This window comes from Pseudobacter ginsenosidimutans, from assembly GCF_007970185.1.
Taxonomy (GTDB): Bacteria; Bacteroidota; Bacteroidia; order Chitinophagales; family Chitinophagaceae; genus Pseudobacter; species Pseudobacter ginsenosidimutans.
Map to the genome: position 1 here is coordinate 3171932 of NZ_CP042431.1, position 57671 is coordinate 3229602.

Here is a 57671-nt window from a genome sequence, read left to right on the forward strand (position 1 = left end):
AGAACGGAGGACAAGATGATCCGGGTAACGAAGATCGTTGAAGATCTGGTAGGCAAGGAGAATATCGGTATTACATCGGCGTATATCGGCCAGCACCCCGGCCAGTTCTCTATCAGTCCTATTTACCTCTTCATGAGTGGTCCGCATGAAGCAGTATTGCAGGTGAGTTTGAAAGAGGAGTATCACACGAACATGGATCAGATCAAGGAAAAGATGCGTGCAAAGATCAGTGAAGAGATACCTGACCTGCGCATGTCCTTTGAGCCGATCGAGCTTACAGACAAGATCCTGAGCCAGGGATCGCCCACGCCGATCGAAGTGAGATTATCGGGAAGAAATAAAAAAGTGAACGAAGAGTACGCGGAAAAAGTAATCGAAAAACTGAAAGCCATTCCTTACCTGCGTGATGTGCAACTGGCGCAGAGCATCAAGTATCCTGCGTTGAAGGTGAATATCGACCGGGTACGTGCCGCACAGCTGGGAGTGGATGTGAACGATGTGAGCAGGTCCCTGACCACCAGCACTTCTTCCAGCCGGTATACCGACAAGAATGTTTGGCTGGACGAACGCAGCGGGCTGAGCTATGCCGTTCAGGTGCAGGTACCTGAGAATAAGATGACCGAAGTGAACAGTATCGGTGAAATACCTGTTCTGAGAAATACGCCCCGTCCTATTCTTAGCGATGTGGCCACAATCGAGCCGGACACTACTTACGGCGAAGCCGATAACCTCGGTGCGATGCCCATCATTTCCGTGACTGCCAATATCAACGGAAAAGACCTCGGCACTGCCACCAAAGATGTGAAAGCAGCTTTAACTACATTGGGCGAGCTGCCCCGTGGTCTGATAGTGGAACCGATCGGATTGAGTACGGTGCTTACTGAAACGCTGGATAACCTGGAATCAGGATTGCTGGTAGCGATCATCGTGATCTTCCTGATGCTGGCCGCCAATTACCAGAGTTTCAAAGTGTCGCTGGTTGTACTCACTACAGTGCCGGCCGTATTGTTAGGTGCACTGGGAATGTTGCTGCTGACAGGATCTACGCTTAACCTTCAGAGTTATATGGGTATCATCATGTCGGTAGGCGTAAGTATCGCCAATGCCGTATTGCTGATTACCAATGCAGAACATTTGCGCAGGCATAGCGGCGATGCGCTGGGAGCAGCCAGGGAAGCGGCGGCGCTTCGTCTTCGTCCTATCCTCATGACCTCCGTGGCCATGGTAGCCGGTATGATCCCCATGGCAACTGGCTGGGGTGAAGGTGGTGAACAAACGGCACCGTTAGCGAGGGCAGTGATAGGGGGACTGATCGCTTCCACTGTTGCAGCGCTGGTGATGCTGCCGCTGGTATTCGCCTGGCTGATGAAGAAGACCAACACACAATCCGTATCTCTCGACCCAACTGATAAAGAAAGTAAACATTTTATATCGTCTTTGTATGAAAGCAATCAACCATAACCATTTGTTCATTGCAGGCTCATTGCTGCTGGGAGCCATCACTATCAGCAGTTGTAATTCAACGGAAGGTAAAACGGCTGAAAAGCCCGTTGCTGCTGCCATTGCAGCTACTCCTGCCACTGAAGTGTTTGCATTGGAACGCGGACAACTATCCACTTCCCTTCAACTCCCCGGCGAGCTCACTGCTTTCCAGCAGGCAGACCTGTATGCAAAGGAGAACAGCTATGTAAGAAAGATCTATGCAGATATCGGTTCAACGGTGAGCCAGGGACAATTGCTGGCATCGCTCGATGCGCCTGAATTGAATTCCCGTCTGGCTGCTGCAGCCAGCAGGTTGAAAAGCCAGGAAGCATTGTACACCGCCAGCAACGCACTGTACAAGCGACTCTTTGAAACCAGTAAAACGCCGGGCACCATTTCTCCGAACGATCTGGAGCAGGCCGAAGCAAAACGTGATGCCGATCTCGCACAACTCGAAGCCGCCAAAGCAGCTTACAAAGAAGTGACCGTGATGCGCGATTACCTGGAGATCCGTGCTCCATTCGCTGGTGTGGTGAGCGCGCGTAATGTGAATACCGGCGCCTATGTTGGTCCGAACGGGAAAACAGTATTGCCCTTGTTCACTTTACAGGAGCAGAAACATCTGCGTTTGGCAGTAGCCATTCCGGAAGCCTACACTGGTTTCATCCAGAAGCAACATGATGTGAAATTCCAGGTGAAGGCACTGCCCGGCAGGATCTTTACGGCAAGCATCAAAAGGCAGGCCGGCGCGCTGGACGACAGGCTGCGTGCAGAACGCGTGGAGATGGACGTGTACAACAACGATCTGAAATTATTACCCGGAATGATCGCGGAAGTGAAGATCCCATTCCCCGGAAAGGATAGTACCTTTATTGCTCCCAAATCCGCCGTGGTCAATTCCCCTGAACGCGTATTCGTGATCCGTATCGAAAATGGAAAAGCCGTTTGGGTAGATGTACAGAAAGGCCGGGAAGCCGATGGAAAAGTAGAGATCTTCGGTTCACTTCAGCCCGGCGACCAACTGGTAAAGACTGGTAGTGAAGAAATCCGCAATGGTTCTGATGTTAAAAATACAAAGACGGCTCAGTAAGGTTTGTATTCAGTAACAACAAAAACAATTTTATGAAGTATCGTGCATTGGGAAAAACTGGCGAGCAGCTTTCTGCCATCGGCCTTGGTTGTATGGGGATGAGCTTCGCATATGGACCGCGCAATGATGATGAAAGCATCCTTACGCTGGAAAAAGCATTGGAGATCGGGATCAATTTCTGGGATACAGCCGATATGTACGGTGCTGGTCATAATGAAGAGCTGATCTCGAAAGTATTGGTGCCGAACAGGAAAAAGATCTTCATCGCCACCAAATTCGGATTCCGGTACAGACCTGATAACAGTACCTATTTCGATGGCTCGCCTGCTTATTTGAAACAGGCTGTGGAAGCGAGTTTGAAAAGATTGAAGACAGATGTGATAGACCTGTATTATGCGCATCGCGTTGATGTGAATGTGCCCGTGGAAGAAATGGTAGGAGCGATGGCGGAGCTGGTGAAAGAAGGAAAAGTGAAATACCTCGGATTGTCTGAAGCATCTCCTGCTTCCATCAGAAAGGCGCATGCTGTACATCCGATCACAGCCCTGCAAAGTGAGTATAGCATTCTAACCAGGGATGTTGAAAACAATGATGTGTTGAAAACTGTGCGGGAACTCGGCATCACTTTCGTGCCTTACAGCCCGCTGGCGCGTGGACTGGTGACTGCCACTTTACCACCGGCCTCACAGTTAGGCGCAGACGATTTCCGCAAGACCCTGCCGAGGTTTGGCGATCAGTATGCAGAGAACAATAATAAACTGGTAGATAAATTTGCTGCACTGGCAGCCGCTAAGAATATCACACCTGCACAGTTATCACTGGCATGGGTACTCGCACAGGGCGACGATATCATTCCGATCCCCGGCACCAAGCAAAGGAAATACCTGCTGGAAAATGCAGGAGCAGTGGATGTACAACTGACGAAAGAAGATTTGGAGGCGATAGATGCACTGGTGAAGGAGTTTCCGGATACCGGTGCGCGGTACAGTGAAGGAGCGATGAAGCTGGTGAACAAGTAAAATGAAAAAGGGGCTTTCGCCCCTTTTTTCTTCTCATGCATTATCGATGGCCCGCTTAACGCTGCCGTTTTTCAGCAGCAATGCTTTTGCTTTTTCGTAATCGCTCCACTTCAATTTATCCATGATCATTTTCGTTCCCCTGTCAACGAGTTTTTCGTTGGTCAGCTGCATGTTCACCATTTTATTGTCTTCCACACGTCCGAGCTGGATCATCACAGTAGTAGAGATCATATTGAGGATGAGTTTCTGGGAAGTACCGCTCTTCATGCGCGTGCTGCCGGTAACAAACTCAGGACCCACTTCGCATTCAACCGGAAAATCAGCTACCAGGCTGAGTGGTGAACCCGGATTGTTGGTGATGGAGCCCGTAATGATACCGTGTTCGCGGCAGGTCTTCAGCGCTTCGATCACATAAGGCGTGGTGCCGCTGGCTGCGATACCAACCACTACGTCGTTCTCATTCACGTTATGCGCCTGGAGATCCATCCAGCCCTGCGTTTTGCTGTCTTCCGCATTTTCAACAGCCTGGAGAATGGCGGGAGCGCCACCGGCAATGATACCTACCACCAGACCCTGAGGAACGCCGAAAGAAGGAGGGCATTCACTTGCATCAACCACACCCAAACGGCCACTGGTGCCTGCTCCGATGTAGAACAATCTTCCGCCTGCCAGCATTTTGTCAGCGATCGCTTCAACCAGTTTTCTGATCTGGGGGATCGATTTTTCAACTGCTGCCGGTACTGTTTTATCCTCATCGTTAATATGTCCCAGAATTTCATTGATAGACATTTCCTCCAGGTGATGATACTTACTGCTTGACTCTGTAACTTTCAAAAATTCTGACATGGGTAAACGGGATTTGAAATAATTGAAGGTTGTTTAATGGTTAGTGTCGAAAATTTAGAGCGAATGTTTCAGGCAAAGGCGCAAAACAACCAAAACCAAAACCTAACAAACAGATCGTTTGCGCCTTTGCCTGATGAATTATTTAGAATGGAGGATCGTTGGGTGTATTCGGATTGTTATCCTTTTCAGTGAAAGGATAAGGCATGAAATTGCGTTTGCGTGTGACCAGAGTTTCATCCAGCACATCCTCGAATCGGCGCAGGTCTTCCAGTTTCATACCACTCATGTACAATTCAATACAACGGTTGCGATAGATCTGCACCAGCAGATCATTTTTGGCCATGGCTCCAAGCGCAGGCAGATCTGCTCCCACACCGTAGATATCTCCGGCAGGTTTTTTAGTTACCACTTTATTCAATTCTATTAAAGCCTGTCCAAGATCAGGAGTAGCTTTTCTTGCGTAAGCTTCTGCTTTGATCAGCATGATCTCGCCTGGAGTATAAACAGGGATCGCAGTATTGAGTGCAGCATAAAAACCATTGATCCTGAATCTTGGATTTGACTCTTGCGGAGTCTTGATCCTGGTATGGAAAAGGATACGTCCGTCAGTTTTTTCAGGAGCAATTGCTTCAGGCAGGCCAAGAGTGGAATCAATGGGTTGGAAGAAGTTAGTGTTGCTGGTAGCAGATTCATACACGGGGTTCATCACCTGTGCGTTGAAATCAAGTACCACTTTTTTGGAAAGATCCACTTTCTCTGCTGCTGCCAGGGCAGCATCGTAGTCGCCACTGAACAAAGCGTATCTCGCTTTCAATGCATAGAGGGCATTGATCATTCCATTGTTGGCAACTCCGGCGGTGAGCCTGCCAATTACTGTAGCATTCGGATTGTTGGCTTCATACGCAACGATGGCATTATCCAATACTCTGATAGCTTTCTTATAACCATCCATGCGATCTATGAAAGTCACCGGGGTACCGATTGTTCCGATAGTGTCGGGAACTTTTTCCCAGAACATAGACAAGTTGCCCAATGCCAGCGCTTTGAAGATCGATGCGTAGCTGATCAATCCGGCGCCATAAGGCTTATCGGTAGTTTGCTCTCCATACCTGATCACATTATTGGCATCGAAGATCATCTTGTTGCCGTTGGTCCAGATATTGGTGAGCACGTTATTGGTGCCGTCTACATTTATACCGCCTTTGCTGAATTGGTTTTCCCCCACGTTCCCCGGATTCAACAAAATCAGCTCGTTTGTGGTAAGGCCATTTGCATCTATCGCTGCAAAAAAGGTGCTTGCCTGTCCCGCAGTGTAGGTGCGTTGAATGCCTACAGCTGCACTGGCTGCAGTGATGGGATTTTTAAAAACGACATCACTCGGCGTTTCATTGGGATTGGTGAAATCCTTCTTGCATCCGGTGGCAGCCACAACCAGCAGTGCCAGGGCGTATGTTTTATTATTGAATATTAGCTTCTTCATAAAATGTTTTTGTTGGTTAGAATTTAGCCTGGATTCCCAAACTGAAAGTCCTTGGAATAGGAACAGCGCCAAAATCTATTCCTCTGAGAATGGTGCTTTGTCCACCAGCATTCACTTCAGGGTCATATCCTTTGTAATTGTCGAATGAGATCAGGTTGCGACCGCTGAGGCTTACTGCCAGATCGCTCAGACCCTTAATCTTGCCGAAACGATAAGTGATAGCAACTTCACGCAGTTTCACGAAGGAACCGTCATCGATCCTCCATTCATTCACGTCATAAGCACCTGCAACGTATCCGCGGGGAAGTTTGCCCATTTGTTCATCCTGAGCCACCAGGCCTCCGCCTACACCCTGACGTGTACGCCAGTCTGCATTCCACACATCCACACCCTGAACGGCATCGAGCTGAACGCGGAGTGCGAATTTTTTGTAGCTCACTTCGTTCACGAGAGTACCGGTCCAGTCTGGGTTGGGATCGCCTATTACCTTGCGCAGCAGATCACCGGTAGGAGCACCGTTTTCGCGGCGGGTTTCATAGCTGGTTAAAGTTGTTTGTGTTCCTCGTTCAAATTGAAGTATGCCGGCAGCGTTCTTAAACAGCTGGCCGTTATCTCTCGCGAAGAAAGTTCCGTAGAATACGCCGATCGGTTGTCCTTCAATGATAGACACCGGCGCACCTGAGTTGGTAGAAGGAGCAAAGCGGGGCTGACCAAGGTGGGTAACCACATTCCTGTTTCGGTTGAAGATAGCCGTGATATCCCAGGTGATGTCGCTTTTCCTTACAGGTGTTACATTTAACACGATCTCAAAGCCTTTGTTTTCAAGGTTACCCACATTACCAAGATAGCTGGTGTATCCGTAAGTAGGAGCAATTACCCTGGAGAACAGGAGGTCTTTCACTTTCTTGTAATAGTAGTTCGCCTGCAGACCGATCCTGTTGTTCAGGAAAGCCAGGTCCATACCGAACTCGATCTCATCCTGGCGTTCTGGTTTGATATTTTCATCCACTAAAACTCCTTTGGAGTTCATTGCCAGCTTACCGACGAAGGCATTGCTGGTATAAGTGTTAGAACCGGCGAAAGCACCGATGCCTGTTAAGTTACCCGACTGGCCATAAGCCATACGGAATTTCAGGAGGTCCCACCAATTGTCTACATTCAGTTTGCTCCAATAATCAGTGCTGGAGACCACGTAGCTGCCGCTCGCTTTTGCATAGACCTGGTTGCGTTGATCCTTTCCGAATACAGAAGAACCATCCAGGCGTACAGCTCCTGTTACGAAGAAATGATTCTTATAACGGAAATTCTGTTGAACATAGCCACCGGAAACAGAGAGCTCGCTTCTTTCATCGGCCGAAGGAAGTTGCGTAATGGCAGACTTCACAACAGAAATATAAGGACTCATACCACGTCCCTGCGCTAGCAGATAATCGTTCTTTTCATATTGAACGGAGTAACCCACCTGGGTAGTTGATCCAAGGTCATCAGAGATATTGGCGGTATAAGTGGCGTTCAGCTCATGGTTGATCTGGAAGAAAGTATTGGTAGCTGCACTGGCATAACCATTCAGATCATCACTACCTCCAAAATAGCCAGGATTTACCGTGTAAGCATACGGAGGAATGAAAGTTGTTCCGTTCTGAGCATAGTTATCGATACCCATTGTGTAATCGATAGTAAGGTTCTTCACGGGCTTCAGTTTCACACCCAGACTGGCCAGTACGCGGCTGGTGGTCTGTTGTTGTTTCATGTCCTCAATTACAGAAACCGGGTTTACACGACTGAAGTTGCCCACTTTCAACAAATTGCCGGATGCATCACGTTTCCAGATATCATGGTAGTTCCCAATGATGTTGATGGAACCAACAGGAGAAAAGAAAGAGTTGCCATCAGGCTTTTCATTGGCCTTGCTGTTGACATAGTTAAGACCCATATTCACACTGAGCCATTTGTTGAAGGTTTGATCAACGTTGGCCCTGAAACTGTAACGCTGGAAGTCTGTGTTCTTTACAATACCCTGGTTGAAGAAATAAGAACCGGAAACGAAGTACTTAGTCTTATCGTTACCACCACTAACAGAAACGTTATTGTCAGTTCCTGTACCGGTGCGGAAAACATAGTCCTGGTAATCGTAACGGTTTACAGGAGAGGTTGTAGTTACTAAATCCCCATTAACACGTGCGATCACATCATGGGTAAAATCGTCTACGCTACCACCAAACTTCACGGGCGACTGGTTCATGTCAAGTTTCTTCCTGAGCTGGTTCATCAGGAAACTGGAAGAGAAGCTTACCTGAGGAGCTCCGGCCTTACCACGTTTTGTGAAGATCTGCACTACACCTGCGTTTGCGCGTGAACCGTAAATGGCTGCAGCAGCTGCACCGTTCAGCACTTCCACTCTTTCGATATCTGCCGGGTTGATATCCACCATCCTGTTTTGACCGATAGTACCTACAGTGTTGGCGCCGTCATAGCCGGAAGATGTATTGGTAACCCTGTTGGTAGCGTTGTTGATGATCACACCATCCACAATATAAAGAGGCTCTGAAGAAGAGTTGATGGAGCTGATACCCCGAAGCCTAACCGAAATACCACCGGCAGGATCACCGGAGTTCTGACTGATCTGCGCACCTGCAGTTTTACCCTGCAATGCTGCCAGTACGTTTCCGGTGGCGCCTTTGTTGAGGTCTTCCGCTTTCACGGTGCTTACATAGTTACCTAACTGCTTACGGGTAGTTCCTGCACTGGTACCGGTTACGATCACTTCGTCCATACCAATGGCATCAGGTGTAAGTTCTGCATCAAGTGTGTACTTGCTTTCAGATCCCACCTGTAATGTTTTTGTTACAGCCTTGAAACCAATTCCGGAAAATTCCACCGTGTAAGAACCAGGCTTCAGATTAGCCTGCATGGTGTATGCGCCAGTTGCGTCAGAGGAAGTGCCGTACGAGGTATTCTTCACTTGAATAGAAATACCTGGAACAGCTTCTTTTTTTGCATCAGTCACTTTACCGCTGATCGTCACCTGCGCACCAGCAAAGTAACCTGCAAAAATCAGGCAAAGCAGGAAAGGAATTTTTTTCCATCTGATTCCTGCCTGCATCGTTAGATTGTCCATAAAGCAGCTTTAAATTAATGTTGTTAAAGAATAGTACTCAGTTCCCATAGGGTCAGGTAAATGAAAATGCAATAACCGGGAGGGATAAGTTATATAGGGTACGGAAATAAAAACATGCACTTTCACGGAGTAAATTTGGAGAAAAATATTGAATTCCTGCAAAAAAACGCAAATAATTTGTTTGTTTTTGCAGGTTTGTGCGGGTAGAGGGGTTCTGAAACCGCAGTATGAGAAATTCAACCGCTTTACCTTGCAATGATGGATTTGTTGCCGCTTCGGCCTATCTTCGTTTCAGTAAGCTGAAAGACTTACTGCTACTGCTTTGTATATGAAATCATTCCTGACCTGCCTGCTAACCCTTACCTTTTTACAAAACCTGTTCAGCCAGGACCATCAGCAATTACTGGAAGAGCTCAATAAGGTCATCAACGAATCTGCGGGGTACGATGCCCGAAAACAGGAAGATATACGCGCCATCCATTTTTACGAAGATGCCGGAACGCCACAGCTGGAGTTCAATCGCTATCACCAATTGTTTGAAGCCTATAAGGTGTATAAATATGACTCTGCCTATTTCTACGCCCGCAAACAGTTTCACATCGCGAAGTCGCTCAGTAATGATACCCTCATCAATATGGCGCGCATCAACCTGAGCTTCTCACTCCTTTCAGCAGGGATGTATAAAGAAACACAGGAAACACTGGACTCGGTGGATATCCACACACTAACTGATGAAGCCAAAGCCAGGTATTACTCTTTACTGGGTCGCTTTTATTATGATCTCGGGGATTTCGATAAAGATGTGAACTATACGCCCGACTATACGCTCAAGGGAAATACCTTTATGGATTCCACCATTGCACTGACACCTCCCAACTCTTTCAATCATCTCTATTACCAGGGATTGAAAGATATCAAGTCGGGGAACAACGACAGGGCCCGCGAACTATTCCGTCAGCTCCTCAACCTGGATTCGCTTACAGATCACCAGGTGGCGGTGACCGCTTCTACGCTCAGTGATATCTATATCCAGCGCAACATGGATGATTCCGCCATCACACTCCTGATACAATCAGCCATTGCAGATATCAAATCATCTACCCGCGAAACCTCTGCCATCTTCAATCTGGCGGCATTACTGTACAAAAAGGGAGATGTGAAAAATGCCTATACCTGCATTCAGCGCGCAATTGCCGATGCCACTTTCTATGGCGCCCGCCAAAGGAAAGTACAGGTGAGCGCCATCCTCCCACTGATCGAAGGAGAGCGGGTGAACATTGCCGAGAAACAGAAGAACAAACTCATTGCCTATGCTGCCGTGGTGACTTTGCTGCTGCTGGCAGTGATCGGTCTGGCCATCGCCCTCATGAAACAGATCCGCAAGGTGAAACTGGCGCAACAGGCGCTCATGGAAGCGCATGATCGCCTCCAGGTGGCCAATGAAAAACTGATGGAGAGCAATACCATCAAAGAAGAATATATTGGATATTTCTTTAATTACAACTCCGACTTCTTCTCCCGGATCGAAAGGTTCAAAAGATCGCTGGACCAGAAGATCATGGAAAGAAAACTGGAAGAAGTAAAATTCCTAGTCAATAATATCAACCTTAAAAGAGAGAAGGAAGACCTGCTCAAAAGTTTCGACAAGGTTTTTCTCACCCTCTTTCCCGGATTCGTGGACGGCTTCAATGCACTTTTCAAACCGGAAGACCAGATCCATCTCAAAGACAATGAGCTCCTCAATACCGACCTCCGAATCTTCGCACTCATCCGGATGGGCATCAGCGACAATGAAAAGATCGCCCATATCCTGGAGTATTCGGTGAACACCATTTATACTTATAAGACCAAGATCAAAAACAAAAGTCTTCTCCCCAATGAAGACTTCGAGCAGGCCATTATGAACATAAAATAGGCCTGAAAATCTTCCATATTTCTACTTAAAATCGTCATATATTGTATTGTTTAATATGTTTTTAAATAATTTGTAATCAATCTATTAATGATTATAATCAGCCCTTAAAACCCTTTATTTTCTATACTTCATCCATATAAGTTGAAATCAGCTCAACTTGAGCCTTTCTTTGATTTCAGGTAAGCAGAAAGTTGTTGCCATTGCAACGGATCGCTTTCTCCATTAACCTTAAAAAACTGCCGTTTTTATGATTAAATCACGATTGCTGCCTGAAGCATTTATCTGCTTTTTGATGGCCATGCTATTTGCAGGAACTGCCCTTGCGCAGACCCGGACTGTAACAGGAAAAGTAACAGACAACAAAAGCAGTCCGGTGGTTGGAGCCACCGTTCAGGTGAAGGGAGGCGCCGGTGTAAGCACCAATGAAGCCGGTGAGTTCCGCATCAATCTTTCTTCTGCAGCAGATTCCCTTATCTTCTCACACGTAGAATTTGAAACCCGCGCTGTTGCCGTTCGCAACAGGTCAACCTTCAACATTTCATTGCAACCTAAAGACATGGGGCTGGATGCCGTGGTGGTAGTGGGTTATGGTACCCAGAAACGCCGCGATGTTACCGGGGCTATCGGTTCCGTGAAAGGTGATGCGATCAGGAATATGCCGGTGACCGATGTTGCTGCCGCTCTCCAGGGCCGCGTGGCTGGTGTGGAAGTAGTGAAATCTTCCGGTGAGCCCGGTGCCCCCACACAGATCACTATCCGCGGTGTGGCTTCTCTCAGTCAGCCACAACCGCTTTATATCGTTGATGGCGTACGCCAGGATGGTAATAATATCAATATGGCGGATGTTGCCAGCTTCGATGTATTGAAAGATGCGAGCGCCGCCTCTATATATGGTGCGGCAGCTGCGGGCGGTGTGATCATCGTTACCACTAAAAAAGGAACAGGGGCCAAGCCCACCGTGAATTTCAATGCGCGTTACGGTGTTACTACGCCACGTATGATGGAACTCCTGCGTCGCGATGAATTCATCCGCTTTCGCAAACTGATCAACGATCCGGTGTATGGTCCGCAAAGTCAGACAGACACCCTTCCCGATACCGACTGGGCAGGCGCCCTCTTCGATAACGGAACAGAAGAGAACTACAACCTCTCCATTTCCGGATCATCTCCCAATACCAATTATTTCGTATCCGGTATTTATAATAATCAGAAAGGTGTATTCAGAAAGAATTCATCCGGTATGTACGGTTTCCGTTTGAATACGGATATCAGGGTTACCGATAATATCAAAATTGGTGAGCAGCTCTATGTTTGGCAAAGAAATACCACGCCACCAACAGGAGTAAGTATCAATCCGCCATTCCGCACCATTCCTACAATGGGCATCTACGGTAATTCTCCGGAGAACCCCTGGGCCAAATCGCCTCCCGGATTTGCAGGACCTAACCTGGTTGCGCAGATCGAGACTGCTCACAGGCAGTTCACCCAGGCCAATTTCCAGGGTAATGCTTATGCGGAGATCAAACTGCCGTTCTACCTTACTTTCAAAACAACACTGGGTTATACCTATTATAATGAGGAGCTGAACTATTACCAGGAGGCTTACAATGCCGGTCCGGTTTCAGTGAATGCCACCAGTCTGGCGAAGAACAATGCCAGCACCAGGAGCATCTTCACCAACTATGTACTGAGCTTTGATCATGCATTTGGCGAACACTCCATCAATGCGCTTGCCGGTTACGAACAGATCAGCGGCATCACCAACGGTGCACAGATCGGTGCCACTTCAGTAGGAGGTACTTCTTATGCTTTCCTGCTGACTTCCGATTCACGCATCAACCTGGCCAATGGCGGTTATGATGATAATGCGCTGATCAAATCCATGTTCGGCCGCGTGAGCTACGACTTCGCCAAAAAATACTTCGCAACCTTCTCTATCCGCCGCGATGGTAATTTCCAGAAGTTCGGTCCCAATAATCGTTACGGTGTGTTCCCCGCAGGTTCTGTGGGCTGGCGTATCAGCGATGAGCCTTTCATGAAGCAATTACTGCCGCAGGCCAATCTGCTGAAATTGCGTGGTAGCTATGGCGTACTCGGTAACAGCAATATTCCATCTTATGTGTTCCTCTCCACATTCGACCTGGTGAGCGCACAGAATTTTGCGCCCGGTGTTGTGCCCGTGCTCAATTACACACAACAGAATATCCCTAACCCGAATATCAAGTGGGAAAGCATGTATGAGGCCAATATCGGTCTGGATGCAGAATTCATGAATGGCAAACTGTATGCAAGTGTTGACTGGTACGATAAAACGACCAAAGACATGCTGTACAACCTGCCCATTCCTACAAGCGCCGGTATGCCCGTGAGCATCTTCATCACCAATATCGGGTCTGTGCGCAACAGGGGTATTGAATTCTCAGCCGGATATCGCAGCAATATTGGAGAGTTCTCTTACAATGTTGGCGTAACAGGCGCTTTCAACAAGAACAAAGTACTGAATCTCGATAATATCAATAACAACGCCATCCTTGCCGGCGATAACAACTATGGTTCTCCGAGCTTCGGAATCTGGACTGGTCAGCAACTCGCTTCAACCAAAGCCGGTGCCCCATTCGGACAATTCTGGGGATACAAAGTGATTGGCATGTATCAATCTGATGATGAATGGAAGAACCATCCGCAGCAGGAAGGAAAGCAGGCGAAAAAAGGCGATCTCATTTTTGCTGATATCGACGATAATAAAAAGATAGATGAAAAAGACAGGACCGTTATCGGCAGCCCATACCCTGATTTCGTATATGGTATCACGTTAAACCTCGCTTACAAAGGATTCGATATTCAGGCGCTGTTCAGTGGTGTGGCTGGGGTAGACATCTTCAACGGTGTAGCTCCGTACGCGATGAGCCCGTTTGCAGACGGTAACACTACCAACAAAGTGTTCGGCGCTTCCATGCTGGACGGGGATTACCTGACCTCACAGCCACGTATAGGTGAAAAAACGCAAACTGGTTTCATTCAGGATCCCAACCATAACTATACATGGGCCAATAGCTATTTCGTGGAGAACGGCAGCTATCTCAAGCTGAAACAATTACAGATCGGCTACAACCTGCCTGCCAATATCCTGCAGAAGGTGAAAATGAAAAATGCCCGTTTGTATGTGATGGGATACAACCTGTTCTGTCTTACCAAATACAATGGTATCGATCCTGAACTTGGTGGTGCTGTAACTACAAGGGGAATCGATGTTCCTTACAGGTATCCGAATTCAAGGATCTATTCACTGGGACTCGACATCACCTTCTAACCAATTAAAATGATTGCCATGTTTAAGAAATTATTGATCATAGCAGCCTGCTCACTTTCTCTGGCAGCCTGCAAGAAAGACCCCGATAATGTGAGCCTGCGCGGCGCCTACAGCAGCGGTGAGTTCCCGAAAAATATCAACGACCTTCTGGGTGTGCTCGGCGCCGGTTATGCGCAATGGAGGGCCGAACACCTGGCCGGCTTCAATCTCATGACCAAGGTACAGGCCTGTAGTGAACATGCCGCCGACCTGGCTTATGGCGGAGACCTCAGCTGGACCGAGCTCGCAGCCAATGAGCTCAGCGTTTCCAACACTTATGCCAATGGCCTCTGGGCGCAATTGTATGTGGGTGTGAAAACGATGAATGCCTTCCTGGACCGTGCCGATTTCTATGAGCAGAAATATATGGTGGCTTCCGAACAGCAGATGGTGAACTATATGCGTGGCGAAGCTTATTTCCTCCGCGCATGGTATTACTTCAACCTGGAATGTTTCTTCGGTGAAGCCTATGTTGGCGCCAACGGAGCCAATGATGATAAACTGGGTGTGCCTATCTATACAAGCATTCCAACCAATGTTGCCGAAACACAGCAACCGCGCAAGAAGGCCCGCGAAGTTTGGAACTTCATCATCGAAGACCTGAAGAAATCTGCTGAGCTGCTCAAGGGTGCACAATGGACAGGCACTATGCGCGGCCGCGCTACTGAATGGAGCGCCAAGGCCCTGCTGGGAAAAGCGTATGTATTCACACAGGACTGGCCCAATGCAAAAACCACCTTGCTGGATGTGATCCAGAACAGTGGAAAATCGTTGATGCCTTTCAGTAAGTACAAGGAAGCGTTCAACGACAAACCGGAGAATGAGTTCAATGAAGAATCGCTCTTCGAGATCAATATAGACAGAACGCCTGCCAACTATGGGATCTTCGCAGACTTTCCGCCCAACAAGAACCTGACTTCCAGCCAGGGCCTGCTCTGGAGCCCCAGTTGTCTGGGGGATGATGGCATCGAAGGCGGACCGAACAATAACCTCGGTTATTGCAACCAGTTTGTGCACGACAAAAATCTGCGCCGCTTTGGTTTTGATCTGCCGATCTATAACCTTGTGGAGAACCCGGCCTACGTACCACCCACCAATACGCTGACCAATCAGAAATATATCCTGGATCCTGCGTATCGCGCGGCTTCCGAAGCCATGCGCACCAATAAAACAGTGGACCCACGTTTATATGTATGCGCATTACAACCCTGGGTAGATAATGTTAAGAACAATGACATCGTAAAACCTGTTGGTAAATGCGTGGGCATTGGCGGAGGTATCCAGCAATATTTCCATGGATGGAGCTTCAAGAAGTTCACTACTATGGATAATAATCTCTGGGCAAAATCGAATGCAGCTGATGGTGCCAATTATTACCTGCTCCGCCTGGCTGATATTTTTCTGCTCTATGCAGAAGCCTGCATCAATTCAGGTGAGGCTGAAACCGGCAGGGAATATATCAACAAAGTTCACAGAAGGGCGTATGGCGTAGCCAACTACAATGCACCATCTCCTTATGACTATGCAACATTGACTTCCGCCACCATGGCCAATGATCCCAACCTGGCCAATAACCCGCTGCGCTATGAGCGTTATGCCGAGTTGTTTGCAGAAGGTCACTGGTGGTTTGATGTATGCCGCTGGCGCATCGGAAAAGCAGAAGCCACTTACTATGGCATCTACCTTCCGGCAGGTGCACCGATCCCATGGAGTGACGACAGGTCTTATGCCTTCCCCATTCCGAGTGATGAGATCAATACCAATACCAATATCGGAAATCAGAATGGCGGTTACTAACCGCTTTGATATAGGGTCATCTGCAATGCGAAAGGCCGCTGTTATTTCAGCAGCGGCCTTCGTTTTACTGCATCAGACCAGTACTGTTCTCTCTTTTTTATTTTTTCAGTTTAAAGAAAGGCTTATGAAGCAACAGCTAGTTGTGTGGGGGATCTTACTATTATCAACAATATCGGTTAAGGCACAACAGCAACAGCTGAACCTGGCAATGGGGAAACTGTCGCTGCAATTCCGCTTGAATGATGATGGCGCTCCTGAGTATGCAGTCAACTACAATCAGCAGCCAGTGGTGAAACCATCTGCCATGGGATTTATTTTGAAAGAAGCCGACAGCATTTTCTACAAGGATTTTGTAGTACGAGGAGTAGACTCCCTGCTGAAGGACGAGGCCTGGCAGCCGGTTTGGGGTGAAGTGAGATCCATCCGGAATCATTACAGGCAAGTGACCGTTCACCTGCAACAGAAGAATTATCCCTTCAGGTTATTGGATATCGAGTTCCGTGTATTTGAAGATGGTGTGGGATTCCGTTATCGTTTTCCACAGCAATCACAATTGAAATACTTCATCGTAACGAAGGAGCTGACAGCCTTCCGGCTCACCGGCGATCACAAAGCTTTCTGGATCCCCGGCGACTATGATTCCAACGAATATCTCTACAACACTACACGCATCAGTGAAATAGACAATCGCAAGGCAGTAGCAGCAGCCACTGATATTGCTGTGCGTACAGCGCCCGATCCCTTTGCCGTGCAAACTCCCCTGATGCTGAAAACAGCCGAAGGTTTGTACATCAACATTCATGAAGCGGCATTGCTGAATTATTCATCCATGCAACTGCATGCAGACAGAACTTCTTTTGCCCTCTCGGCCAGCCTGGTGCCTGATGCGGTAGGCAATATGGCCTACCTGCATGCACCGGCAAGCACGCCCTGGAGAACGATACTGGTAAGTGATAAAGCTGCCGATATCCTCAATTCCAAAATGGTGCTCAACCTGAACGAACCCAATGTGCTCCCCACTACTGACTGGATCAAACCCATGAAGTTTGCCGGCGTATGGTGGGAAATGCAGGTGGGTAAAAGCACCTGGAGCATTTCCGATCGTGCAGATACCACAAGCGGTGATGGCGATCTGATCCCCAATGGAAGACATGGAGCAAATACGGTTAATGTTAAACGTTATATCGACTTCGCTTCCAAAAACGGGATCCGCGGTGTGCTGGTGGAAGGATGGAATACAGGATGGGAAGACTGGTTCGGTAACTGGAAAGAAGAAGTGTTCGACTTCGTTACGCCATATCCTGATTTCGATCTGAAAGAACTGAACCGCTATGCTGCATCAAAGGGCGTGGAGCTGATCATGCACCATGAGACCAGCGGCTCCGCTACCAACTACGACCGCCGGATGGACAGCGCCTTCCGATTCATGAAAGCCCACGGATACCAGTCAGTAAAAACAGGTTATGTAGGCCGCATCATTCCCCGCGGCGAAGCGCACGACGGACAATGGATGGTGAACCATTTTGAAAGGATGGCGCGCAAAGCCGCCAGCTACCAGATCAGTTTCGATGCGCATGAGGCGATGCGCCCAACAGGATTACACCGCACTTTTCCCAACTGGATGGCCAGCGAAGCAGGAAGAGGCAATGAATACAATGCATTCAGCACCGGCAGTCCTCCCGAGCATGAGACCATCCTGCCATTCACTAGACTGATCGGAGGACCGATGGATTACACACCGGGCATCTTTAAAATGAAAGGTTATTGCGGCTATGCGCCGGACAGGCAAATGCATACCACACTGGTAAAGCAGCTGGCCCTCTACGTTACCATCTACAGTCCGCTGCAAATGGTAGCCGACTTCCCAGAACATTATGAAGCGCATGATGATGCATTTCAGTTCATCCGTGATGTGCCGGTTGACTGGGATGATACCAGGGTGATTGCCGCAGAGCCGGGAGATTATGTAGCTTATGCAAGAAAAGAAAAAGGAAAAGAGAACTGGTTCATCGGAGCCGTCACTGATGAAGAAAAAAGAAAAATGAATGCGCCGTTGAATTTTCTCGAAAAAGGAAAACAGTACCTGGCCACTGTATATGCCGATGCGCCGGATGCAGATTGGAAAACCAATCCGGAATCCTATGTGATCAAACAATATGTTGTGGACCAGAATACGGTGCTGAAACTGGATCTAGCTCCGGGTGGCGGCGCAGCCGTCAGCATCAAGCCTTTGACAGCGCCGGCGCCCAAAACGGTTTCTAAATACAAATAGATCTTTTCAAAAGAGGAATAGGAAGATCATTCGCAGAGTTGGATGGTATCTGTGCCGTAAGTGCTGAATTGGATCTTCTTTACCTTATTGTCCGCTCCATAATACAGCACGAGGCAGCCGTAACCGGTCTGGTAAGCGTCCCAAGTAGCATCCTTGATCTTAGGCGTACCCAGCACTTTATTCAGGCTGCCTCTTTTTGTGCCCAGCATCGTGATGCTCATCTTGCCCTTGAAGGCCGGGCCGATCTCCACGTAATTCCTGCCTGTAAAAAATGTAATGTCTTTGTCTTTGTACACGATCATGCCTCCGCATTTCGAACTTGAATTTTCATCAGTCTTACTGGTATAGCAGGGAAATTTTCCCGTGATCTCATTGGAGGTGCGGTCTGGTTTCAGTCCGCTTACCTTGCCATTGAGAATATCCACTTCGAAAGCCGGACAGCTGACTTTGGAGGATTTTAATTGTGCGAAAGCGGTTGTTGTAAGGGCGAAAGAGATAAAAAATAATACGAATGCGTAGCATCTCATAGGTGAACTTTTCCTTTCTAATACAAATTCCTTGCTAAATTTTATTTCGATGTGCTGCACTCTGTGATCAATTTGACCGGTGGTAACACTGAGTTGGTGAATTCCATTATCTTTAAACCTTTTCTATCCAATAAAATCAAGGAGTTATGAATTTAGTGACCAGATTATTTGCAGGAGCCTGCCTGTCGGCCATCAGCCTGGGCGCTGTTGCACAAACAAACTCGGTCTATGATCAGCACGAAACCTTTGCGCCATTGTTCTATCCGGCCTTTGGCGATGAAGTGCGTGCGGCCGATGGTACCCCCGGACCCCGTTACTGGCAGAACAGGGCTGATTACAAGATCGAAGCTACGCTGGACGACCAGGCACATGGCGTTTCAGGTAATGTAGTGATCACCTACACCAATAACAGCCCGCAGAACCTCAGCTTCGTGTGGCTGCAGCTCGATCAGAACATTTACAGCCAGGAATCCCGCGGTGTTGCAGCAACTGCCACTACAGGCGGACGCTGGGCCAACCGTAAGGCTTTCGATGGCGGCTACAATATCGCTTCCGTAACCCTGATCCAGGATGGTAAAGAAACTCCTGCTTCCTACACTGTAACCGATACAAGGATGCAGATCAGGCTGCCCAAAGAACTGAAAGCTAAAGGCGGCGCTGTACAGTTCAGGATCCATTATGCTTTTCCTGTTCCTGAATATGGTACAGACCGTATGGGAAGACAGGAATCCAAAAATGGCTGGATCTATGAAATAGCACAATGGTTCCCACGTTTATGCGTATACGATAATGTGAATGGATGGAACACGCTCCCTTATCTCGGTCAGGGCGAGTTCTACCTGGAATATGGCGATATCAACTACAGCATCACGGCGCCTGCGGGTCATGTGGTAGTAGGTTCCGGAGAATTGCTCAATCCCAAAGAAGTGCTTACTGCCGAACAACAGAAGCGCTGGAATGATGCATCCAACAGCGACAAAACTGTAATGCTGCGTACTGCTGCTGAAGCTGGTTCTGCTAAATCCGCTACCGGCAAACCTCTTACCTGGAAATTCAAATGCACCAATACACGGGACGTTGCCTGGGCTGCTTCCAAAGCATTCATCTGGGATGCAGCGAAGATCAACCTCCCAGGTGGAAAGAAATCACTCGCCATGAGTGTGTACCCTGTTGAAAGCGATGGCAACAACGCCTGGGGCCGCTCTACAGAATATGTAAAAGGATGTATCGAATTCTATTCCAAATACCTCTATCCCTACACTTACCCAATGGCGGTGAATGTGGCCGGTATTGTAGGTGGAATGGAATATCCCGGTATCGTATTCTGCTCTTCACGCGCAACACGCAATGGCCTCTGGGGTGTAACCAATCACGAGTTCGGTCATAACTGGTTCCCCATGATCGTGGGCAGCGACGAACGCCGCTTCCCCTGGATGGACGAAGGTTTCAACACATTCATCAACGGCCTCGCTGATGCTGATTTCAATAACGGAGAATACAATGGCAACCGAGCCATCAATCCCGAAATGGCCGCCAGCTCTTTCTTTGGCGACAGGGCTGAAGCCATCCTCACTGTTCCTGACGTAACACAACAATACAATCTCGGAACTGTGGCCTACTACAAGCCCGGTTTCGGATTGAAACTGCTGCGCGAGAACATTCTCGGAAAAGAAAGATTCGATTCCGCTTTCCGCTACTATGTTCACCAGTGGGCTTTCAAACATCCTACTCCCTGGGATTTCTTCCATTGCATCGAGAATGCTGCCGGTGAAAATCTGGAATGGTTCTGGCGCGGATGGTTCATGAACAAATGGAAGATCGATCTGGCTGTAACAGATGTTGCCGCTATTCAAAACGATCCTTCCAAAGGAAGCTCCATCACCATCGCAACACTGGAGAAACTGCCGATGCCTGTTACTATCGAGGTCAAAGAAGCAAATGGAAAAACAGGACGCATTACGCTCCCTGTTGAAGTTTGGCAACATGGCGCAGTTTGGAAATTCAACTACGCCAGCACAGATAAAGTGGTGTCCGTAGTGGTGGATCCGGACAAAACCATTCCTGATGTGAATCTCAAGAACAATACCTGGACAGCTCCATAAGCTGATCCCATAAGAAATTGCTACAGCCCGCATCGATCGATGCGGGCTTTTTTTGTCCTGAAAAATTGCAGCACTTCAGCCACTCTTTTCCGCAGTTGGCGGTGAGCTATATACCCTGCATCCCTAAACGCTAGAAGGTCCTGCGACGGAAAAGTATTTTTGATTGTCATTGATGGCAACCATTCAATCCTTAGTATGAAAAAGTTTTTTGTAGTAGTTAGTTTGTTGGGAATATTGAGTTGCAGTAAGTCAGGGGACGATGCCGACCCTGGCGGGAATCCCAATCCCAACCCTGATCCTGGCGGTGGCAACAATTCGGAATTGACCATCACCACCATCACACCGAACAGTGCGGAAAGAGTTCCTGTTACCATTAATGGCACAGGTTTCCATACCACCGCCAATCAAAACCTGGTACATATCAGCGGCCTGCCAGCCACCGTAACGAAAGCTACGGCCACATCACTGGAAATTACATTGCCCGATAATCTCGCGGCAGGTGATCATGATGTAATGATCACAACCAAAGGAAAACAAGTGACTAAGGTAAAAGGCTTCCACCTCATCGGCTGGATCGTGAGCAATTTTGTTGGTTCCGGCGCTTCAGGCAATGCAGATGGTGCTGGTAATGTTGCGAGTTTCCAGCAAATGGTAGGACTGACAACTGATGCCGCAGGCAATTTTTATTTATCCGATCTCAACAGGATCAGGAAGATCACGCCACAGGGTGTGGTGAGCACTTTTGCCGGAAGCGTATCAGGTCATGCCGATGGTACGGGAGCCAATGCGAGGTTCAGTCTGCCCGCCAGCATCGCCATCGACAATGCGGGTAATCTCTATGTGGCGGACCGTTTCAATCATATGATCAGGAAGATCACACCCGCACAGGAAGTTACTACCATCGCAGGCACAGGCGAACTCGGAAATGTGAATGGTGCAGGGAATATTGCAAAGTTCAGTATGCCTTATGGTATTGCTGTAAACCCTGCCGGCACTCATTTGTTCGTAGGCGATGAAGGGAACGATGCTATCCGGAAGATCGATCTTGCCACCAATATAGTGACAACTGTTGCAGGTAATGGAACCAGTACGAGAAAAGATGATGTAGGGATACTGGCCGGCATTCCTTCTCCCGGTAACCTGGCATTTGATGCAGACGGAAATCTTATCATCACAGAAAAGGGAGCAGGTATGATCAGAAAGATGGCGCCCGATGGAAGAGTAACCACTCTCGGAGGTTTCGATCCACGGCAGGATGTGAACATACAACCTACGCATCTTTCTTTCGACAGTGAGAAAAATATCTATGTCGTATTCAGTGGCGGAAGAGAGATAAAAAAATATACACCGGCCGGAGCATCCAGCTTCTTTGCCGGAGCCTGGATGGGGCCTGACCTGGAAGATGGCGCTGCCAGCGTTATCCAGTTCAAGCGGCCTGAAGGCATTGTGGTGAAGGAAGATGGACAGGGAAACAAAACGATCTACGTGGTAGATCAATTGAGAAAGAAGATCAAAAAGATCACGAAACAATAATCCGACGGCAAATGTGGTTGTAACAGAGAGGGCCTGCATATGCAGGCCCTTTATTATAGTGTGAAGGACCCCGTTAGAATATAAATGATAAACCACCACTCGCTACCACGAGTTTGGCATCAGCCGAACCAAATGGATTGTCGATCCCCTTGGCATACCTGAAATCGATACCCAGCCCGTTCTTCATGCGATAACCAAATCCAAAGGCGACGGTTGTGCCTATTTTTGTCAATTGATCTTTTGTATCCATTTCTTCTTTTGTTTCCACATTGGTGGCTTTATTTGTGATCATGAAGCCAGGCTGCAGGCCCGCTTCCACATGAAGGCCACTGATATGCTGGTATTGGAAAAGCAATGGCAGCCGCACATAGTTCAACTCCATTTTCGTTCCTGCTACTTTGGCGCCTTCTCCTGAGTAGATCAGCTCAGATTGAATATTGAAATTTTTAGAAACAGGGAACACCGCAATACCGCCTGCATAAAATGATTGTACTCCTGATACCTCCAGACCTTCGTGTTTCCAGTTGAAGCTGGAACTGTTTACGCCAGCCTTAACGCCGAAGCGTACACGAGTTTTTGTTGGTGTGGTTGTTTCCTGTGCAGTCACTGAATACGCAGCAGATGCCAAAAGAATTAAGGCAAATATTTTTTTCATGATAAATGTTTTAATATGGTTTTACTTTTTTCCTTCGAGTGAGAAAGACAATCCGATACTGAGCGTGGTGAGTTTTCCATCCAGTTCCTTGCCAACATTGGAAAGACTGGATGCATAGCGGACATTGGCGCCGATACCGGATGGATGACGATAACCAGCACCCATGATCAATCCTGTATTGAATGTTTCCATATCCGGGATGTCCATTTTCTGATCGATCACAAAAGCATCTGCTGTTGCTTTGATCATCACACCCACCTGTGCGCCAAACTCTGCGTACACACCGGTGTGATGGCGTAATTGAAATGTGAGCGGCATTCTCGCAAAATCATACATATACTTCACGCCAGGTGCTCTGAATCCTTCTTTTGAATAAATGAGTTCTGGTTGAAATGCAAACACTTTGCTGAAGGGCAGGGTCGCTTGCACCCCTGCATACCAGGAGTTGAGATTATGCGTGGCGCCTGCTTCTTTTCCGGTGAGGCCCGATACATTCAGACCTGCTTTCAATCCGTATTGAACATTGGTTGATTGTGCATTTGACAAAAACGCAAGGGCAAGAATCAAAGCCATAAGGGTTGTTTGTTTCATCGGTAATTTTTTTAGTTGATGGAACAAATTTGAAGCGATACAGACAGTCCAGGAAGGCTCACTTAATGGATGAGATGTTCTGTTTAACGGTTAAACCAGATTAATGATTTGGTAATATGTGCGCATCTCTTTTCGTCTATTTTTGCAAAAATTATTTTTCGATTCACAAAAAGTTTTACTTTTAACCTAATGAACAATGTTTAATCGATTAAACACGTATTTTACGATTGCTTATTGAAGTTTTATGATTGCCAAACTGAAATTAACAGCCATATTTTCCGCTACCGCTTTATTGTTGAGCTGCTCAAAAGGCGGCGATAATAAAACCGAGAATCCGGACCCGGGAACAAATCCTCCCACCACCTACGTTCCAGACAACCGCGTTGTTGCACACAGGGGCGCATTCAAAGAATTCAGTCTTCCCGAAAATTCTATCGCATCACTCGAAAAAGCCATGGAGCTTTCCTGCTATGCTTCCGAATGCGATCTCGCCATGACCAAAGACAAACAGGTAGTGATCTGGCATGATGAGAAGATCAATGGACAATACGTGAAAGATATTAACTACGCAGACATTCAAAGTACTACTTTGTCGAATAACGAAAAGATCCCGACCCTGGCAGCATACCTCGATAAGGTAGTGGCCAATAAGAAGATCATTTTGTGGATGGATGTGAAATCACTCTCCGACGCAGCCGGCGGCAACGAATGGAGCAGCCAGACCGCAGAAGCTGCAGCAGCATTGGTTCGCAGCAAGCAGGCCCAGAAATACGTCTGCTTCATCGTTGGGCGCAAAGCGGTGCTAGACAGAAGTCTCACCGCCGCAAAAGGCGAATGGCCTTCCGGTTATATGAACGTAGATTACACTCCTGCACAATTCCAGTCAGCAGGATACACCTGGGCCAATTTCGATTATTCAAAATTCTACACCAACAGCACCAGCCAGAATACAAGCCTGATAGCCGACTACAAAGCCAAACAGATCAAACTCTCTGTTTACACCGTTGATGATGAAGATGCCATGAACTGGTTTGCTGCTAATAAGAATATAGACGCAATCTCAACGAATTACCCTTTCAAATTGCTGCAGAAGGTCAGAAAGTAAGTTTCACTGAAAGGATAATTGATCCAACACCTTATCGCATTTTTTTACACCTGGATTTAAACGATTAAATCAAGCCGGGCCGGGAAAGCCATGCCTGATCATTATGTTGCCATAAACTCATTCAATGTGAGAAGAAAAGTTTCACTGAAAGACATCGCCAAACAACTCAATGTATCCACTGCATTGGTGTCTTATGTGCTGAACGACAAGTTCACAGATCGCATCCATCCGGAAACGGCCAGGAAGATCAAAGCATTGGCAGAAGAGCTGCAATATCATCCGAACCAGATCGCCAAGAGCCTGAAGAATAATCAGACACTCACCATTGGGTTGATCATCGCTGATATCTCCAACCTTTTCTATTCTTCCATCGCCCGCGTGATAGAAGACGCGGCCAAAGCACATAAATACAATGTGATCTTCGGCAGTGCAGATGAAAAACCGGAAAAATTCCGCGAACTGGTGCAGGTGTTCGAAAGCAGGCAGGTGGATGGCATCATCCTGGCAGCCCCCGCAGGCAGCGAGGAAATGCTCGACTACCTGAAGAGAAGGAATATTCCGTTTGTGCTGATTGACCGCGACTTCCCTGACCTGGAACAGATCAATTCCATTACCATCGATAATTACAAAGCTTCATGGAATGTTGTGGCGCATCTGAAAAAGAATGGCTTCAAAAAACCGGCCATGATCTCACTGGCTACAGACCTGCACCATCTGCAGGAAAGAAGCAGGGGATTCCGCGAAGCCGCATCCAAACTAATGAACATCAAAACCCCGGCGCTGATTGAAGAGAGTGAAGAACACCTTTCAGAAAAAATGGAAACAGTTTTACTGAAACTAATGAATGGAAAAGAGAAATACGATGCTGTCTATTTTTCCACCAACAAAATTGCTGTGGATGGGCTGGTGGTATTGGCCAGGCATAAAGTGGAAGTGCCAAAAAAGATCGGTGTGGTATGTTTTGATGAAGCGGAAGCCTACAGCATTTTCAATACCAGCATCACCTATGTAAAGCAGCCACTGGCCGATATCGGCGGGCAGGCAGTTGAACTCCTGCTGAAAAAGATGAAACAGGACGGGCCAGCCAAACGCATCGTGCTGAACACTTCACTGATAGAAGGAAACTCAAGTTTACTTAAATGATAAATGATGAAAAACATTTCTAAAAATTTTACCCCCACCATTCGTTATGAAAAGTAAAAGAAATACAATCCTGCAGGCCGGCTCATGCAGCGCCCTGCTATTGATATTGCTTTGCCATAAAGCAATTGGCGCAGCACCACCTGCTGCTGCATTCGAAATGCACCTGAACGATATTACGTCCGTACTCTATGAAAGCCCTTTCCAGCAACAACAAATATCCGGTGTTGTGGCAGATGCAGACGGAAAGGGAATACCCAATGTTACCATTTACTTCAAAAGCAATCCGCAGAAACAATTCATGGCGGATGCCGATGGCGTTTTCAAAGCAACTCTGCCGCAGGAAAATGATGTGTTGATTTTTGAATCGGTTGGCTATATGAAGAAAGAAGTAAAAGTATCTGCATCCTCCCAGAACATCAAGGTTACCATGGAGAAGAAAGACAAGTCCATGGACGAAGTGGTGGTGATCGGTTACGGAACACAGGAACGCAAGAAAGTGACTTCTTCCGTTGCCAAACTCGATGGAAAGAAACTGGAAAGTCTTCCCGTGAACTCCCTCGGTGATGGATTGAAAGGCAAGATCGCTGGTCTTCGTGTATACACTACCGATAACCAGCCGGGAGAGAATCCTACTTTCCGCATCCGCGGTGGTTCCTCCATCAATAACAGTGATGCCCCCATCATTGTGGTGGATGGAGTGGTGAGAGATCTTTCTGGGATTAATCCTAACGACATTGAATCTGTAGAAGTATTGAAAGATGCCGCCGCCGCCGCGATCTATGGAGCCCGCGCTTCCAATGGTATCGTGATGGTGACCACTAAGAAAGGATCCAATAAAAAGCCAACGATCCTCTTTGAAGCCAGCGGAGCAGAGCAATCCCCTGCACAGGCCTTCGATCTGATGAATGCAAGAGACTATCTCTCTTATATGCGTCCTGCCATCAAGGAAGGTAAATTCCCTGCCAGGAATTTCTCCAATGGATTCTCGGCCAGCTCTTCCAATTTAGAAACTTCCATGTGGACGCCCCGCTACCTCGCCGATGGTGAAGCCGTTCCCGATGGCTGGCAGAACATGATCGATCCCATCGATCCAACCAAAACACTCATCTTCCAGGATGTGGATTATCAGAAGCGTTTCTTCCGCAATTCTCAATGGCAGAACTATTATGTAGGTGTGAACGGTGGAACTGACGGTGTGAGATACTCGGCTTCTGCAGGCTACGTGAAAGATGGCGGTATCGGCATCAACACTGCGTATGACCGTTTCACTATGCGCGGACTGATTGATTTCAAGATCACCGATAAACTCACTTTCACCGGTAACTATGATATGGCGCGCACCAATATGGATGATTATCCGGATAACAAGCGCGATGTGGTACAAAGAGGTTTGTCTACTCCCGCAACACACAGACTCTACAATACTGCAACAGGACTTCCTGAAAAAGGTTACAACGCTGCAACGCCTGCTCCTGACTGGTACGAGTATTACTACGACAGAGGCCAGGTAACAAAAAGGAATACCGTTGCCGGTAAACTGAAATACGATTTCAGCAAGGACCTTTCCTTTACCACCATGCTGACCAATTTCAACCGCCATACACGCGCCAGCAGTTTTATCAAGGCGAATGAATACAATGGACTTCGCAATACTACTGAGTCTTTCAGCGAAACACAGAGACTCAACTGGCAGGCTTATGGTAATTACAAAAAATCAATCGGTGAACATGATTTCGATGTAACGCTGGGTACGGAATACATGCGGGATGACCTTAATGGTTTCAACGCTTCTGTTACCGGCGCATCTACCGATAATGTACCCACGCTAACAGCAGGCGCTATCGCAGGCAACCCTACCAGCACAAAGACCCGTGAAGTATTGATCAGCTATTTCGGTCGTGTTAACTATAGCTATCTGGACAGGTACCTGCTAGGTTTCACCATGCGTACCGATGGTTCTTCCAAATTCGGCAAGAACAATAAATGGGGCTACTTCCCCGGCGCTTCTGCGGGCTGGATCGTATCTGAAGAAAAGTTCTGGAAAGCTTCAGATTGGTTCAGCAACCTGAAAGTACGTGCCAGCTATGGTCTTACCGGAAACAATGCCATCGGCCTCTTCGATGTGGGCGGCGCATACAGCACCAGCGGCAAATACAATAACAATGCATCTATTACCACCTCTGTTCTCGGTAACCCTGATCTGAGATGGGAAAGTACCAGGCAGTTGGATATCGGTGTGAATGCAGGTTTCCTCAACAACAGGATCCAGTTCAGTGTGGATTATTTCAACAAGGTTACACATGATCTCCTGTTCGATGTTCCCCTTCCCAATACTGCCGGTTATGCCAACGTGCAAAAGAATATTGGAAAAGTGAAATTCTATGGCCTCGATCTTCAGATCTCGTCTACCAATATCCGAAACAAGAATTTCAGCTGGACAACAGATTTCACCTACAGCTATATCATGAACAAAGTGCTGGAACTGCCAGACAATGGCAGGGCTGGCAATCGCATCGGTGGTATTCTTCTGCCCGATGGCTCAGGCTTTGGTGGCATCGCAGAAGGTGAAAGGCTTTACCGCATCTATGGTTATGTAACCAACGGCATCCTTGAAACACAGGCTGCAGCCAATGCTGCCATGTATGATGCCAACTCGAATGGTTTTAGCCCAATCGATGGGAAAACTATAGCTGGTCGTAAGAACGTAGGTGATTATGAATGGCTGAACAGGCCCGGAAGCTCCCTGCGCAACGGAGAAGATCAGATCAACTCTGAAGACCAGTTCCTCCTGGGGTATACCATTCCGCATACAACTGGTGGTATCACCAATACCTTCACCTATAGGAATTTTACCCTGAATGTATTCATGGATTATGCACTCGGTCATACCGTGCAGAACTATCTCCAGGAAAGATATTTCATGGGCACTTTCAACTACAATTACAACCTCACCAATGAAGTGAAGAAAGCCTGGACCAAACCCGGCGACGATACGAAGTATGCCAAATTCTTCGCGAACGATGCAGACGACGGTAGCAGGAACTATTCAAGGGTACAGAATGTATTCAGCGAAAAAGGAGATTTCCTCTGCCTGCGTGAAGTAACACTGGCTTATAATCTTCCTGTTTCCCTGCTCGAAAAAACAAAGATCAAAAACCTGACAGTGTATGTGTCCGGCAACAACCTTTACTACTTCACAGCAGTGAACGGTGTGTCTCCCGAAAGAGGAACAGGATCAACCTACGATACTGATTATAACCCTTACCCTGCTACGAGAAGAATGGCGGCAGGCATCAAACTCACTTTGTAATCAATTAAAGAAAGCGCAATGAAATCTAAATATTTTTTACCAGTGTTGGCTGCCCTGATGCTCACGGCATGTCATAAGGACCTGGACGTTATTCAAACAGATCAGATCACGGCATCGGGCATGTGGAAGTCTGAAGGCGATGCCAATTCCGCTATGTTCGGATCACATCAATTACTGAGAGCTGCATTCAGCCAGGGGCTTGTGTATTGGGGCGAATACCGTACCGGCCTCTGGGGACCAGGCAATCACAAGGGATTGTCGCAGACACCAAGAGACCAGGTATATCAAAGCTCCATGCCCAATACGCATGACTATGCAGATTGGGAGAATATTTACAAGGTTATCAATAATGCAAATCTGCTGCTTAAATACACACCCAATATTTCTTTCGCCAATGCAGACAAGAAGAAGGAAGTACTGGCGAATGGTTACTTCGTGAGAGCGGTTTGTTATTACTGGATCGCCAGGATCTGGGGCAATGCACCGCTTGTACTCGAGGCGGTTGAGTCTCCTTCGCAGGAGCTGCTTCCACAACGTTCATCTGTAACCGATATCCTGGCACAGGTTGAACAGGATATCGATGCTGCCCTGAGCAATATGCCTGCCTCTGTTACTGCAAAGAAGACTGCTTCACTGGCTTCCTTGAATATGTTGAAAGCAGACTTTTCCCTTTGGATGTACAAAGTGAAAAATGCAGGCAATACTTATCTCGATAAAGCTGAAACGGCTGTTGCGGCAGTATTGGGAAATTCAGCGCTCGGACTGGAAACAAATTATGCATCCATTTTCGCAACTGCATCTGAATCCGGTAAGGAAGTGATCTATTCCTGGAATTATGCACAGGATGAATACACCGGCGGTTATGCAGCCGATTACCAGTTCAACTCTGCTACTGTTACTCCTGCGTATCATTTCAATCCTGTTGCAGTAGGTGGCAATCAGCAATGGTGTTTCTATACAGATGACTATGTAAATGTACTCACACAGAATGCTGCTGATACAAGACTTGCTACCAACTACCAGGTATTCTTCGATAACCAGATGAACCAGACCTTCCACTGGACGAATAAATACAAGGGAACCTGGCTGAACAAGACTTTGATTCTTGATGCAGATATCATTCTTTATCGTCTTGCAGATGCCTATATGTTCAATGCTGAGATCAAGTACTACAGGAACGACGCCACCGGTGCGGTACAGGAAGTGAACAAGCTGGTAAAACGTGCATATGGCGTGGATGCTTATTATTCCACTTCTTCCACATTGCCACAGGCGCATGATATCATCGTGAAAGAGAGGATGCGTGAGTTCCCGGCAGAAGGAAAACTCTGGTGGGATTTCATCAGGCTCGGCGTTGCGTTCGATTGGAACAGCTTCCTCGCTGCCAAACAGAACCAGCAGAATATCCTGCTCTGGCCCATCAGTGATAATTCCATCAATGATAACCCAAATCTCGGAGGACAAACACCGGGCTGGCAGTAAACTCTTTATTTCAAACAACGATCTTTCTAATCATGAAACATATTTTCAAATATTGCCTGGCTGTTTCGTTGCTGGTAACGGCAATGCTGGTCAATCACTCCTGCAACAAAGTAGACGCATCAGATGAATACGGGGATTTTTTACAACCCGATCGTATCGGTCTGCTGAATACCAGCGTGAATCTGAATGTACAGGGTGAAGGAGCACAAAATATCATAGCTATTACCGGCCCCCATTCCGGTTGGACGGTCACTTCTTCCGAAAGCTGGCTCACCGTTGAAAAAGGAACAACCTCAGAAAATGGAAAAGAGGAACCGGTGGTTAAGCTCTCCGCTGCTACCAATACAGGTTATTCCAGGAAGGCCACAGTAACCATTAAACTGGAAGGAACAGAAAAAGAAGTTACCAAAACCTTTACCGTTACACAGGCTTCTGCATTGCCCGAGCCCGCAGTGAGCCTGCCGGCCACCACCTTGAATTTTACAGCAACTGCTGAAAATAAAACAGTCACCCTTACCACCAATCAAACCGAATGGACAGCAACCAGTGATGCTACCTGGTTCACTATTTCAAAAAATGGAAAAGACCTGATCATCGCCGTTACTGCCAATACCGGCAATGCACCACGCGAAGCAGTGGTGAATATCGTAGCAGGCGTAGCGCCCAATACAGCCAAGGCCACCTTGCGTGTAGTACAGGCGAAGGCCGATGATATAAACAATATCACCGTGAGCGGCATCGAGCTGGTGAGAGTGGAAGCAGGTACATTCAAAATGGGCGCCCAGAATACTGATGCTACTGCCGCCAATTATGGTGTGATCGCAACGGGTTCAGGATATGCCGCCAACCAGGGACCAATTCATAACGTGACGCTCTCTGAATTTTATATCGGAAAGTATTTGATCACACAGGCGCAGTGGGTAGATGTGATGGGCACCAATCCTTCAAAGAACATTGGCAACAACAATCCGGTGGAATATGTGAACTGGACCATGGCTGCCGATTTCGTGGCTAAGCTCAGTCTGAAGACCGGCAAAACCTTCCGCCTTCCAACAGAAGCTGAGTGGGAGTACGCAGCGAGAGGCGGTAAAAACAGCAATGGCTATGTTTTCTCCGGTGGCAATGCCAGTGCGGTGGTAGCCAATTTTGTTGCGAATACTGCTGACCGTGATAATAGTAGAACCACACCCGGCGGAACCTTCCTGCCTAATGAGCTCGGCATCTATGATATGAGCGGAAACCTCTATCAGTGGTGCAGTGATTATTTCGCAGCTTATACTGCGGATGACCAGGTGAACCCCACTGGCCCTGCTACCGGCACCAACAAGGTGATGAGGGGCGGAAGCTGGTGGCACCTGCAAACCACCGTGTATTATCGCGGCAACAATACAGTTACCTATACCGGAACCCATGCCAATGCTGGTCTTACCGGATTACGTGTTGTATATGTACCATAAAAAATGAACATGAAACACATACAATTATTGTTGATAGCCTGCATCATTGGGATGCAGGCTTTTGCGCAATTCAATTTCAACGGTATTGTGGCGCATCGTTGTGGTATTTACAATGATCCTGCTAAACCTGAGAACTCCATAGCTGCCTTGCAGGAAGCGATGAAGCTTGACTGTTATGCTGCCGAAATGGATGTGCATCTTACCAGGGATCATGTGCCCATCGTTTTGCATGATCATGATATAGAAGGACTGGACGTTGAGAAAACAGATTTCAAAGACCTCGGAAAAGTTCGTCTGTCAAATGGCGAGCTGATTCCAACGCTGGACCAGTTCATCAAAGCTACATTGCAGCATCCGCGGATCAAGCTCTGGCTTGATCTCAAAAGGTCCAGGGTCAGCAAAGCGCGGGATGTATTGCTGGCTGAGTTTGTGGCCGATGTGATCGATGCCAATCACGCAGCGGGCAGGATGGAAGCCATCACGCCTTCCTTCGATGCGCTGATGAAATTGAAAATGCGGGTACCTGCCATGAAACTTCATTATATTGGTACCGATAAAACCCCTGAAACCCTCCGCTACCTGGGCATCGACGGTGTGAACCTGCAATATCAACGCTACGAAAAAGAATACAACAGGAACGAAGCCCGGGAACAGGGATTGCTGGTAGGTGCTTATGTGATAGACGATCCCGCAGAAATGAAACATCAGCTTGATCTTGGCGTGAGCTTTATCACCACCAACAAACCGGCCCTGCTCAAAGAATTGCTGAAAACCTATAAAAACTCACCGGCTAAATGAAATCAACATTGAAACTGACGATGCTCGTGGCGATTGTATCGCTGCTGTTTGGATGCATTCCAAAGAACAAACAGCAGGCTGCCGATTCAAAAACTAGCGCTAATGGATATGCGAGTGCTGCTGATCTTTCCTCATTCACAGTGGGCTATTGCACACCAACACTGGATGCTCCATTTTATGTGGCGTTGGAAAGAGCGGTAAAGGAAAAAGTGGAAAGTTATGGGATGAAATACCTCTCCACTGATGGGCAGGCTGATATCGCTAAACAGGTGATGGCTGTGGAAGACCTGCTCACCAAAGGAGTGAATGTGCTTATCATCAATCCAATCGATCCCAAAGCCCTGGTGCCCGTAGTGAAAGCTGCCAAACAACAGGGCGTGATGGTATTTGTGCTGGACAGCTATATCGATGATGAAGCGCCCTATGAAGCTGCCGTGTTTGCCGACAATGAAAAGAACGGAGAGATCCTGGGCGAATGGGTAGTGCAGAATTTCACGCAGAAAGAAATGAATATCGCCATCATCAGCGGCAACCAGGGCAATCCTGTTGGCCGTGAAAAAAGATTGGGTTTCATCAAAGGCATTGCCGATGCGCAATTGCATGCAAGCAGCAAAGCCAGTATCAAAGTAGTGGCGCAGGGCTGGGGAGCCTGGAACAATAACGGAGGATTGAAAGCAATGGAAGATATCCTGGTGGCGCATCCTTACGTGAATCTTTTGTTGGCGGAGAACGATGCCATGGCCATGGGAGCGCTCAAAGCGATTCGCGAAATGGGCATGCAGGATAAGATCACCATCCTTGGATACGATGCACAGAAAGAAGCTTTGCAGCTGATCAAATCAGGACAATATGCCGCTACTGCTCAGAACAGTCCTTCCATCCTTGGCAGTACCATGGTGGAAGTAGTGGCGCGCAGACTGAATAAAGACGAAACGCTGAAGCGTATCAACTATACGCCTTCTGTACTGATCGACAAATCCAATGTTGACCGCTTCTACAACGTGAACGCATTATTTTGATACAACCTGAATCTTGCTGCTATGATTGAAATAAAAAATGTATCGAAATCCTACGGAGGCGTGCAATCGCTGAAGGATGTGAACCTTCAGGTGAAGAAGGGAGAGATCCACGCGATACTCGGTGAGAACGGCGCAGGAAAATCCACCCTGATGAAGATCATCGCCGGCGCTGTTGAAAGGAACGGAGGAACCATCCTGCTGGATGGAAAGGAAGTGCATTTCAGCAATACGCACGCTGCAAAGAAAGCAGGTGTAGGGATCATCTACCAGGAATTTTCACTGGTGCCTGCACTCTCCGTTGCTGAAAATATTTTCCTGCACAGGCTGAACGATAAGGCTGTGATCAACTGGAACTCACTCTATCGCTCAGCCGATGAGCTTATAAAAAATTTAGGCTTTCAGTTAAACGTTAAAACAGCTGTAGCTGCGTTGAGCATCTCACAGCAACAGGTAGTGGAGATCGCAAAAGCATTGACTGAAGATGTCAGGCTGTTGATCCTCGATGAACCCTCTGCTGTACTGGGACCTGCGGAAACACATAAGCTTTTCGCTACACTTCGATCTCTCAGGGATAAAGGAGTTGCCATCATTTACATCTCGCATCACCTGGATGAATTGTTCGAGCTCTGTGACCGTATCACTGTTTTGAAAGATGGTATCACGATCAAAACTTTTGAAACGGCTGCTACTTCCAAAGATGCTTTGGTACAGGCAATGCTGGGACGAAGCCTGAGCGCAATGTTCCCGGACAGGTCCGCACGCAAGGAAATTCCCGATGCTGCTACTTATCATATGGGAAATATTGCAGTGCTGGGACAGTCGCCCTTCTCCGTTACCGTGCAATCTGGTGAAGTTTTAGGCATCGGTGGACTGGTAGGCAGTGGCAGAACAGAATTCCTTCGTGCTGTTTTTGGTGCGGATAAGCATCCTGAAAAGAAGATCCGTCGCAACCAGGAAGAACTTCATATCCATTCTCCCAAAGATGCCGTGAAAGCAGGTATTGGTATGGTACCGGAAGACAGGAAGCATCACGGCGGTTTGCTGAACCTCAGCATCCTGGAAAATATCTCCATCACCAATTACAAAAAGATCACGCGCAAAGCCGGTTTCATAGATCAAAAAATGGAAAAGGAAACTGCTTCGATGTTCACCCAAAAAATGAACACCAAATTGTCGTCCCTGATGGCGCCGTTGAGTTCTTTGAGTGGCGGTAACCAGCAAAAAGTGATCCTGGCCAAATGGCTGAATGTGGATGCGGGTTTGCTATTGATTGACGAACCAACAAGAGGGGTGGATGTGGGCGCACGTTCCGAGATCTACCAGATCATCCATGAATTGTCAGAAGCGGGGATGGCCATCATTATGGTGTCTTCCGACTGGGAAGAACTGATGGGGCTATCCGATCGCATCCTGGTGATGAAAAGCGGACAGGTGCAGGGCGAATTGAGTCGTTCTGAGTTTGCAGAAGAAAGTTTATTGAGATTAGCTATTGGAGCTGTTAACGAACAAAACAAAGCTTAAATGAAACTGAATATCAAACGTTGGTTGATAGAAAACAATACACTGATAATTTTTGTGTTGATGGTGATCTTTTCCGCCATCATTTCCGATTCTTTTTTCACTGCTAACAATATCTCCAACCTGCTCAGGCAAACAGCTCCAGTGGGTTTGATCAGCTTCGGAATGTTGCTGGTGATCCTCACCGGTGGTATCGATCTGTCTGTAGGTTCTGTGGTAGCGGCCATCGGCGTGAGTTTCGCGTTATTGTCGCACCAGGTGTATTTCCCCTGGGCATTATTGTTCTCAGTATTGATCGGTGCAGGTGTGGGCATGATCTCCGGATACCTGGTGGCCTATCAGCGTGTGGCGCCATTCATCGCTACACTGGCAATGATGACGGTGGTTCGTGGTACTGGCTACCTGATCTCGAAAGGCTCGCCCATTACCGTTGGTGAATACTCGAAATCCATTCTGTCATTCGGAAGTGGTGATTTTCTGGGCATTCCCTGGTCGGCCATCGTGCTGCTGATCGTATTTGCACTGGTATATCTCCTGCTCAAGTACAATGCGTTCGGGAGGATGCTGATAGCAATTGGCAGCAATGAAGAAGCGGTTCGTTTATCAGGGATCTCTGTCAGCAAATATAAATTCTGGGTATATGTGATCATTGCCGTATTCTCTGCTATTGCAGCCCTGCTGATGGTTTCCAGAACAGGTGTGGGTACGCCCAATATCGGCGTGGGCATGGAGCTGGATGTGATAGCCGTAGTGGTGATCGGTGGCGCCAGTCTTTCAGGTGGAAAGGGGAGCGTGGTGAACACCCTGCTGGGTGCTTTCATCCTGGCTATGATCGGCAATGTGATGAACCTGCTGGATGTGGCCAGCTACCTGCAGCAGGTGATCAAGGGCGTTATAATTCTCATGGCTGTGATTGCTCAGCGTTATCAAAAAAACTAGTACGATGTACCTCAACAAAGAAACTGTTACAAAACTGCCTGATACTATAAAAAAGAACAAAGCTGTTCAGCGGCCGCCTGCGGCGGTGATGCATTTTGGTGTGGGTGGATTCCATCGTTCGCACCAGGCTTATGCATTGCAGCAATTGCTCCAGCTGGATCCTGTGAAGTATGCGGAATGGAGCATCTGTGGTATTTGCATCATGCCTTCCGACAAAGCATTTGTTGAAAGGGTGAAGCAGCAGGATCTGCTTTATTCGCTTCGCATCTGTGCATCGGGAACAAAGGAAGAAGTGATGGTGGTGGATGCCATTACAGAATTACTGTTCGGGCCGGAACAACAAAATGAAATTATACACAGGATCGCTGCTGCCTCAACAAAACTGATCAGCTTCACTATCACTGAAGGAGGCTACAATATTGATGAAGCCAGTGGCGCATTCAATTTGCAACAGGCAGAGATCCTGAATGATCTCCAGCCAGCCAATGCGGCTAAAACTGTTTTCGGATTTCTTGCGAGAGGATTACAAAAACGAATGAGTAGTGATGGGGGCCCCATTACATTATTGTCCTGCGATAATATCCAGGGCAATGGCGATGTGCTGAAACTGGCCCTGTACAGTTTTGTGAATGCATATGATGCTTCATTGATCACTTACCTGGATCAGCAGGTAAGCTTCCCGAATTGCATGGTAGACAGGATCACGCCGGTTACTACAGCTGCTGACCGGGCATTGCTGGAAACAGCATATGGTTATAAAGATGATTGCCTGGTGGTTTGTGAACCCTTCTTTCAATGGGTGATTGAAAAAGAGAAAAATGTACAGCTTCCACCACTTGAGCTGGTGGGTGTGGATCTGGTAGAAGATGTAAAAGCTTATGAAAGCATGAAGCTGCGCATCCTCAATGGAGGACATAGTTTAACCGGTCTTACCGGAAAAGCGATGGGCTACCAGTTCATTCATGATGCCGTGCAGGATCCCACTATTGCTGTTCTTTTTGATCTGTACAATGTAAAAGAAGTACATCCTTCCCTGGAGCCTTTGCCTGGCGTGGATTACGCAGCCTATGCCGCAAAAGTGAAATCAAGATTTGCCAATGCGCTGATCAACGATAGTACAGACAGGATCATTTCAGGCTCCACTGCCAAGATCCCCAAGTTCGTATTGCCTGTGATCCAGCACCAGGTAAGCAAAGGCATCAAGCCTGTTACCGGTGCATTGATCGTGGCAGCCTGGTGGCATTACCTGGATACGCAGATCGGTAGTGGTACAGCCATCGATGATCCGGCAGCTCCGGAATGGAAACAATTGTTCAGGGAAAATGCAGACGATACGTTGTCAGCATTTTTAGGAAAACAGGATCTGTTCGGCGAGCTATCGCTCAACACCCTGTTTTGTGAACAGGTGCAGTTATTCGCTGCGTTGATCAGGAAGCATGATATGTTGTACGCCTGCGAGCAGGCCATTAAAAGTTTACAGTAAATATGAAGCATACAAGAGTAGTTTGTTTTGGAGAAATATTGTGGGATAATCTGAAGGAAGGAAGAAGACTGGGCGGCGCGCCGCTGAATGTTTGCTATCACCTTACCAAGTCGGGCATTGAAAGCAGTATCATCAGCCAGGTAGGTAATGACCAGAATGGTGAAGCTATTTTCACTGAACTGAAAAAGCTTGGGGTTGATACCAGGTTCTGCGCCATCAGCATGGAGAAGCCAACCAGCACAGTGGAAGTTCATATGAACGGACAGGAACTGCGTTACGAGATCGTGGAAGATGTGGCCTGGGATTATATTGAAACCACTCCTGAAATGATTGAACTGGTGAAAGCCGCTGATGCACTGGTTTTTGGGAGCCTGGTCACCAGATCGGAGATCTCGAGAAAAACCTTGTTCCGCCTGATGGAAGAAAGCAGGTTCCTGGTATTTGATATGAATCTGCGTGCGCCATTTTATGATCGGGATGGCATTTTTCGTCTGATGAATAAAACGGATCTGCTGAAATTGAATGAGGATGAGCTGGGCATTGTGTCCGGATGGCTGGGAGAGAACAGCACAGAGAAACAGCAACAATTGCAGACCATCAGGAAACAGTTCCCGAATATCGCAGAGATCATACTCACGCTTGGAGCAGAAGGATCTGTCTATTTTTCCACTAATGAATTCGTGGAAAAGAAAGCCAATAAAGTTCGTGTGAAGGATACCGTTGGTAGCGGCGATTCTTTCCTGGCGGCCTTCCTCGCCAATAAGCTGAAAGGTAGCTCCATTGCCGATTCCCTGGATCGCGCCAGCCTTTTATCAGGATTCATCGCCACGCAGGCGGGCGCCTGTCCCGTTTACGATGAGAATGATCTCCTGCGTTTCAAACAATCGATCGACTTAATTCAGTACCAATAAAATCACAGATATGATCAGTAAAAGAATATTGTTAGGCTGTCTGATTTTTCAATCTGCTTTTTCATTTGCTCAGAAACCGATGCAGAAAGTGGTGGCCAATAATTTCAAGGAATTGCAGCAATACTTTACCTACAAGGATTCCAAACCGGTGATCATTTCAGGTCATCGTGGTGGCATGCTGCCTTATTTCCCGGAGAACAGTATCGAAGCGATGGAAAAAACGCTGACCATCCTCCCTTCTTTTTTCGAGATCGATCCAAGGCTCACCAAAGACAGTGTGCTGGTGCTGATGCATGATGCCACGCTCGACAGGACTACCACGCTCAAAGGAAAAGTATCCGACTACACATACGAAGAACTGAAGCAGGCGCGGCTGAAAGACCGTCAGGGTAACATAACTGATTTCAAGATCCCTACACTCATGGAAGCGCTGGAATGGGGAAAAGACAAAACCATTTTCAATCTCGATAACAAAGGCATTCCCTGGTCAAAGTATGTGGACATGCTGAAGGATAAGAAGTATGCGAATATCCTGCTGAGCGTACGTTCCATGGAAGAAGCATCTTACTACTACACACACCTGAAAGAAGTGATGCTCTGTGTGGCCATCAGGAACCAAAGCGATCTGGATGCCTGGAAGAAAACCCGCATACCTTATAACAGGCTGGTGGCTTATGTTGGTTATACGATGGATCCCAAACACCAGGCAGTATATGATTTCCTGCGCAGCAAAGGTGTAATGATCTTCATTTCTATTCATCCTACACAGGACAAACTGAAAACAGATCTTGAAAAAGTGAAAGGTTATTCAGAAGAACTGATCAAGCGCCCGGATATCATTGAAACTGATTATCCCGCTTTGTTTGTGAACGAAAAACCATAATGATAGTTTCATGGCAGGCATCTGAAGGGAGCGTCGAAAGCTGCTCCTTTTTTTGTGTGCATGTAAATCCACATCCTTCAGCCTGTTATGCAGTGCGAAATCAGGCATAACAATTGCGACTGTTGGCTTATAAAATCAGCCACCATGGTACAATTCCGCAATACCCGAAGGGCCTTTATCAGAAGCGCCACACAGAAGATCAGCTTGCTGGCATTAGGCAGTCAGGCTATTCCTGCCCTCGCTGAAGAACTGGAGCCCGTGGAAGAATTGCTTCCGCCGGAAGGCATCTTGCTGGAACAACCGCTGGCAAAAGAGCAGATCATTGCTGCAAAAAAATTGGGAATAGCCCTGGTGGGCCTGGGCGGCTATGCCGGAGGCCAGCTGGCGCCTGCCTTACAGGAAACGGAACACTGTTACCTGGCCGGCATCGTAACAGGTACGCCACAAAAAGCGGCTGACTGGAAAACGAAATACAATATTCCCGATAAGAATATTTACAATTACGAAAACTTTGATCAGATCATCGATAACAAGGATATCGATATCGTTTACGTGGTACTGCCCAATGCGATGCACTGTGAATACGTTATCCGCGCAGCCAAAGCAGGAAAGCATGTGATCTGTGAAAAGCCGATGGCCATTACCGTGGAGGAATGCGACAGGATGATCGCTGCGTGTAAGGATGCCGGTAAGATGCTGTCCATCGGCTACCGCCTGCATTTTGAACCCTATAACCAGGAAATGATGAGACTGGGGACAAAAAAAATCTTCGGTGAGATCAAAACCATTGAAGCGCATGATGGTATGGGTGATACCAATGGATGGAGGCTCGATAAAAAGCTGGCAGGCGGCGGCCCCTTGATGGATGTTGGCATCTACTGTGTACAGGGATGCCGCTATACTACAGGATTGGAGCCCATTGCCGTAACTGCTGTAGAAGGACCGAAAACGAAACCGGAAAAATTCAAAGACGTGGAGGAATCGCTTGACTGGACCCTGGAATTTCCAGGTGGTATCAAAGCACATTGCAAAACCAGTTATACAAAAAATATGAACCTTTTGCAGGCCAATGCAGAAAAAGGCTGGTTCAAATTATCACCTGCGTATCCTTACCGCGGACAGCAGGGCGAAACTTCAGAAGGAAAGATGAACTTCCCCTCCGTGAACCAGCAGGCCAGACAGATGGATGATTTTGCGCTGGCCATCCTGGAAGGAAGAGCCACACCTGTGCCCGGAGAAATGGGCAGACAGGATGTGAAAATTTTGCAAGCGATCTACAAAGCCATGGAAACAAAAAAACGCGTAGAGATAGTTTAGGAAATTTCAGCGTTGAAGGCGGAGGTAATAATTAGGTAATCTTACCCAAACAACGATTTGCTATACTTTTGCGGTCATGCTGCTAAAGCCCTAAGGAGAGCAGGTACCCCGCATGCAAAAGGCAAAAATTCATAATTCACAGGATGAGGATCTGCTGTTGCTCTGGCAGAACGGCAATGCTAAAGCCTTTGATGAACTGTTCAGGCGGTATTTTCAACCTCTATGTCAATATGCTTTCAATAACCTGCAGCAGTCTATGCTGGCGGAAGAACTGGTGATGGATGTGATGATGAGGATCTGGAAAACAAATGGACAGATCCATTGTCCCGCCGGTTTCAGGCCCTATATATTACGTGCATTGAAGAATGCTATCCTTAACCATTTCCGCTCCTCCCTTCCTGCCATTGTTTCCCTCGAAGATGTACCTGCCGGTGAAGAAATTCCCGCAGCTGTTTCCCCCGATCACAAATTGCTCCACGATGAAACCCGGGATCGTTATCTCGATGCCCTTTCTTCCTTATCGGATAAAAAACGGGAAGTGTTCATCCTCAGCCGCGAGGAAAGTCTTACCTATAAAGAGATCGCCCGCCAACTCAACATCTCTGTAAACACAGTGGAGAACTATATTTCAGCCTCCCTTTCCCATGTGAAAGAAAAGATGAAATAGTTTTTATTTTACCGCCTATGTTACCAAAATGTAAACTCCGTATTTTTTAGGGTGGTAGCTTTTCAATTCCGTGTTTATAGTAATGAGGCCGGTAAACACCGGCGTTTGCGTCAAAAAAATCAACAGCAACCAACTTGAAAGATCTGCATCAGCAAAAGGAATTGATCAAAAGAATGTTGTCCGGCAATATCAGCCAGGAGGAAAAACATCAGCTCAGTCAGTTGATGGCAGATCCTGCTTTCAGCTCACTGTTCAATACACTACTGGATGAGCAGGGAGGGGAGCTGGTGATGGAGCAGGATGAACAGGCGCAATTGTTCACCAATGAAAAGCTGGACTGGTTCCATCAACAATTACCAGTAGAAGATTCAGAAGCACCTGTATTCAGCATACACAGGCCGTTATGGAAAAGGATACTGCCTTATGCTGCAGCTTTGATTACAGCAGCCAGCGGTCTGTTGTTCTGGTGGTCCAATTCAGCAAAAGAACATAATACTTCTGTAGCACAGGAGATCAATAAAAAAAACGAGTATCCGGTACCGGTAGAAGAACCCGTTCAGTATACAGAGCATTTCAACCAGGGGAAGCGTCGTTTGAAAGTGAAGCTGGCTGATGGTTCTGTGGTTACTATCGGCAGGAAGGGAAAGATCAGGTACCCGGCAGGTTTTGAAGGAAATACCAGGGATGTTTACCTGGAAGGTGAAGCATTCTTTGAAGTAGCCAAAGACGTGAACAAGCCATTCACGGTTTTCTCAGGAGATGTTCGTACTCAGGTTCTGGGCACATCCTTCAAAGTGTCTGCATTGCCGAAATCAGCCGTGGAAGTTGCTGTGGTCACAGGTAAAGTGAGGGTAAGTTATCATAGTGGAAAAATAGAAAACGATCTGGCCACCATGTTGCCGGGAGATAAGATAAGCTGGAAGAACAGTCGTCTTACCAAATTGAAAATGGACCCGAAAGATGTACTGGCCTGGAAGCATGAGATGATGGTATTCAGGAAGCAATCCCTGGATGATATTCTCGATGTGTTCCGCAGGCATTACGGAGTTAATATAACAGTGATCAATAAAGGATTTTTACGCGAGAAGATTTCTCTCACACTGGACGAGAAAATGCCACTTGAAAAGGCGATGAATGTGCTGTCTGTGACAGCAGGGTTCGATCATTCAATCGATTCATTATCCAGGACCGTTACCATCAGATAGAAGGTAGCAAAATAATTAAGTCAAGACGGGAAAAAATTCCTGCCTGCCGGGCAGCAGGCAGTGCTATGCACAATAATCAACAATAAACGGTATGCGAATCTGTACAAGATCATCTTTTTTAAACCGGTTTGTAAAACAACCAGGGCTCTGCTGTTTCTTTTTATTGCTATTGTCCACCGGTAGCTTATCCGCGCAGGACCTGAATAAAAGGATCATCCTGAGCCTGGACAGTGCAAGCCTGGAACAAAGTATTCATGAGGTGGCCAAAAAAGCTGATCTCCGCCTGTCTATCAGGGAGAAGCTGTTGTCAGGCAGTACCAAACGCGTCTCAGTTGCTTCGCAAACGCTCACAACAGGCGAAGCGCTGACAATGGTATTGTCTGGCACCGGTCTTCGCTATCGTGTGGTGGAAGGATATATTGTAGTGGAAACAGCGCCGGTCCGCGGCAATGTTGCCGGCCGGGTATTCGATGCTGAAGGCCGCGCCCTCAGTGGTGTGTCTGTTCATATCAGGGGAACGAAGAATGGAGATATCACCGATGAGAATGGCGCCTTTTCTCTTCCCGTTCCTGAAAAAGGAGCCACGCTCGTATTCAGCATGGTTGGTTTTAAGGAAAGGGAAATGAAAGTAACGGGTGAGTCGCAGAACCTCCGCGTAGTTTTGCAATCAAATACCGCTTCGCTCGAATCTGTAACGGTGCAGGCCAGACGACGCACCAATACCTCCGCTTCTGTATTGAATGAAAGACGCCGGGCAGCCATCGTGCAGGATGCGATCTCTGCCGAACAGATCCTGAAAACGGGTTCCATCACCACCACACAGGCGCTTTCAAAAGTATCTGGCGTTACCATCACAGATGATAAATATGTGGCGGTTCGCGGATTGGGCGACAGATCGGTGATCGGGCAGCTCAACGGCGTGAGGCTGGCATCCTCGGATCCCGACAGGAGCTCCATCCCTTTGGACCTGGTGCCGGCATCCCTGCTGGATAATATCACCATCTACAAAACAGTTACTCCGGATAAGCCCGCTGATGCTGCAGCGGGCATCGTGGAACTGAAAACGAAATCAGTTCCGGAACAACAAACGCTGGAGTTCATTGCACAGACAGGATTCAATTCCAATATCGGCATAGGCGGTAAATACAATAGTTTCTGGAATAGTGAAATAGGCGCATTCGGAAACCAGATAAAAGACAAGAATCTTTCTTCCGATTTCAAGAACCTCGCCACACAGTATCCCGGCGGTTTGGGGGCGGTCCAGAAAATGATCGCCAACAGTAATTACAGTCCTGATGCCTACAAAGAAGTGAATCGCATCAACAATATCATGCGTGGCTTCGATCCCGTGATGACCACTGAATACAAAAAAGCGCCACTGAATCAATTGTACTCCGTAACCTATGGAAATAGTTTCGACGTATTCAAAAAACACAAGCTGGGGTTGATACTGGGAGGGAACTACTACCGCCGTTATACTGATATCAGCGGTGGTGACCTTACCCAGTACAGCATTTACCAGGGTGTGGTAACAGGAAATCCGGATGTGTACAGCCCGCGGAACATTCCGAACTATATAACCCCTAACAGCCTGTTCATGGGAAAGTACCAGACCTACAAGGAGAATACTGGTGTGGAGACCCTGAACTACGGAACGCTCGCGGGCGTCACATACCGTTTCAGCACCCTGCATGAGATCAGCATGCAATACCTCGGCAGCTGGGGTGGCGAGAACACGGCCACTAATCTCTATGGAAAGTATGAATATACCGGACTTCCCGGTGATGTATATACGACAACCTGGTCCCTGAAACAAACTTTCAGGAACCTGAACACTTTCAACCTGCAGGGAGAGCATAAATTTTTCGATAAAGAATACTCTCCCCGCCTGAGCTACAACCTCGCATCCTCTTCCTCCAAACAGAATGATCCAGATTTTCGTTTCGTAAGTCTCACGGATTACAGACCTCGCAATGGCGCTTATTATTTCAAGCCTGCTATCGGGGATATGAGCGGTGCAGGAAGTTATGTGTATACCGATCACCTGTATGCGCTCACTTCAGGATATGTGAATGGCGTGGGCGCTATCGGACTGATGCAGGCCGAGCCGAATGGCCGTCGCTGGCGCAACCTGGATGAACAGAATTACAACTATAAAGCAGACCTTATCCTTCCTTTCAAACTCCTGGGCCAACGCCAGGAATTCAAGACCGGTGTGAACTATCTCTACCGTGATCGCAGCTTCACGGAGAACCAGCTCTTCCTGCCCGGTTCCAATTTCTCACCCAACAAAGCTGTAACCCTTTACGATGTTTATGGAAATCTGAACACATTGGTGAGTAATAAAGTGATCGGTCTCTTCCTGCCTTCCGGCAGTAATGGAGAGGGACAAATGCCATTGAATGGTTTTCTGTACAATAGCCAGAAATCTCCCAACAACTATACTGGTTATTATGAGACCAATGCCTTTTATGGCATGCTGGATCTTCGGTTGAATGATAAGTTCAGAATGACCGGCGGTGTGCGTTTCGAGATGACGGATATCGGCTCTTCCGTTGATACGGCCGGCGTTTTCCTGGATCCTTCACTCACCGTGAAAGGGCCCGATGGTTCTTCCGTACCCATCAATCCTATCAATCCCAATACTGTTTATAAAGCTGATTACAAACCTTATTATTCAGTGAATGCCACTTACACACTGAACAGTAATATGAATTTCCGTGCAGCTTTCAATACCACGCTGGCAAGACCTGAATTGAGGGAGATCACCAACATCTTCGAATTCGATGCCTTCCAGATGGGCCTGGTGGTAGGTAATCCGAACCTCATCAACCAACAAACGAAGAACCTGGATTTCCGTTGGGAATGGTTCACAGGTAAAGGTGAAGTGATTGCCATCTCTGCATTTGGTAAGCAGATCGAAAACCAGCTGGTAAAAGTGTTCACGCTGAAAACGGATGGCCTTGCAGCCAAATATCCTGAGTTCCCCGTGATCCAGTTCCAGAACGATCCCAATACCGGTAAGGTATGGGGAATGGAATTCGAAGTGGTACAGAATCTCGGCAGGCTTTGGAAACCGCTGAAAAAATTCTTCTTCGGATCCAACCTGCTGCTGGCTCAGAGCGAGATCAAAAAAACAACAGAGCGTTATGCCGCCAATAAATCGCTTGACAGACATACCCCGCAGAACAGTCCATTATTCGAGCAGGCTCCCTACAGCATCAATGCATGGCTCAACTATGAAAACAATAAAACAGGAACGGACATCACGCTAACCTTCAACATGGTGGGAGAGCGCCTGGTGCAGATCAATCTCACCGGTGAGCCTGACCTCTATACACAGCCTGTTCCTTTCCTGGACCTGGTGCTCAGCCAGCGCATCAGCAAGAGAGTGTTGTTCAAAGGTTATGCAAAGAATATCCTGAACCCTGCCATCAAAACCGTGTATGCCAATCCGCAAACCGGTGGTAAATGGTATGGCAACGAGTATATCAACCGCAGCTTCAAAAGAGGCGCAGAGATCATGTTCGGATTTACTTACAACCCATTCTGAGAATAATCGAATTCAAAAGAACTACGAATGTCAATACGTTTACAATACAGTTCAGGTCTGATGGCAACTTTGTTGCTGCTGGCCGCCTGTAAAAAAGATAAGTCTGATTTCGGATTCGATAACCGGCCGGTGATCGACAACCAGAAGAAATCGAATGTGCGCATCGTGAACCTCAGCGCTTACAACCAGGTAGTTGCCGATGGCGACAGTCTCACCAATTTTGTAGTGCGGGGCCCGAGCGATCCCATGACCGGCAGATATCCCGGTACTAAATATTTCCCTGCTGATGGCAGGCTGGGTAAGATCTGGGAGATACCTATGGATCTTTTCGGCACCGGGGATAAAACGGAGCTGACCATTTCAGATAAAAGTTACAGTGGTTTCAATAGCAGCGTTGGCTTTACTGCCGAAAACAGTTACAGCAATCCTACAGATTATATCCTGCTTCCCTTCGAATATTTTACCGGCCAGCCTAAGATAGTGCCGGTAACAAGAGGCGTAACTGGTCCGTCCAAACCTGATCATATCAAGATCAGGATCATCAACCTCACAGGCAATATCAATAATCCTGTATTCACTGAATTTGGTACGCAGGAAACACTGAACGGCGCTGTTACCCTCGCCTATGCAGATGGAACACCGGTAAGCGATAAAACAAGCCATATCAGTACAACCGCCATGGTATCTGAATATGTGGAGGTCCCTTACGGTACTTACCAGTTCAGGGTGTTGACTGAAAATGGAAAACAGTTCCCTTCTCCATTTTCCGGACTCAATTACAGGATCATCGATCCGGTTACCTCCACTTATTCCGATGATTACGGATCCAGCTCCAATCTTGTGTTCAATCCCGTTGCCGTGTATCAGCCCGGTGGTGTGTATACGGTGATCGTAACGCCTCAGCGATTCAATTATCATATCAATGAAATGACGGAGGAATCATTCCTCTATCAGAATTCTATGCAGGTGATCACTGATATCAGTCCAGCTGCCAATGCTACTTATTTCAGGATGCAGGCTGTGAATGCGCTGCGCGATGAGGAGATCAGTTTTGTTGCAAACAGCCAGGCAGTAGGCGGCGCATTGAAATTTGGCGAAGTTGGTACTTATGCCAACCTGATCAATGGCGCTTTCAAGGTGGAAGCGAAGAATGCAGCAGGACAGGTAATCGCAACTGCTGAGCAGGAATTGAGGGCCAATATGAATTATACAGCCTGGTTGTATCCTGCAGCAGATGGAGCGGCAAAACTCTTGATCGTTGCCAATGATCTGAGTGGCGTGCAATACGCCGGCGGATCGGAAGATGGCACCTACGACAGGTTGAAGCATAGCTTCTTCCTCTTCAAACGCTTCCTGAATTTCTCTCCCGACAATCAATACATCACTTACACACTGGATAACGGACAACCGATCAGCACCAATGGCAGCGTGAATCTGCAACCAGGCATTCCCGTTATAGTACAGCCTTACCTGGGCACAACAATCCATACGCCTTCCTACCAGATCATGGCTTACCGCTCAGCGCCAGCTGTTGTTCCCGGTACCTGGGCAAATGATATACCTGTATTGCATTCGGAAGATTTCATCGCAAGAAAATCCCTGTACAACAACGCCGGCAAGGCTTTGCCGGTACATGAGAACGGGATCTTCACGGTGGCGCTTATCGGAAGTGCCGGCAGCATTGCGCCCAAAGCGAAAATGATGATCGTAAAACATAACAAATGATGACAATGCAACTGATAAAAAAGATACTCCTGCTCATCCTGGTGGTAAGTTGTGTTACCGGATGTACCAAGGTGGACTATACGAAGATCGATGAGCCAGCTTACCTGCGCGTGTTCAATAATTTCAACTACGGCTTCAGCCTGGGCGATAAGGATAAGAAAGTACCCTTTCTCTGTATGATCATCAATCCTACTTTCGATGCCGAAGGCAAGCCCAATGGCGGACAGATCGTGGGAGATTTCCTGGACGTTCGGGATTATTATGCGCCTCCTTATCCTTCACATGTTGGCTCCAGCACTTCCGTGAACAATCCGGAATATCCCGGCAAGGAAAACGTACTGGTTGGACCGATCGTGAATGGTTACGATCTCAGCAGCTGGGCGCAGATCCCGTCCGGAACGCATCGCTTCGTATTCTTTTACAGACCAAAGAACAGCGTGCCTTATTTTAAACTGGACCGCAACCTGATTGGTGATGTGATGAAGGACACCACCCTTACGCTTACTCACCATGAAGTGTATACGATGCACCTTCTGCAGAAAGATTATTTGACGAAAGAGAATGGTGTTCTCCTGAGACAGGAAACCTTTCTCAAGCAGCCTCTGAGCGATTCCCTTGCTTACGTGAATTTCTATAATTACAGCGCCAGTGGCTTCCAGGAATCTTCCGATGATATTAAACCCGAAGTGTTCAAGATGGGCCAGTTCCAATATGGCATCAAAGACAAGATGGATATTTTCCTTACTATCTATTCCGACCAGGTGTCTGCCCTCACGGATGGCGGCAGATACAGGTTCAACGCAATACCGGGATATAAGGGTAAATACTTTGCTTCCGTTGAACGTAATATCAGTTCTGCTGCCGTGGCCTCCTATCATAGTTACCCTGTTTTTCCGAATCCCGCAGAGAATGGCAACGTTACACAAAGCTGGCAGATGTGGGACTTCTTAAGCCCTGGCATGAACCCGGCCAATAAACCTTACCACGTAATGGATACTAAAACAGATGGCAACTGGGCTTCTCTGGCCTGCCTTAATCTTGGGCTGGAAAAACCCAGCCCTCACAATGGCGCCGTATTGCCCAATATGCTGGTGAATATCCATTCCGGTGTTCATAATCCCAGAACATTCGCCACGGTGAATACGATTGAAGTGATAAATGGCGGCGTATATCTCACCACAATACAACGGAAATATCCGGCTCCGGTGTATTGATACCGGAAACGTATAACCGAATCTGAATATTAATTCTTTGTATGAATACATTTTTCAAGTCACTCAAAATAGCTCTCGCGGCGGTAGTATTACTGAGTTCCTGTGAGCACGACAACCTGGAAGTGCCGAAGCCAAACGAGAATATCCGTCCTGCGGCTGACTTCATCAGGAACAACTATGATTTCCGCTTATTCTATTCGGCCCTCGAATATACTGGCCTGGTGAACGAGCTCAACGCGCCGGGCCCTATTACGGTGCTGGCTGTGCCTGATAATGGCTGGAGTGCCATTGGAGTGAATACGGAACAACAGGTCCGCAGTTTGAATAAAGACAGTCTCCGTCATGCCCTGCAATACCATGTGTTGAAGAACAGGAGATGGATCACTACCGATTTCGCTACCAATGGGGTGGACGTTCGCCTCGAAACATTGGCCGGGGAAAGCGTGTATGTTTCTGCAGTAAACAAGAACAACGATTATTTCTTCGGGGGCGCCAGGATCTCCCGCAAGGATATCATTCTCGCAAACGGAGTAATGCAGGTGATGAACAAATTCATGCAGTACCATAAAGGGAAAACAGTGCAGGATCACCTCGCTGCAAAGCCTGAGTTCAGCCTGTTTGTAACCGGACTGAAGAAATTCGGAATCTGGGATGAACTGGCTAACAAAGGTCCTTTTACCATTTTCGCGCCCGATAACGATGCGTTCGCCGCCAAAGGCATCACAGCTGAAACCATCAATAATCTCAATGTGGATCTGTTCCATGCGCAACGTTTGTTCGGTGCTTATATCATATATCAAAGTCACTTCTTTGTATCTGATCAGCACGTGTTCAAATCTCTTGGGGCAGAATATTCCTATCCATACACGCTCAGGAATGATACCTGGTATGTGAACTTCGGAACAAGCCTGCTGCAGACCAATCCTTCCGATATATTCTTTACGCCCTATCCTGAATTGACATACTTCAGACCAGTTCCGGGAGGATTGCCTGTGGTGATAGGAATGGTCACACAAAGCTCTTACAATTCGAAGCCCCTTGTATGGTATGACCATCTCTGTGAAAATGGGATCGTTCACCGCCTGCACGGACTGCTCGCGCTTCCTGCAGATGCCAGCAAATAATCGTTTTGAGTTAAAAAAGATTACACATGAAAACTTACATACAATACGGGTTCATTGCATTGATGCTCCTGGCATTGATCACAGGATGCAAAAAGGATGAATACATCCCGCCGCCCGAGGGAGAAAAGATCCCATACCAGGACCCCATGCACCAGCCTGTTGCTGAAATTTTGACGAACACTCCTTTGTTCCGCAAACTGATAGAACAAAGCAATATGGATTCCCTGCTAACTACAAAAATGCCCCTCACCATCCTGGCTCCATCCGATGCCGCCATGCAGGCGGCAGGGTATACGGAAACAACCATAGCAGGTATGGCGGCTTTGGACGCGGATACCATCGTAGCCCTTCACGTAGTAAGGAATACCATTACAAAGGATGAGTTGCTGCGTGTTGCAGGCAATTTGGAAACTGCCAGCCTGCTCAAAAAGAAAGGCCTCTATGTTCGGGGATACTATTACGGTGATGGACAGACGAACAATATTTCACGCGATGCATTTTGGTACAGGCAGATGCTGAAAGGTTTGGGTGATAAATTATGGGTGAATGGTGTGCCTTCCGGAGACCTCAATAAAGCGAAGCCCGCTGAATATGGTTATGTATATGTGCTGGATAAAGTACAGGTAAGACCAGTGGGCCAATCATTCTGGTCTTACCTGGAAACTGATCCCAGGTTCAGCATGTTCATTCAGCTGCAGAAGAAAGTAGACGAGCTGTTCGATCTCAAATACAGGAAAGTGTATGAAGAGAATACCGGCTGGGACCCCGGAGGCTGGGGCTGGGTAGATTCCAGGAGAACACAATATACACTGTACTATGATATTCAGGCTGACCCGTATGACCCGAATGGCGATAGCTATACCGGTTTCAACACCATGTTTGCTCCAACCAATGATGCCTTTCATGCAGCCGGCTTCCAGACCATCGATGATGTGCTGGCTATGAATGAACAGCTCTTCAGGGAACCAGTATTCGACTTCAACACCTGGGAGATTTCTTCCTTTGGTTATGTGACCGATTCCATTTTTACCTACCACTGGGATTACGGATTGGACAACCAGCCTTATACAGGTCTTTATGGTAAGCGTGGGCCGGTAGCCAACCTGTTCTATGCGAACGATCTCAGGAATGAATACCTGGGAGATTTTATGATCAGTAGTTATGTGGGCTACTTCTACTATAGAATGCCTTTCAACTTCGGAGAGAAGGATGGTAAACCTACCGTGCAGGTAAAAGGTTCCACTGCAGAACCAGCCACTGTACTGGAAACCATCCCCACCCTGAGTGGGCCTCTGCACGTGGTTGACCGTTTACTGATTCCCAAAGACCTTAAAATGAACTAACATGAAGCTGAAGAAAAAAATATATTTCTTTTCCTTGCTATCCATATTGGGAATGGGTTCCTGTGTAAAAGAAAATGACGAGCAACTGAGCAATTACGATAACAACAAGATCAACCTGGTAGTGGCCGATAATTTCAATCTCTCTGCAATGAGCGCAACCCTGCGCCGTAGCGGCCTCGATAAACCGCTCCAGGATGGTGAGGGACCATTTACCTTACTGGCTCCTTCGGATCTTGCTTTCAATAATGCCGGTTACGGGAGTGCATTAGCGGTGCTTGGCGCCAAAGGGGATGTGATTGCACGCATCGCGCAATATCATACCATGGATGGAAAGTATGAGCTCAGCAAACTGCCTTATCTCTTTAACCAGGAACTGCGTTCGCGTGGTGGAAAAATGTTTGCTACACACTGGATCAAGGGAAATGATACTGTGCTTACCATTAATGGCTCCCGGGTATTGGCTTCCAATATTCCTGCTTCCAACGGACTGATCCAGGTGATCAACCAGGTACTGGCGCCTTACACGCACGATCACCTGGGTGATGCTATTGCCGCTGAGAATGATATCACGCTTTTTTCACAGGCCCTGAAAACTTCCGGTGTGCTGGAAACCATCAACGGAACAGGCCCCTTCACCATATTCGCTCCCAACAATGCGGCCATGAAGGCAAGGGGCTATCAAACTGTACAACAGATACTCGGGACCGATCCTCTGCAATTGAAAGCGCTGGTTGACTATCATGTGGTGCGCGACAGGCGATTCATTTATGATTATATCCTCAGCACCGGTTCTTCAAACACTACAAAACAAGCCATGTTGAATGGCAATACGGTGGATATAAAACTGCTGGCAGACCCTCAGGCGCCGGGTAGCTTCAACAGCATTTCATTGCGGGGGATCGGTAATACCACTGATGTGGCATTGGTGAAAAGAGATGTGCTTACCGGTAACGGCGTATTACATGTGATCAATAATACACTTCGCATTACTCAATAGTCTGCTTCAAAAAGATCGAAAAAAATAACTCATGAAGAATATTGGAAAAGCCGGTTGTTTTCTTTTTTGCCTGGTAATGCTGCTGAGCCTTGCCGGCAATGCGCAGGAAACTACCGGATCACTTAGCGGGAAGATAAAGGATACAGCAGGAAAGGTTGTGGCAGGAGCCAGCATCACCGCCATTCATACGGCATCGGGAACAAAATATTCGGTAGCCACCGATGATAAGGGATTTTACTTCCTCAACAATATGCGTATCGGTAATGGATATAAGATCACAGTGTCTATGGTTGGTATGCAACCCGAAACCAGGGAAAACGTGGATATCAGGCTGGGAGGTTCTCAGCAGCTCGATATCATCCTTACGACCGGCAGCCAGCAATTAAGCGCTGTAACCGTTTCCGCCAAAGGAAGAAAACTCAGTGCCCGTGCAGATACCTATGGAGCCGGAAAAAATATCAGTGCAGACCAGGTACGTAATATGCCCACCGTGAACAGGAGCATCACGGATATCACGAGACTAACGCCGCAGGGTAGTCGCGATAACAGTTTCGGAGGTTCTAATTTCCGTTACAATAACGTCACCATCGACGGCGCCATCAACAATGACGCTATTGGTTTCAGTCCTTCACTCGGTGGCCAGACCGGCACTTCCGGAATGGCCGGCAGCAGCACCCGCACCAATCCTGTCTCTCTCGATGCCATCGAGGATATGCAGGTGTATCTCGCGCCTTTCGATGTGAAGATCGGTAACTTCACAGGCGGTTCCGTGAATGCCGTTACCCGCAGCGGCACCAACAATATTACCGGCTCTGTATATGGTTTCGGCAGATTTGCCGCCATCACGGGAAAGGACAAAGCAGGCAAACTGGGAAAGATGAACGATGATTTCTATGATTACCAGGCCGGCTTCCGCCTCGGCTTCCCCATCATCAAAAACAAACTCTTCTTCTTCACCAACGAAGAGATCACAAAAAGACAGGATCCCACACAGCTTACTGTTGGTACGGAAGAGACCAGTCATATCCTTTCCGCTGCCGATGCTGACGCTATCAGCGGCGCGGTGAAAAATCGCTATGGCAATATCTTCGATGCCGGTACTGCAGGGATTTACACCAATACCAGCGAGTCTAAGAAATTCTTCAACCGCCTCGACTGGAATATCAACAACAATCACCAGCTCGCCATTCGCAACAATACTATCCTGAGCAAGGCCACGCATATGGACCGTGACCAGCAGGATTTCCGTTTCAGCAGCATGGCATTTGAGCAAACCAATAACCAGACCAGCACTGTAGCTGAACTGAAGAGCAGATTCAGCAATCAGCTCTCCGGCAACCTGGTAGTTGGTTTCACGCAGGTGAATGACAAACGTGATCCTCTCAGTGATCCCAGCCTGCCGCAGGTTCAGATCATGGGACGTACCCCCGGCACTACCATTTATCTTGGTACTGACCGCGAAGCCAGCATTTTCAATATGCGGCAGCGCACCTGGGAATTCACTGCCAACCTGAATTACAGCTCCGGCGCACACAAATTCCTGGTGGGTACACATAATGAACTTTACAATATCCGCTATGGATTCGTGAACGGTTGGAATGGCCGCGTGGATTATTTGAATATCGAAGATTTCTTAAGCAATAATCCTTACCGGGTACGTGGAAGCTACAACTATACCAACAACACGCGTGAGTATATCATGAATAATCCTGCTGCCAGTTTCAATGTACATCTGTACAGTGTATATGTGCAGGACGAGATCAGGGTGAACGATAAGTTGCGCATTACGCCGGGTCTCCGTGCGGATATGGCTTACCTGCCGGATATGCCGGTAATGAGCGATAAGGTTCGAAGTATCCTTGCCGATCCCAACTTTGGTAACACTTATACCTATACGCCGCTGAACCGCATCGAAAACAAATTCCTCAACAAGGTGCAGTTATCTCCACGTATTGGTTTCCGTTATGATGCCCTTGGAAATGGCGATCTGATCCTGCGTGGCGGGGCTGGTCTCTTCACCGGTCGTATTCCTTTTGCCTGGCTGGCATACGCCTATTACAATACAGGCAGCAGCTATGGAGCTTTCGATCAGCGTGCAGACGATAAGGGTTTTGCTCCCGGCAGCGATGCTATCAAACCCAATCCTAATGGTATTGGCGAATTCATTCAGCAGAACGGCGCTGTGATCAATAATCCGAACAGCGGCAAAACCCAGGTGGACCTGGTGGACAATGACTTTGTGATGCCCAAGGTTTTTCGTGGAAGCCTGGGCGTGGATTATGAAACAATGAACAAATGGAAATTCACGCTGGAAGGTTTGTACACCAAAGTGATCAAAGACATTATGTTCCAGCAATTGAACACCAGCGATGATCCTCATTACTATGGTTATGATCTGAACCGCCAACAGCCGGTTTACAGTGGTACGGTCGATCCCCGTTTCTCCAACACTTACCTGTTGAGCAATACCAATCAGGGCTACCGCTATAGTGTAACCGCTTCTGTTACCAAAACCATCGGCAGCAAACTGAATGCTACTGTGGCTTACAATTATGGTCAATCCAAAGACCTGAGCAATGGGGTCAGGAACTCCATGGAGAGTAACTGGCAATTGAACCAGAGCCTGGTGCCCAATAATCCTGGCCTGGCATACAGCAATTTCGATGTGCGTCACCGGATCGTTGCCAATGCATCGTATACGCATTACTGGCAGAAGGCTGGTAAGACGAATGTGAGTCTTTTCTTCAGCGCGCAATCCGGCGCACCTTTCACTTATGGAATAGTGAACAACAGTATCCAGGGACTGCCGCAGCAGGTATCGCTGGTATATATTCCCAACTGGGAAGAGGCTATCAGGTTTTTCAAGGATGTAAATGGGAAAACTGCACAGCAGCAGGCTGATGAGTTCAATGCATTTATCGATAAGAACAAATACCTCAGGAGCAGGAGAGGAGATTTTACTGAAAGGAACCTGGGTCGGACACCCTGGAATGTACAGGCTGACCTGCATGTATCGCATGATATCTTCCTGAACAAAACCAGGTCTCAATTCATCACTGTAGTAGTGGACGTGATGAATGTCACCAACCTGCTTAACAAGAACTGGGGTATACAATATTTCTCGCCCAATACCTTCAACAGTACGGCCAGCGTGGGTTTAACGCCAACACTGTTCCCGCCGTTACAGAACCCCGGCAACTATCCTGTGTATACGTTCAATGATCCGGGTAAATCGTACAGCATCGATTATTTCGGCTCCAGAACACAGATGCAGCTGGGTGTCAGGTATACATTCTAAGTTTTAAACTGATTATATGCACATCAATATGAAAGTTTACAGTAAATGGTTATTCCTTTTCAGCCTCCTGCTTATTTCTTCGGTAGTGTTGATTGCCACCGGATGCAAGAAGGATGATAAGGCGCCGCCTGTACAGATGATCATCAAAAATTATTATCCCAACAGTGGCCAGGCAGGAACCCTGGTAACCATCGAGGGTACAGGTTTCTCCAATAATATTTCACAATACAAAGCAGCAATCGCCGGCGCTGATGCAGAAATGGTCAGCGCCACTTCCGAAGCCCTGGTGCTGAGGATGCCGGTTGCCGGTAAAACGGGAAATCTGTCTTTTGTTTACCAGGAGAAAACTTATGAGGTTGGACAATATACTTACCAGGCATTGACGGTAAGTCGTGTGTTCCCTAATAACGGTACTGTGGGTTCGCAGATCAGGATCAGTGGTGCAGGATTCAGCAGTGTGAAGGAGCCTGCAGCGGTGCTGGTGAATGGTAAGGCCGCGCTGATTGTGAGTGTGACGGATACTTTGATTGTTGCCGAGATCCCTGCTGAAGCAGGTACCGGTCCGGTTACCGTAAAAGTGGATGGCATGGAAGCGAAGGGCCAGGATTTCAAATACCAGGCCATCAGCGCCATCAAACCATTGAGCGGTGGTGCGGCTACGCGTGTAACCATCCGCGGTAGTGGTTTCGAGTCAACAACTGATGGCAATATTATCGACTTCAATGGCAAGCCTGCTACTGTAATATCTGCTACAGAAACGGAGATCGTGGTGCAGGCGCCGGCGGAAGTGAGCACCGGGCCGGTAAGTGTGAACATCAACGGACAAAAGATCATAGGTCCAGCTTTCACGGTAGTTGGCAAGCCCGTGATCAATGTGGTGTCTCCGCTGAGCGGTCCGCAGGGATCCATCATGACCATCACTGGTGATATCTTCAGCACCATGCCGGATGAGAACAAGGTATTCATCAATAATGTTGAAGTACCTGTAACTACCGCTTCAAAGAACCAACTGCAGCTAACCCTGCCCGGTGGAACCGGATCGGGAACTGTGAGAGTGGTGGTAAATGACCAGGCTACGGAAGGCCCACAATTTAAAGACCAGACCCTGGGTATTACCCGCATCACACCTGATAACGGTCTGGCAGGAACGAACATTACAGTAACCGGTACAGGATTCAGTGCAGTTACCGCTGAGAATATCGTTACCATCAATGGCGTTCCTGCAACGGTAACCACTGCAACGGAAACAAGCCTGGTGCTGACGGCGCCTGCAACAGTGAGCACAGGTCAGTTGAAAGTAGTTGTGAATGGACTGGAAGCTTTGTCTCCTGTGCCTTTCAAACGTGCAGGTGTAATGACATTGGCGGGAGGACCTGCCAGTTCAGTGTTCACTTCCGGCGCTGC

Annotated in this window: 38 protein-coding genes (2 of these 38 running past the window's edge); 32 read left to right on the plus strand and 6 right to left on the minus strand. The window is 47.6% G+C overall.

The features are described from left to right. The 3 genes in view from FSB84_RS12900 to FSB84_RS12910 are tightly spaced (at most 32 nt apart) and all read left to right on the plus strand, a layout consistent with a single transcriptional unit that may run on beyond the window. Positions 1 to 1461 carry the 3' portion of an efflux RND transporter permease subunit gene (locus FSB84_RS12900; RefSeq protein ID WP_130544535.1) on the plus strand. 1827 nt of this gene lie to the left of the window's left edge, so 1461 of the gene's 3288 nt are visible here — the last part of the coding sequence; its start codon lies off the left edge, out of view; it ends in the stop codon at positions 1459 to 1461. Next, on the plus strand, positions 1442 to 2572 hold the full coding sequence (locus FSB84_RS12905) for an efflux RND transporter periplasmic adaptor subunit (protein ID WP_130544534.1): 1131 nt from the start codon (positions 1442 to 1444) through the stop codon (positions 2570 to 2572). Before FSB84_RS12900 ends, FSB84_RS12905 begins: the two co-directional genes overlap by 20 nt. A gap of 32 nt (positions 2573 to 2604) precedes the next feature. Continuing rightward, complete coding sequence (locus tag FSB84_RS12910; RefSeq protein ID WP_130544533.1) at positions 2605 to 3591, plus strand: aldo/keto reductase; 987 nt, start codon at positions 2605 to 2607, stop codon at positions 3589 to 3591. A 33-nt stretch (positions 3592 to 3624) separates the two neighbouring features. On the opposite strand, the gene murQ is transcribed toward FSB84_RS12910, so the two are convergent. The 3 genes from murQ to FSB84_RS12925 form a co-directional block, all read right to left on the minus strand. Further along, entirely contained in the window at positions 3625 to 4437 is an 813-nt protein-coding gene (murQ, locus tag FSB84_RS12915; RefSeq protein ID WP_130544532.1) for an N-acetylmuramic acid 6-phosphate etherase, read from the minus strand. Between the two features lie 142 nt (positions 4438 to 4579). Then, positions 4580 to 5917 carry a RagB/SusD family nutrient uptake outer membrane protein gene (locus FSB84_RS12920; RefSeq protein ID WP_130544531.1) on the minus strand — a complete coding sequence of 446 codons (1338 nt, stop codon included), beginning with the start codon at positions 5915 to 5917 and terminating at the stop codon, positions 4580 to 4582. Between the two features lie 16 nt (positions 5918 to 5933). Next, positions 5934 to 9035 (minus strand): SusC/RagA family TonB-linked outer membrane protein, encoded by a 3102-nt coding sequence (locus tag FSB84_RS12925; protein WP_207234363.1) that lies wholly within the window; start codon positions 9033 to 9035, stop codon positions 5934 to 5936. Between the two features lie 328 nt (positions 9036 to 9363). Between FSB84_RS12925 and FSB84_RS12930 the strand changes: the two genes are divergently transcribed. From FSB84_RS12930 to FSB84_RS12945, 4 genes are all read left to right on the plus strand, one after another. Beyond that, positions 9364 to 10950, plus strand: coding sequence for a DUF6377 domain-containing protein (locus FSB84_RS12930; RefSeq protein WP_130544530.1), 1587 nt, complete (start codon positions 9364 to 9366; stop codon positions 10948 to 10950). Between the two features lie 247 nt (positions 10951 to 11197). Next, positions 11198 to 14260 (plus strand): SusC/RagA family TonB-linked outer membrane protein, encoded by a 3063-nt coding sequence (locus tag FSB84_RS12935; RefSeq protein ID WP_130544529.1) that lies wholly within the window; start codon positions 11198 to 11200, stop codon positions 14258 to 14260. Positions 14261 to 14278: 18 nt separating this feature from the next. Beyond that, positions 14279 to 16096 (plus strand): RagB/SusD family nutrient uptake outer membrane protein, encoded by a 1818-nt coding sequence (locus tag FSB84_RS12940; RefSeq protein ID WP_158643882.1) that lies wholly within the window; start codon positions 14279 to 14281, stop codon positions 16094 to 16096. A 124-nt stretch (positions 16097 to 16220) separates the two neighbouring features. After that, a complete protein-coding gene (locus FSB84_RS12945; protein ID WP_130544527.1) occupies positions 16221 to 18368 on the plus strand; it encodes a glycoside hydrolase family 97 protein in 2148 nt (715 codons plus the stop codon). 26 nt (positions 18369 to 18394) lie between these two features. On the opposite strand, the gene FSB84_RS12950 is transcribed toward FSB84_RS12945, so the two are convergent. Next, positions 18395 to 18895, minus strand: a complete 501-nt coding sequence (locus FSB84_RS12950) for a hypothetical protein (protein ID WP_130544526.1) — start codon at positions 18893 to 18895, stop codon at positions 18395 to 18397. A 146-nt stretch (positions 18896 to 19041) separates the two neighbouring features. Here FSB84_RS12950 and FSB84_RS12955 point away from each other — a divergent pair, with 146 nt between their 5' ends. Together FSB84_RS12955 and FSB84_RS12960 are read left to right on the plus strand one after the other, a co-directional pair. Next, entirely contained in the window at positions 19042 to 20997 is a 1956-nt protein-coding gene (locus FSB84_RS12955; RefSeq protein ID WP_130544525.1) for a M1 family metallopeptidase, read from the plus strand. A 195-nt stretch (positions 20998 to 21192) separates the two neighbouring features. Next, complete coding sequence (locus FSB84_RS12960) at positions 21193 to 22530, plus strand: IPT/TIG domain-containing protein (protein WP_130544524.1); 1338 nt, start codon at positions 21193 to 21195, stop codon at positions 22528 to 22530. A 73-nt stretch (positions 22531 to 22603) separates the two neighbouring features. Here FSB84_RS12960 and FSB84_RS12965 read toward each other — a convergent pair whose 3' ends face one another. Next, complete coding sequence (locus tag FSB84_RS12965) at positions 22604 to 23185, minus strand: porin family protein (RefSeq protein WP_130544523.1); 582 nt, start codon at positions 23183 to 23185, stop codon at positions 22604 to 22606. Between the two features lie 21 nt (positions 23186 to 23206). Beyond that, a complete protein-coding gene (locus FSB84_RS12970; RefSeq protein ID WP_158643883.1) occupies positions 23207 to 23758 on the minus strand; it encodes a porin family protein in 552 nt (183 codons plus the stop codon). Between the two features lie 262 nt (positions 23759 to 24020). On the opposite strand from FSB84_RS12970, the gene FSB84_RS12975 reads away from it, so the two are divergent. The 23 genes from FSB84_RS12975 to FSB84_RS13085 form a co-directional block, all read left to right on the plus strand. Further along, positions 24021 to 24881 carry a glycerophosphodiester phosphodiesterase gene (locus FSB84_RS12975; RefSeq protein ID WP_130544521.1) on the plus strand — a complete coding sequence of 287 codons (861 nt, stop codon included), beginning with the start codon at positions 24021 to 24023 and terminating at the stop codon, positions 24879 to 24881. 126 nt (positions 24882 to 25007) lie between these two features. Beyond that, entirely contained in the window at positions 25008 to 26024 is a 1017-nt protein-coding gene (locus FSB84_RS12980) for a LacI family DNA-binding transcriptional regulator (RefSeq protein WP_158643884.1), read from the plus strand. 46 nt (positions 26025 to 26070) lie between these two features. Continuing rightward, positions 26071 to 29334: a SusC/RagA family TonB-linked outer membrane protein gene (locus tag FSB84_RS12985; protein ID WP_207234362.1), complete on the plus strand. Its 3264-nt coding sequence runs from the start codon at positions 26071 to 26073 to the stop codon at positions 29332 to 29334. Between the two features lie 18 nt (positions 29335 to 29352). Continuing rightward, entirely contained in the window at positions 29353 to 30816 is a 1464-nt protein-coding gene (locus FSB84_RS12990) for a RagB/SusD family nutrient uptake outer membrane protein (protein WP_130544519.1), read from the plus strand. A 32-nt stretch (positions 30817 to 30848) separates the two neighbouring features. Then, positions 30849 to 32273, plus strand: coding sequence for an SUMF1/EgtB/PvdO family nonheme iron enzyme (locus FSB84_RS12995; protein ID WP_130544518.1), 1425 nt, complete (start codon positions 30849 to 30851; stop codon positions 32271 to 32273). 9 nt (positions 32274 to 32282) lie between these two features. Next, entirely contained in the window at positions 32283 to 33071 is a 789-nt protein-coding gene (locus FSB84_RS13000; RefSeq protein WP_158643885.1) for a glycerophosphodiester phosphodiesterase, read from the plus strand. Continuing rightward, entirely contained in the window at positions 33068 to 34090 is a 1023-nt protein-coding gene (locus FSB84_RS13005) for a substrate-binding domain-containing protein (protein WP_225980061.1), read from the plus strand. The genes FSB84_RS13000 and FSB84_RS13005 overlap by 4 nt, the downstream gene beginning before the upstream one ends. 21 nt (positions 34091 to 34111) lie before the next feature. Further along, positions 34112 to 35611: a sugar ABC transporter ATP-binding protein gene (locus tag FSB84_RS13010; RefSeq protein WP_130544516.1), complete on the plus strand. Its 1500-nt coding sequence runs from the start codon at positions 34112 to 34114 to the stop codon at positions 35609 to 35611. Further along, positions 35612 to 36547: an ABC transporter permease gene (locus FSB84_RS13015; protein WP_130544515.1), complete on the plus strand. Its 936-nt coding sequence runs from the start codon at positions 35612 to 35614 to the stop codon at positions 36545 to 36547. A 4-nt stretch (positions 36548 to 36551) separates the two neighbouring features. After that, on the plus strand, positions 36552 to 38030 hold the full coding sequence (locus tag FSB84_RS13020; protein WP_130544514.1) for a mannitol dehydrogenase family protein: 1479 nt from the start codon (positions 36552 to 36554) through the stop codon (positions 38028 to 38030). A 2-nt stretch (positions 38031 to 38032) separates the two neighbouring features. Next, positions 38033 to 38941: a carbohydrate kinase family protein gene (locus tag FSB84_RS13025; protein WP_130544513.1), complete on the plus strand. Its 909-nt coding sequence runs from the start codon at positions 38033 to 38035 to the stop codon at positions 38939 to 38941. A 10-nt stretch (positions 38942 to 38951) separates the two neighbouring features. Further along, positions 38952 to 39824, plus strand: a complete 873-nt coding sequence (locus tag FSB84_RS13030) for a glycerophosphodiester phosphodiesterase family protein (protein ID WP_130544512.1) — start codon at positions 38952 to 38954, stop codon at positions 39822 to 39824. Positions 39825 to 39968: 144 nt separating this feature from the next. Next, positions 39969 to 41141, plus strand: a complete 1173-nt coding sequence (locus FSB84_RS13035) for a Gfo/Idh/MocA family protein (RefSeq protein ID WP_130544511.1) — start codon at positions 39969 to 39971, stop codon at positions 41139 to 41141. Between the two features lie 112 nt (positions 41142 to 41253). After that, positions 41254 to 41808, plus strand: coding sequence for an RNA polymerase sigma factor (locus tag FSB84_RS13040; protein ID WP_130544510.1), 555 nt, complete (start codon positions 41254 to 41256; stop codon positions 41806 to 41808). Positions 41809 to 41942: 134 nt separating this feature from the next. Next, complete coding sequence (locus FSB84_RS13045; RefSeq protein ID WP_130544509.1) at positions 41943 to 43013, plus strand: FecR family protein; 1071 nt, start codon at positions 41943 to 41945, stop codon at positions 43011 to 43013. Positions 43014 to 43104: 91 nt separating this feature from the next. After that, a complete protein-coding gene (locus FSB84_RS13050; RefSeq protein ID WP_130544508.1) occupies positions 43105 to 46566 on the plus strand; it encodes a TonB-dependent receptor in 3462 nt (1153 codons plus the stop codon). A gap of 27 nt (positions 46567 to 46593) precedes the next feature. Continuing rightward, positions 46594 to 48291 (plus strand): DUF4397 domain-containing protein, encoded by a 1698-nt coding sequence (locus FSB84_RS13055; RefSeq protein WP_130544507.1) that lies wholly within the window; start codon positions 46594 to 46596, stop codon positions 48289 to 48291. A 5-nt stretch (positions 48292 to 48296) separates the two neighbouring features. After that, complete coding sequence (locus tag FSB84_RS13060; RefSeq protein ID WP_207234361.1) at positions 48297 to 49505, plus strand: hypothetical protein; 1209 nt, start codon at positions 48297 to 48299, stop codon at positions 49503 to 49505. A 41-nt stretch (positions 49506 to 49546) separates the two neighbouring features. Continuing rightward, on the plus strand, positions 49547 to 50629 hold the full coding sequence (locus FSB84_RS13065) for a fasciclin domain-containing protein (protein WP_130544505.1): 1083 nt from the start codon (positions 49547 to 49549) through the stop codon (positions 50627 to 50629). A 26-nt stretch (positions 50630 to 50655) separates the two neighbouring features. Then, the gene (locus FSB84_RS13070; RefSeq protein ID WP_130544504.1) at positions 50656 to 51972 is read left to right on the plus strand and encodes a fasciclin domain-containing protein; all 1317 of its coding nucleotides are present in this window, start codon (positions 50656 to 50658) and stop codon (positions 51970 to 51972) included. Position 51973: 1 nt separating this feature from the next. Continuing rightward, a complete protein-coding gene (locus FSB84_RS13075; RefSeq protein ID WP_130544503.1) occupies positions 51974 to 52969 on the plus strand; it encodes a fasciclin domain-containing protein in 996 nt (331 codons plus the stop codon). A 31-nt stretch (positions 52970 to 53000) separates the two neighbouring features. Beyond that, positions 53001 to 56267, plus strand: coding sequence for a TonB-dependent receptor (locus FSB84_RS13080; RefSeq protein WP_130544502.1), 3267 nt, complete (start codon positions 53001 to 53003; stop codon positions 56265 to 56267). 16 nt (positions 56268 to 56283) lie between these two features. Then, a protein-coding gene (locus FSB84_RS13085) for an IPT/TIG domain-containing protein (protein WP_130544501.1) crosses the window boundary here: on the plus strand, positions 56284 to 57671 show its 5' portion. It continues 790 nt past the right edge of the window; only the first 1388 of its 2178 coding nucleotides appear in the window; it begins with the start codon at positions 56284 to 56286; its stop codon lies off the right edge, out of view.

Excerpts from the sequence above, each read along its gene's own strand:
- FSB84_RS12905 (WP_130544534.1), top strand. The coding sequence starts at position 1,442 with ATGAAAGCAATCAACCATAACCATTTGTTCATTGCAGGCTCATTGCTG.
- FSB84_RS12910 (WP_130544533.1), top strand. The coding sequence starts at position 2,605 with ATGAAGTATCGTGCATTGGGAAAAACTGGCGAGCAGCTTTCTGCCATC.
- murQ (WP_130544532.1), bottom strand. The coding sequence starts at position 4,437 with ATGTCAGAATTTTTGAAAGTTACAGAGTCAAGCAGTAAGTATCATCAC.
- FSB84_RS12920 (WP_130544531.1), bottom strand. The coding sequence starts at position 5,917 with ATGAAGAAGCTAATATTCAATAATAAAACATACGCCCTGGCACTGCTG.
- FSB84_RS12925 (WP_207234363.1), bottom strand. The coding sequence starts at position 9,035 with ATGGACAATCTAACGATGCAGGCAGGAATCAGATGGAAAAAAATTCCT.
- FSB84_RS12930 (WP_130544530.1), top strand. The coding sequence starts at position 9,364 with ATGAAATCATTCCTGACCTGCCTGCTAACCCTTACCTTTTTACAAAAC.
- FSB84_RS12935 (WP_130544529.1), top strand. The coding sequence starts at position 11,198 with ATGATTAAATCACGATTGCTGCCTGAAGCATTTATCTGCTTTTTGATG.
- FSB84_RS12940 (WP_158643882.1), top strand. The coding sequence starts at position 14,279 with ATGTTTAAGAAATTATTGATCATAGCAGCCTGCTCACTTTCTCTGGCA.
- FSB84_RS12945 (WP_130544527.1), top strand. The coding sequence starts at position 16,221 with ATGAAGCAACAGCTAGTTGTGTGGGGGATCTTACTATTATCAACAATA.
- FSB84_RS12950 (WP_130544526.1), bottom strand. The coding sequence starts at position 18,895 with ATGAGATGCTACGCATTCGTATTATTTTTTATCTCTTTCGCCCTTACA.
- FSB84_RS12955 (WP_130544525.1), top strand. The coding sequence starts at position 19,042 with ATGAATTTAGTGACCAGATTATTTGCAGGAGCCTGCCTGTCGGCCATC.
- FSB84_RS12960 (WP_130544524.1), top strand. The coding sequence starts at position 21,193 with ATGAAAAAGTTTTTTGTAGTAGTTAGTTTGTTGGGAATATTGAGTTGC.
- FSB84_RS12965 (WP_130544523.1), bottom strand. The coding sequence starts at position 23,185 with ATGAAAAAAATATTTGCCTTAATTCTTTTGGCATCTGCTGCGTATTCA.
- FSB84_RS12970 (WP_158643883.1), bottom strand. The coding sequence starts at position 23,758 with ATGGCTTTGATTCTTGCCCTTGCGTTTTTGTCAAATGCACAATCAACC.
- FSB84_RS12975 (WP_130544521.1), top strand. The coding sequence starts at position 24,021 with ATGATTGCCAAACTGAAATTAACAGCCATATTTTCCGCTACCGCTTTA.
- FSB84_RS12985 (WP_207234362.1), top strand. The coding sequence starts at position 26,071 with ATGAAAAGTAAAAGAAATACAATCCTGCAGGCCGGCTCATGCAGCGCC.
- FSB84_RS12990 (WP_130544519.1), top strand. The coding sequence starts at position 29,353 with ATGAAATCTAAATATTTTTTACCAGTGTTGGCTGCCCTGATGCTCACG.
- FSB84_RS12995 (WP_130544518.1), top strand. The coding sequence starts at position 30,849 with ATGAAACATATTTTCAAATATTGCCTGGCTGTTTCGTTGCTGGTAACG.
- FSB84_RS13000 (WP_158643885.1), top strand. The coding sequence starts at position 32,283 with ATGAAACACATACAATTATTGTTGATAGCCTGCATCATTGGGATGCAG.
- FSB84_RS13005 (WP_225980061.1), top strand. The coding sequence starts at position 33,068 with ATGAAATCAACATTGAAACTGACGATGCTCGTGGCGATTGTATCGCTG.
- FSB84_RS13010 (WP_130544516.1), top strand. The coding sequence starts at position 34,112 with ATGATTGAAATAAAAAATGTATCGAAATCCTACGGAGGCGTGCAATCG.
- FSB84_RS13015 (WP_130544515.1), top strand. The coding sequence starts at position 35,612 with ATGAAACTGAATATCAAACGTTGGTTGATAGAAAACAATACACTGATA.
- FSB84_RS13020 (WP_130544514.1), top strand. The coding sequence starts at position 36,552 with ATGTACCTCAACAAAGAAACTGTTACAAAACTGCCTGATACTATAAAA.
- FSB84_RS13025 (WP_130544513.1), top strand. The coding sequence starts at position 38,033 with ATGAAGCATACAAGAGTAGTTTGTTTTGGAGAAATATTGTGGGATAAT.
- FSB84_RS13030 (WP_130544512.1), top strand. The coding sequence starts at position 38,952 with ATGATCAGTAAAAGAATATTGTTAGGCTGTCTGATTTTTCAATCTGCT.
- FSB84_RS13035 (WP_130544511.1), top strand. The coding sequence starts at position 39,969 with ATGGTACAATTCCGCAATACCCGAAGGGCCTTTATCAGAAGCGCCACA.
- FSB84_RS13040 (WP_130544510.1), top strand. The coding sequence starts at position 41,254 with ATGCAAAAGGCAAAAATTCATAATTCACAGGATGAGGATCTGCTGTTG.
- FSB84_RS13050 (WP_130544508.1), top strand. The coding sequence starts at position 43,105 with ATGCGAATCTGTACAAGATCATCTTTTTTAAACCGGTTTGTAAAACAA.
- FSB84_RS13055 (WP_130544507.1), top strand. The coding sequence starts at position 46,594 with ATGTCAATACGTTTACAATACAGTTCAGGTCTGATGGCAACTTTGTTG.
- FSB84_RS13060 (WP_207234361.1), top strand. The coding sequence starts at position 48,297 with ATGCAACTGATAAAAAAGATACTCCTGCTCATCCTGGTGGTAAGTTGT.
- FSB84_RS13065 (WP_130544505.1), top strand. The coding sequence starts at position 49,547 with ATGAATACATTTTTCAAGTCACTCAAAATAGCTCTCGCGGCGGTAGTA.
- FSB84_RS13070 (WP_130544504.1), top strand. The coding sequence starts at position 50,656 with ATGAAAACTTACATACAATACGGGTTCATTGCATTGATGCTCCTGGCA.
- FSB84_RS13075 (WP_130544503.1), top strand. The coding sequence starts at position 51,974 with ATGAAGCTGAAGAAAAAAATATATTTCTTTTCCTTGCTATCCATATTG.
- FSB84_RS13080 (WP_130544502.1), top strand. The coding sequence starts at position 53,001 with ATGAAGAATATTGGAAAAGCCGGTTGTTTTCTTTTTTGCCTGGTAATG.